This window comes from Tardiphaga sp. 813_E8_N1_3 (assembly GCF_051811025.1).
Taxonomy (GTDB): Bacteria; Pseudomonadota; Alphaproteobacteria; order Rhizobiales; family Xanthobacteraceae; genus Tardiphaga.
Genome location: NZ_JBPWQE010000001.1, coordinates 5,284,220 through 5,341,890 on the forward strand (window position 1 = coordinate 5,284,220; position 57,671 = coordinate 5,341,890).

The 57,671-nt window shown below is 62.6% G+C and carries 52 protein-coding genes (2 of these 52 running past the window's edge); 24 read left to right on the plus strand and 28 right to left on the minus strand.

The features are described 5' to 3' along the window. Positions 1–955, minus strand: the 5' portion of a protein-coding gene (locus tag AB8A33_RS25030; protein WP_439095255.1) for an Hsp33 family molecular chaperone. Its footprint begins 44 nt before the window's first position; only the first 955 of its 999 coding nucleotides appear in the window; the start codon lies at positions 953–955; its stop codon lies beyond the left edge, outside the window. 129 nt (positions 956–1,084) lie between these two features. Here AB8A33_RS25030 and AB8A33_RS25035 point away from each other — a divergent pair, with 129 nt between their 5' ends. Next, positions 1,085–1,894: an aminoglycoside phosphotransferase family protein gene (locus tag AB8A33_RS25035; protein WP_439095257.1), complete on the plus strand. Its 810-nt coding sequence runs from the start codon at positions 1,085–1,087 to the stop codon at positions 1,892–1,894. 7 nt (positions 1,895–1,901) lie between these two features. On the opposite strand, the gene argF is transcribed toward AB8A33_RS25035, so the two are convergent. Beyond that, positions 1,902–2,840 carry an ornithine carbamoyltransferase gene (argF, locus tag AB8A33_RS25040; protein WP_439095259.1) on the minus strand — a complete coding sequence of 313 codons (939 nt, stop codon included), beginning with the start codon at positions 2,838–2,840 and terminating at the stop codon, positions 1,902–1,904. Beyond that, a complete protein-coding gene (locus AB8A33_RS25045; protein WP_439095261.1) occupies positions 2,840–4,066 on the minus strand; it encodes an aspartate aminotransferase family protein in 1,227 nt (408 codons plus the stop codon). The genes argF and AB8A33_RS25045 overlap by 1 nt, the downstream gene beginning before the upstream one ends. Before the next feature lie 447 nt (positions 4,067–4,513). Here AB8A33_RS25045 and AB8A33_RS25050 point away from each other — a divergent pair, with 447 nt between their 5' ends. After that, positions 4,514–5,023 (plus strand): GcrA family cell cycle regulator, encoded by a 510-nt coding sequence (locus tag AB8A33_RS25050; protein ID WP_439095263.1) that lies wholly within the window; start codon positions 4,514–4,516, stop codon positions 5,021–5,023. 232 nt (positions 5,024–5,255) lie between these two features. Here AB8A33_RS25050 and phoB read toward each other — a convergent pair whose 3' ends face one another. The 6 genes from phoB to pstS all read right to left on the minus strand — a co-directional run bounded on the left by phoB (position 5,256) and on the right by pstS (position 10,627). Then, the gene (gene phoB, locus AB8A33_RS25055) at positions 5,256–5,960 is read right to left on the minus strand and encodes a phosphate regulon transcriptional regulator PhoB (RefSeq protein ID WP_068737970.1); all 705 of its coding nucleotides are present in this window, start codon (positions 5,958–5,960) and stop codon (positions 5,256–5,258) included. A gap of 91 nt (positions 5,961–6,051) precedes the next feature. After that, on the minus strand, positions 6,052–6,765 hold the full coding sequence (phoU, locus tag AB8A33_RS25060) for a phosphate signaling complex protein PhoU (RefSeq protein WP_439095265.1): 714 nt from the start codon (positions 6,763–6,765) through the stop codon (positions 6,052–6,054). A 28-nt stretch (positions 6,766–6,793) separates the two neighbouring features. Then, positions 6,794–7,621 (minus strand): phosphate ABC transporter ATP-binding protein PstB, encoded by an 828-nt coding sequence (gene pstB, locus AB8A33_RS25065; RefSeq protein WP_439095267.1) that lies wholly within the window; start codon positions 7,619–7,621, stop codon positions 6,794–6,796. Then, complete coding sequence (pstA, locus tag AB8A33_RS25070; protein WP_439095269.1) at positions 7,618–8,463, minus strand: phosphate ABC transporter permease PstA; 846 nt, start codon at positions 8,461–8,463, stop codon at positions 7,618–7,620. The genes pstB and pstA overlap by 4 nt, the downstream gene beginning before the upstream one ends. Position 8,464: 1 nt before the next feature. Next, positions 8,465–9,463 carry a phosphate ABC transporter permease subunit PstC gene (gene pstC / locus AB8A33_RS25075; RefSeq protein ID WP_086937148.1) on the minus strand — a complete coding sequence of 333 codons (999 nt, stop codon included), beginning with the start codon at positions 9,461–9,463 and terminating at the stop codon, positions 8,465–8,467. Positions 9,464–9,616: 153 nt separating this feature from the next. Continuing rightward, positions 9,617–10,627, minus strand: coding sequence for a phosphate ABC transporter substrate-binding protein PstS (gene pstS, locus AB8A33_RS25080; RefSeq protein WP_439095271.1), 1,011 nt, complete (start codon positions 10,625–10,627; stop codon positions 9,617–9,619). A gap of 131 nt (positions 10,628–10,758) precedes the next feature. Between pstS and AB8A33_RS25085 the strand changes: the two genes are divergently transcribed. Then, complete coding sequence (locus tag AB8A33_RS25085) at positions 10,759–11,010, plus strand: hypothetical protein (RefSeq protein WP_439095273.1); 252 nt, start codon at positions 10,759–10,761, stop codon at positions 11,008–11,010. Positions 11,011–11,069: 59 nt separating this feature from the next. Here AB8A33_RS25085 and AB8A33_RS25090 read toward each other — a convergent pair whose 3' ends face one another. The 5 genes from AB8A33_RS25090 to AB8A33_RS25110 all read right to left on the minus strand — a co-directional run bounded on the left by AB8A33_RS25090 (position 11,070) and on the right by AB8A33_RS25110 (position 15,942). Beyond that, positions 11,070–12,386, minus strand: coding sequence for an ATP-binding protein (locus tag AB8A33_RS25090; RefSeq protein WP_439095274.1), 1,317 nt, complete (start codon positions 12,384–12,386; stop codon positions 11,070–11,072). Between the two features lie 39 nt (positions 12,387–12,425). Then, positions 12,426–13,472 (minus strand): lysylphosphatidylglycerol synthase domain-containing protein, encoded by a 1,047-nt coding sequence (locus AB8A33_RS25095; RefSeq protein ID WP_439095275.1) that lies wholly within the window; start codon positions 13,470–13,472, stop codon positions 12,426–12,428. 267 nt (positions 13,473–13,739) lie between these two features. Then, positions 13,740–14,240, minus strand: a complete 501-nt coding sequence (locus tag AB8A33_RS25100; RefSeq protein ID WP_439096050.1) for a DinB family protein — start codon at positions 14,238–14,240, stop codon at positions 13,740–13,742. A gap of 2 nt (positions 14,241–14,242) precedes the next feature. Then, the gene (locus AB8A33_RS25105; RefSeq protein WP_439095277.1) at positions 14,243–14,542 is read right to left on the minus strand and encodes a hypothetical protein; all 300 of its coding nucleotides are present in this window, start codon (positions 14,540–14,542) and stop codon (positions 14,243–14,245) included. Next, positions 14,539–15,942: an OmpA family protein gene (locus AB8A33_RS25110; protein WP_439095278.1), complete on the minus strand. Its 1,404-nt coding sequence runs from the start codon at positions 15,940–15,942 to the stop codon at positions 14,539–14,541. Before AB8A33_RS25110 ends, AB8A33_RS25105 begins: the two co-directional genes overlap by 4 nt. 162 nt (positions 15,943–16,104) lie before the next feature. On the opposite strand from AB8A33_RS25110, the gene AB8A33_RS25115 reads away from it, so the two are divergent. Then, positions 16,105–17,163, plus strand: coding sequence for a polysaccharide deacetylase family protein (locus tag AB8A33_RS25115; RefSeq protein WP_439095279.1), 1,059 nt, complete (start codon positions 16,105–16,107; stop codon positions 17,161–17,163). A 59-nt stretch (positions 17,164–17,222) separates the two neighbouring features. Here the strand turns inward: AB8A33_RS25115 and AB8A33_RS25120 are convergent, their stop codons facing one another. Then, entirely contained in the window at positions 17,223–17,948 is a 726-nt protein-coding gene (locus AB8A33_RS25120; protein ID WP_439095280.1) for a CBS domain-containing protein, read from the minus strand. 169 nt (positions 17,949–18,117) lie between these two features. Between AB8A33_RS25120 and AB8A33_RS25125 the strand changes: the two genes are divergently transcribed. The 4 genes from AB8A33_RS25125 to atzF all read left to right on the plus strand — a co-directional run bounded on the left by AB8A33_RS25125 (position 18,118) and on the right by atzF (position 23,440). Further along, on the plus strand, positions 18,118–18,924 hold the full coding sequence (locus AB8A33_RS25125) for an SDR family oxidoreductase (protein WP_439095281.1): 807 nt from the start codon (positions 18,118–18,120) through the stop codon (positions 18,922–18,924). Between the two features lie 266 nt (positions 18,925–19,190). After that, complete coding sequence (locus AB8A33_RS25130) at positions 19,191–19,925, plus strand: cysteine hydrolase family protein (protein ID WP_439095282.1); 735 nt, start codon at positions 19,191–19,193, stop codon at positions 19,923–19,925. After that, a complete protein-coding gene (locus tag AB8A33_RS25135; protein WP_439095283.1) occupies positions 19,922–21,565 on the plus strand; it encodes a regulator in 1,644 nt (547 codons plus the stop codon). The genes AB8A33_RS25130 and AB8A33_RS25135 overlap by 4 nt, the downstream gene beginning before the upstream one ends. A gap of 54 nt (positions 21,566–21,619) precedes the next feature. Continuing rightward, the gene (atzF, locus tag AB8A33_RS25140; RefSeq protein WP_439095284.1) at positions 21,620–23,440 is read left to right on the plus strand and encodes an allophanate hydrolase; all 1,821 of its coding nucleotides are present in this window, start codon (positions 21,620–21,622) and stop codon (positions 23,438–23,440) included. Between the two features lie 57 nt (positions 23,441–23,497). On the opposite strand, the gene AB8A33_RS25145 is transcribed toward atzF, so the two are convergent. The 3 genes from AB8A33_RS25145 to AB8A33_RS25155 all read right to left on the minus strand — a co-directional run bounded on the left by AB8A33_RS25145 (position 23,498) and on the right by AB8A33_RS25155 (position 27,207). Then, positions 23,498–25,543, minus strand: a complete 2,046-nt coding sequence (locus AB8A33_RS25145; protein ID WP_439095285.1) for a methyl-accepting chemotaxis protein — start codon at positions 25,541–25,543, stop codon at positions 23,498–23,500. A gap of 306 nt (positions 25,544–25,849) precedes the next feature. Further along, positions 25,850–26,539, minus strand: a complete 690-nt coding sequence (locus AB8A33_RS25150; RefSeq protein WP_439095286.1) for a 3-oxoacid CoA-transferase subunit B — start codon at positions 26,537–26,539, stop codon at positions 25,850–25,852. After that, positions 26,536–27,207 (minus strand): 3-oxoacid CoA-transferase subunit A, encoded by a 672-nt coding sequence (locus tag AB8A33_RS25155; protein WP_439095287.1) that lies wholly within the window; start codon positions 27,205–27,207, stop codon positions 26,536–26,538. Before AB8A33_RS25155 ends, AB8A33_RS25150 begins: the two co-directional genes overlap by 4 nt. A 265-nt stretch (positions 27,208–27,472) precedes the next feature. Between AB8A33_RS25155 and AB8A33_RS25160 the strand changes: the two genes are divergently transcribed. The 4 genes from AB8A33_RS25160 (at position 27,473) to AB8A33_RS25175 (ending at position 32,504) form a co-directional block, all read left to right on the plus strand. Beyond that, a complete protein-coding gene (locus AB8A33_RS25160; RefSeq protein WP_439096051.1) occupies positions 27,473–27,958 on the plus strand; it encodes a (2Fe-2S)-binding protein in 486 nt (161 codons plus the stop codon). 88 nt (positions 27,959–28,046) lie between these two features. Continuing rightward, the gene (locus AB8A33_RS25165; RefSeq protein ID WP_439095288.1) at positions 28,047–30,401 is read left to right on the plus strand and encodes a xanthine dehydrogenase family protein molybdopterin-binding subunit; all 2,355 of its coding nucleotides are present in this window, start codon (positions 28,047–28,049) and stop codon (positions 30,399–30,401) included. Between the two features lie 12 nt (positions 30,402–30,413). Then, positions 30,414–31,214 (plus strand): FAD binding domain-containing protein, encoded by an 801-nt coding sequence (locus AB8A33_RS25170; RefSeq protein WP_439095289.1) that lies wholly within the window; start codon positions 30,414–30,416, stop codon positions 31,212–31,214. A gap of 180 nt (positions 31,215–31,394) precedes the next feature. After that, positions 31,395–32,504 (plus strand): CaiB/BaiF CoA transferase family protein, encoded by a 1,110-nt coding sequence (locus tag AB8A33_RS25175; protein ID WP_439095290.1) that lies wholly within the window; start codon positions 31,395–31,397, stop codon positions 32,502–32,504. A gap of 200 nt (positions 32,505–32,704) precedes the next feature. On the opposite strand, the gene hppD is transcribed toward AB8A33_RS25175, so the two are convergent. After that, positions 32,705–33,829 carry a 4-hydroxyphenylpyruvate dioxygenase gene (gene hppD, locus AB8A33_RS25180; RefSeq protein WP_439095291.1) on the minus strand — a complete coding sequence of 375 codons (1,125 nt, stop codon included), beginning with the start codon at positions 33,827–33,829 and terminating at the stop codon, positions 32,705–32,707. A gap of 133 nt (positions 33,830–33,962) precedes the next feature. On the opposite strand from hppD, the gene AB8A33_RS25185 reads away from it, so the two are divergent. Continuing rightward, positions 33,963–34,439, plus strand: coding sequence for an Lrp/AsnC family transcriptional regulator (locus AB8A33_RS25185; RefSeq protein WP_439095292.1), 477 nt, complete (start codon positions 33,963–33,965; stop codon positions 34,437–34,439). Positions 34,440–34,593: 154 nt separating this feature from the next. After that, positions 34,594–34,905 (plus strand): DUF1272 domain-containing protein, encoded by a 312-nt coding sequence (locus AB8A33_RS25190; protein WP_439095293.1) that lies wholly within the window; start codon positions 34,594–34,596, stop codon positions 34,903–34,905. Here the strand turns inward: AB8A33_RS25190 and hmgA are convergent. Genes hmgA through AB8A33_RS25210 form a run of 4 tightly spaced genes read right to left on the minus strand, consistent with a single transcriptional unit; the run spans position 34,902 to position 39,052 of the window. Continuing rightward, complete coding sequence (gene hmgA, locus AB8A33_RS25195) at positions 34,902–36,248, minus strand: homogentisate 1,2-dioxygenase (RefSeq protein WP_439095294.1); 1,347 nt, start codon at positions 36,246–36,248, stop codon at positions 34,902–34,904. The genes AB8A33_RS25190 and hmgA overlap by 4 nt on opposite strands. 2 nt (positions 36,249–36,250) lie before the next feature. Then, positions 36,251–37,204, minus strand: a complete 954-nt coding sequence (locus tag AB8A33_RS25200; protein WP_439095295.1) for an MBL fold metallo-hydrolase — start codon at positions 37,202–37,204, stop codon at positions 36,251–36,253. A 22-nt stretch (positions 37,205–37,226) separates the two neighbouring features. Next, a complete protein-coding gene (locus AB8A33_RS25205; protein WP_309940827.1) occupies positions 37,227–37,442 on the minus strand; it encodes a DUF2783 domain-containing protein in 216 nt (71 codons plus the stop codon). Next, positions 37,439–39,052 (minus strand): FAD-dependent oxidoreductase, encoded by a 1,614-nt coding sequence (locus AB8A33_RS25210; RefSeq protein ID WP_439095296.1) that lies wholly within the window; start codon positions 39,050–39,052, stop codon positions 37,439–37,441. Before AB8A33_RS25210 ends, AB8A33_RS25205 begins: the two co-directional genes overlap by 4 nt. A 144-nt stretch (positions 39,053–39,196) precedes the next feature. On the opposite strand from AB8A33_RS25210, the gene AB8A33_RS25215 reads away from it, so the two are divergent. Continuing rightward, positions 39,197–39,670 (plus strand): MarR family winged helix-turn-helix transcriptional regulator, encoded by a 474-nt coding sequence (locus tag AB8A33_RS25215; RefSeq protein WP_439095297.1) that lies wholly within the window; start codon positions 39,197–39,199, stop codon positions 39,668–39,670. Between the two features lie 45 nt (positions 39,671–39,715). Here AB8A33_RS25215 and AB8A33_RS25220 read toward each other — a convergent pair whose 3' ends face one another. Beyond that, positions 39,716–40,528 carry an N-acyl homoserine lactonase family protein gene (locus tag AB8A33_RS25220; protein ID WP_439095298.1) on the minus strand — a complete coding sequence of 271 codons (813 nt, stop codon included), beginning with the start codon at positions 40,526–40,528 and terminating at the stop codon, positions 39,716–39,718. Positions 40,529–40,795: 267 nt separating this feature from the next. Here AB8A33_RS25220 and AB8A33_RS25225 point away from each other — a divergent pair, with 267 nt between their 5' ends. From AB8A33_RS25225 to AB8A33_RS25245, 5 genes are all read left to right on the plus strand, one after another. Then, positions 40,796–42,304 (plus strand): caspase family protein, encoded by a 1,509-nt coding sequence (locus AB8A33_RS25225; protein ID WP_439095299.1) that lies wholly within the window; start codon positions 40,796–40,798, stop codon positions 42,302–42,304. A gap of 234 nt (positions 42,305–42,538) precedes the next feature. After that, entirely contained in the window at positions 42,539–43,195 is a 657-nt protein-coding gene (locus AB8A33_RS25230) for an OmpA family protein (RefSeq protein ID WP_439095300.1), read from the plus strand. A 230-nt stretch (positions 43,196–43,425) separates the two neighbouring features. Beyond that, on the plus strand, positions 43,426–44,289 hold the full coding sequence (locus AB8A33_RS25235; RefSeq protein WP_439096052.1) for an efflux RND transporter periplasmic adaptor subunit: 864 nt from the start codon (positions 43,426–43,428) through the stop codon (positions 44,287–44,289). Next, positions 44,289–47,399, plus strand: a complete 3,111-nt coding sequence (locus tag AB8A33_RS25240; protein ID WP_439095301.1) for an efflux RND transporter permease subunit — start codon at positions 44,289–44,291, stop codon at positions 47,397–47,399. The genes AB8A33_RS25235 and AB8A33_RS25240 overlap by 1 nt, the downstream gene beginning before the upstream one ends. A gap of 9 nt (positions 47,400–47,408) precedes the next feature. Then, entirely contained in the window at positions 47,409–48,314 is a 906-nt protein-coding gene (locus tag AB8A33_RS25245; RefSeq protein ID WP_439095302.1) for an efflux RND transporter periplasmic adaptor subunit, read from the plus strand. Between the two features lie 15 nt (positions 48,315–48,329). Here the strand turns inward: AB8A33_RS25245 and AB8A33_RS25250 are convergent, their stop codons facing one another. Further along, complete coding sequence (locus tag AB8A33_RS25250) at positions 48,330–49,196, minus strand: caspase family protein (protein ID WP_089266722.1); 867 nt, start codon at positions 49,194–49,196, stop codon at positions 48,330–48,332. Positions 49,197–49,546: 350 nt separating this feature from the next. Here AB8A33_RS25250 and AB8A33_RS25255 point away from each other — a divergent pair, with 350 nt between their 5' ends. The 4 genes from AB8A33_RS25255 to AB8A33_RS25270 all read left to right on the plus strand — a co-directional run bounded on the left by AB8A33_RS25255 (position 49,547) and on the right by AB8A33_RS25270 (position 54,293). Beyond that, on the plus strand, positions 49,547–51,283 hold the full coding sequence (locus AB8A33_RS25255) for a hypothetical protein (RefSeq protein WP_439095303.1): 1,737 nt from the start codon (positions 49,547–49,549) through the stop codon (positions 51,281–51,283). A 114-nt stretch (positions 51,284–51,397) separates the two neighbouring features. Further along, on the plus strand, positions 51,398–52,123 hold the full coding sequence (locus AB8A33_RS25260; protein ID WP_439096054.1) for a thermonuclease family protein: 726 nt from the start codon (positions 51,398–51,400) through the stop codon (positions 52,121–52,123). A 53-nt stretch (positions 52,124–52,176) separates the two neighbouring features. Next, positions 52,177–53,028: an LssY C-terminal domain-containing protein gene (locus tag AB8A33_RS25265; protein ID WP_439095304.1), complete on the plus strand. Its 852-nt coding sequence runs from the start codon at positions 52,177–52,179 to the stop codon at positions 53,026–53,028. A gap of 86 nt (positions 53,029–53,114) precedes the next feature. Continuing rightward, positions 53,115–54,293 carry a pyridoxal-phosphate-dependent aminotransferase family protein gene (locus AB8A33_RS25270; RefSeq protein ID WP_439095305.1) on the plus strand — a complete coding sequence of 393 codons (1,179 nt, stop codon included), beginning with the start codon at positions 53,115–53,117 and terminating at the stop codon, positions 54,291–54,293. Positions 54,294–54,295: 2 nt separating this feature from the next. Here AB8A33_RS25270 and AB8A33_RS25275 read toward each other — a convergent pair whose 3' ends face one another. The 3 genes from AB8A33_RS25275 to AB8A33_RS25285 all read right to left on the minus strand — a co-directional run. After that, the gene (locus AB8A33_RS25275) at positions 54,296–55,555 is read right to left on the minus strand and encodes an MFS transporter (protein WP_439096055.1); all 1,260 of its coding nucleotides are present in this window, start codon (positions 55,553–55,555) and stop codon (positions 54,296–54,298) included. 87 nt (positions 55,556–55,642) lie between these two features. Next, positions 55,643–56,281 (minus strand): PRC-barrel domain-containing protein, encoded by a 639-nt coding sequence (locus tag AB8A33_RS25280; RefSeq protein ID WP_439096057.1) that lies wholly within the window; start codon positions 56,279–56,281, stop codon positions 55,643–55,645. Between the two features lie 68 nt (positions 56,282–56,349). After that, positions 56,350–57,671, minus strand: the 3' portion of a protein-coding gene (locus AB8A33_RS25285) for an amylo-alpha-1,6-glucosidase (RefSeq protein ID WP_439095306.1). The gene runs 880 nt beyond the window's last position; 1,322 of the gene's 2,202 nt are visible here — the last part of the coding sequence; its start codon lies beyond the right edge, outside the window; the stop codon is at positions 56,350–56,352.

Consider the following 57,671-nt stretch of genomic DNA (forward strand, 5'->3'; position numbering starts at 1 on the left):
AACAAAACTCGCAGGTCACGACGACCTTGTCGTCCTTGACCATGTCGGCGCGGTCCTGCGGCTCGAAGCTCTTGAGCATGCCGGACACGGCATCGCGCGAACAGGAACACTCTGCGCGCAACGGCGACGGCGCGAAGACGCGGACGCCGCGCTCGTGGAACAGGCGATACAGCAGCCGCTCGCCGGACAGATCGGGATCGATCAGTTCCACATCCTCGACCGTCCCGATCAGCGACTGGCCTTCGACCCAGGCGTCATCTTCCGGCACGACATCCGCGCTCACACCGTCCGGCACGTCGCCAGCATGGAGATCACGCTGCACGCGCTCCGGCGCCTTCGGCAGGAACTGGAGCAGCATGCCGCCGGCGCGCCAGCGATGTGTCGGGCCGCCCTCCTCACCGCTGCGCCATTCCTCGCCCACGGCGAGGCGCACCTTGGTCGGAATCTGTTCGGAGCGCAGGAAGTATTCATGCGCGGCATCTTCCAGCGTACCGCCGTCGAGCGCGACCATACCCTGATAACGGCTCATATCCGGCCCCTGATCGACGGTCATCGCCAGATGGCCCTTGCCGAGCAGCGCCGCGGTATCCAGACCAGGCACGAGGCGTTCGACATCGAACCGCGCATAGGCCCGCATTTTATCGGGCGCGCGGAAGTCGACGATCATCAGCGACACCGGACCGTCGGTCTGGGTCTGGAGGATGAAACGGCCGTCGAATTTCAGTGCCGAGCCGAGCAGCGTGGTCAGCACGATGGCCTCGCCGAGCAGCTTGGCCACCGGCGCGGGATAATCATGCTTGGCGAGCAGTTCATCGAGTGCCGGGCCAAGTCGCGTCAGCCGCCCGCGCAGATCGAGCGGCGCAACCTCGAAGGGCAGCACCGCGTCATCGACCGGAACGGAGGACGGCGCGCGGATGGGGGCGTCGGGCTGGAGATTTGGATTTGATGGGGTCATGGCGCTCTATGTAAGGGCGAGGAGCTGAAATCGAAACCCCGCAAAGGGGCAAATGTCCGAACGAATACAAGGCATCGGGCGACGATTTGCCCCCGCTCGGATGAGATATCTACCAAGTATAAGCGAACGATGTTTGAAACCTACCTTACGCGATGGCACCTCGTCCCGGACGGCACGGCCATTACCTCCCACGCCGGATATTTGCTGCCAGTCCTGCATCGGGGCCAGCCGGCGATGCTGAAACTGGCCAGGGGCGAGGACGAACGCGCCGGCAGCGCGGTACTGGAATGGTGGGACGGCGAGGGCGCCGCACGGGTTCTGGACCGCCATGACGACGCGTTGCTGATGGAACGCGCACAAGGCCCGGCCTCGCTCTCCGACATGGCGCGTGGTGGACAGGACGACGAAGCCTCGCACATCCTGTGCGCCGTGGCGGCGCGGTTGCACCGGCCAAGGCAAAAATCGCCGCCTCCGCTAGTACCGCTGCAGCATTGGTTTCGCGAACTCGCGCCGGTCGCAGCGACCCATGGCGGCCTGTTACGTCGCTGTTCCGAAACGGCCAACGCTTTGCTGGACGACCCGCGCGAGGTGACCGTGCTGCACGGCGACCTCCACCATGACAATGTGCTGGACTTCGGGGCGCGTGGTTGGCTCGCCATCGATCCGAAGCACATCATCGGCGAGCGCGGCTTCGACTTCGCCAACATTTTCACCAACCCGGATCTCTCGGACCCCACGCGCCCGGTCTCAACCTTGCCAGGCCGTTTCCAGCGGCGTGTCGAGGTCGTCAGCGACGCAGCGAAACTCGATCGCCATCGCTTGCTGCAATGGGTCCTGGCGTGGACCGGCCTCTCGGCCGCATGGTTCCTCGGCGACGACGATCCGGCGAGCATCGACCTTCAGGTGGCCGAGCTGGCCGCGACAGAACTCGATCGCTGATCGCGCCTCACGCCACAGCGTTGAGGCACCAGGCCAGAATGCCCTTCTGCGCATGCAGGCGATTTTCGGCCTCGTCGAACACCACCGACTGCGGACCGTCGATCACCTCGTCGGTGACCTCCTCGCCGCGATGCGCCGGCAGGCAGTGCATGAAGAGTGCGTCGGGCTTGGCCAGCGACATCAGGCGCGCATTGACCTGATAGGGTTTCAACAGGTTGTGGCGGGTCTCGCCGTCCTTATCGCCCATCGACACCCAGGTGTCGGTGACGACGCAATCGACGCCCTTCACCATCGCATCGGGATCGTCGCTGAAGGTGATCGGCGCGTTTGCCGCCTTGACCCAGTCCTTGAACGGCTTCTTCGGCGACAACTGCGGCGGCGTCGCGATATTGAGCTTGAACTGGAAGCGCTCGGCCGCATGGGCCCAGGACATCAGTACATTGTTGTCGTCGCCGGTCCAGGCCACGGTGCGCCCCTTGATCGGACCGCGGTGCTCCTCATAGGTCATGACATCCGCCATCACCTGGCAGGGATGCGAGAAGCGCGTCAGGCCGTTGATGACCGGCACGGTCGCGTTTTCCGCGAGCTCCACCAGCGAGTCATGATTGAGGATGCGGATCATGATGATGTCGACGAAGCGCGACAGCACGCGCGCGGTGTCGGCAATGGTCTCGCCGCGACCGAGCTGCATTTCGGCGCCGGTGAGCATCACGACGTCGCCGCCGAGCTGGCGCATGCCGACCTCGAACGACACGCGGGTGCGCGTCGAGGGCTTTTCGAAGATCATCGCCAGCGTCTTGTTCTTGAGCGGACGATCGGGCTCGGCATTCGAGCCATCCCGCCCCTTCAGCTTCGCCTTCATGGCGGCAGCCGCGTTCATGATATTGCGCAACTCGCTGGCCGGCACGGCCGTGAGATCGAGGAAATGCCGCGGTGACGTGCTCATCACGCGGCTCCCTGCGTCTTGTCGGGTGAGCCGAGCGCTACGCAGGCCTGTTCGAGCCGCTGCACGGCCTGCTCGATCTCGGACTCGCTGACGATCAGCGGCGGCAGGAAGCGCACCACATTGTCGCCGGCGCCAACCGTCAGCAGCTTCGCGTCACGCAATGCTGCCACGAGATCGCCCGCCGGCACCACGGCCTTGAGGCCGATCAGAAGACCTTCGCCGCGCACTTCGCTGAGCACATCTGGATGGCCATCGACCACGCCCGCGAGTTTCTGTTTCAACAGCAGCGACATCTTCTTCACATGGTCGAAGAAACCGGGCTTCAGCATGATATCGAGCACGGAATTCGCCGCGGCCACCGCCAGCGGATTGCCGCCAAAGGTCGAGCCGTGCGAGCCGGGCGCCATGCCTTCGGCCGCTTCCGCCGAGAGAAGGCACGCGCCGATCGGGAAACCGCCGCCGAGTGCCTTGGCCAGCGCCATGACATCCGGCGTCACGCCGATGCGCTGATAGGCAAACAGTTCGCCGGTGCGGCCCATGCCGGTCTGCACTTCGTCGAAGATCAAAAGTATGCCGTTCTTGTCGCAAAGTTCGCGCAGCGCGCCAAAGAACGCGTTGCTCGGCGCACGCACGCCACCCTCACCCTGCAGCGGCTCGATGAGAATGCCGGCAGTGTTCGGGCCGATGGCCTTCTTCACGGCTTCGATATCGCCGAGCGGCAACTGGTCGAAGCCGTCGAGCGGCGTGCCGTAGCCTTCGAGATATTTCGCGGCGCCCGTCGCCGCCAGCGTGCCGAGGGTGCGGCCATGGAACGCGCCTTCAAAGGTGATGATGCGCGTGCGCTCGGGGTGGCCCTTGGAGAAATGATAGTGGCGGGTCACCTTGATCGCGCATTCCATCGCTTCCGCACCCGAATTGGCGAAGAACACGAAGTCGGCAAAGCTCTGTTCGCACAGCCGCGCGGCGAGGCGCTCGCCGTCCGGGCTCTTGAACAGGTTCGACATGTGCCAGAGCTTGGTGGCCTGCTCCTGCAATGCGGCGACCATATGTGGGTGCGCATGGCCAAGTGCGTTCACGGCAACGCCGCTGGTGAAATCGAGGTAGCGCTCGCCGTCGGTTCCAATCAGCCACGCGCCTTCACCGCGCTCGAAAGCGACATCCGCACGCGCGAAAACAGGCAGCAAGTGGGCCTGAGAGAGGGGCGAAGACGTTGCGTTGCTGGTCATAACCGATCCGATCGAAAAGACTGCGGCCGCGTCGATGACAATTGTGCGAAATCGAACAACGGACCCTAGAAACGAAACGTGCCGCCCTTCTCGGGCGGCACGTGGGCATTATTCTATGTGTGCTGTGAAGACTGTCAACCGCGCACTGCGGCTTTCGAGTCACACGGAGTCGCAGAAAAAGCCGATTTTGCAGCTTTATTTGCAGAAGCATGTGGACGCGGCATGCCCGACTCTTGCGCGCGAGTCACGGCATATTGTAGCTTTTGTCTCGTCGGATACGACATCTCGTGCGGCGGTAGACCTTTTAATGACACATCCAGTGCGGCGTAACAGCCGGACGCGAAATTCGCGCCCGGTGAGCGCTAAGGGATTCTGACCGCAGGGATTTTTGAAGTCTCAACTCGCAGCGCTGACCGGTGCTCTGGCGCTTACGAAGGGAAAATGGCGATGACGGTAATGACATGGACCGACGATCGCGTCGAACAGTTGAAGAAACTCTGGGAAGGCGGCCTCTCCGCCAGCCAGATCGCCGCGGAACTCGGCAACGTGACCCGCAATGCCGTGATCGGCAAGGTGCACCGTCTCGGCCTGTCCGGCCGCGCCAAGAGCCCCTCCTCGGCAGCTCCGCGGCAGCGCAAGGCGCGCCCGGCCCAGCAGATGGTACGCGTCGCCCGCCCGATGGCCCGCGGCAACACCGCGCTGGCCCATAATTACGAGATCGAGGCGGAGCCCGATCCGATCGCCTATGACAACATCGTACCGATCAGCCAGCGCCTGTCGCTGGTCGAGCTCAACGATGCCACCTGCCACTGGCCGATCGGCGATCCGTCGAGCGCGGATTTTTACTTCTGCGGCGGCAGGGCCCTGGCTGGCGCCCCCTATTGCGCACATCACTCGCGCATCGCCTATCAGCCGGCGAGCGACCGCCGCCGCGCGGTACCGAAGCCCACGCGCTGAGCTGGAAGATATCTAAACCAAATGAAAATGCCCGGTGATGAGCCGGGCATTTTTTTGTTTTGGATGGTGATTGCCGGGGCGCTTGCGTTGACACTCGGTGTCGTCCCCGCGAAGGCGGGGACCCATAACCACCGAAAGAGTGGTTGGGGCGTATTCGCAGGCGTCCTGGATAGAGCCGAGAAGACGGAGGCTATGGGTCCCCGCCTTCGCGGGGACGACACAGCGTGTGTTGTTACTCCGCCGCCTTGTCGAACCGGTCGTCCAGCGCATAGCCGGCGCCGCGCACGGTGCGGATCGGATCGGGCTCACCGGCGGGATTGAGCAGCTTGCGCAGGCGGCCGATATGCACGTCGACGGTGCGCTCGTCGATATAGATGTCGCGGCCCCAGACGCTGTCGAGCAACTGCTCGCGGCTGAATACGCGGCCCGGATGTTCCAGGAAGAACTCCAGCAGGCGATATTCGGTCGGACCGAGATCGATCGGACGGCTTGAGCGCACAACGCGGCGCTTGTCGCGGTCGAGTTCGATATCGCCGAAAGCGAGCACGGTGGCGAGACGCTCGGGAGCTGCACGACGGAGCAGACCCTTCACGCGGGCCAGGAGCTCCGGCACCGAAAACGGCTTGACGATATAGTCGTCGGCGCCGGTGGCGAGACCGCGAACACGCTCGCTCTCTTCGCCGCGCGCCGTCAGCATGATGATCGGCAATGCCTTGGTTTCGGGCCGCGCGCGCAGGCGGCGGCACAGTTCGATGCCGGACAGACCCGGCAGCATCCAGTCGAGCACCACGAGATCCGGCACCCGCTCCTTCAAGCGGGTGTCGGCATCGTCGCCGCGCGCGACAGTTTCAACATCATAGCCTTCGGCGTCGAGGTTGTAGCGAAGAAGCGTCGTGAGGGCTTCCTCGTCCTCCACCACCAGAATGCGTGCATTCACAGCCATATGGTCAATATCCTCAGTGACGTCCGACAAGCCTTTAGGCCATGATCCTTGCGGAAGACTGGCTTCCACTTTTCCGGATCATGCTTCAGACCGTCGGCGCATTCGCGAATGTGGTCATGTCGCCCTTCGGGCGCTTGTCGAGGATCTGCTGGCCCTCGATCATGTAGAACACGGTTTCTGCAATGTTGGTGGCGTGATCGCCGATCCGCTCGATGTTCTTGGCGCAGAACATCAGGTGGATACAGAACGAAATGTTACGCGGGTCTTCCATCATATAGGTAAGGAGTTCGCGGAACAGCGAGGTGCAGATCGCGTCGATTTCCTCGTCGCCCTTCCACACCGTCATCGCGGCGGGCAGATCGTGTGCGGCATAGGCGTCGAGCACGGCCTTGACCTGGGTGGTCACGAGGTCGGTCATGTGTTCGAGGCCGCGGATCAGCTTCAGCGGATGGAAATCGCTGTCGAGTGCATTGACGCGCTTGCCGATGTTCTTGGAGAGATCGCCGATCCGCTCCAGATCGGTGGCGACGCGCAGCGCGCCGACGATCTCGCGCAAATCGACAGCCATCGGCTGGCGCTTGGCGATGGTCAGCACGGCGCGCTCTTCGATCGTGCGCTGCAACTGGTCGATCTCGGCGTCGGTGGCGACAACGCGTGCACCGAGTGCGACGTCCCGGCGGATCAGCGCGTCGACGGATTCGACGATCTGCCGTTCCGCGAGGCCACCCATCTCGGCGACGAGACGGGTCAGCTCCTGCAGATCGTCGTCGAAAGCCTTGGTGGTGTGTTCAAAAGCCATATCTAAATCCTCCCGCGAATATGTCGCGTCAGCCGAAGCGGCCGGTGATGTAATCCTGGGTGCGGCGGTCGGTCGGCGACGTGAAGATCTTGTTGGTTTGATCGAACTCGATCAACTCGCCGAGATACATGAAGGCCGTGGTGTCGGAGACGCGGGCAGCCTGCTGCATGTTATGGGTGACGATCGCGATCGTGTACTGATCCTTCAACTCGTCGATCAGCTCCTCGATCTTCGCGGTCGAGATCGGATCCAGCGCCGAGCACGGCTCGTCGAACAGGATGACTTCCGGCCGAACCGCGATGGTGCGCGCAATGCACAGACGCTGCTGCTGACCGCCCGACAGGCTGAGGCCCGACGCGTTGAGCTTGTCCTTGACTTCGTTCCAGAGCGCACCGCCACGCAGCGCCTTCTCGACGCGCACGTCCATCTCCGACTTGGAGATCTTTTCATAGAGGCGAATACCGAAGGCGATGTTTTCGTAAATCGTCATCGGGAACGGAGTCGGCTTCTGGAACACCATGCCGACGCGGGCGCGCAGCAGGTTGAGGTCCAGCTTCGGATCCAGAATGTTCTGGTTGTCGAGCATGAGCTGACCTTCGGCGCGCTGGCCGGGATACAGATCATACATCCGGTTGAAGATGCGCAGCAGCGTGGACTTGCCGCAGCCTGACGGGCCGATGAACGCCGTCACGCGGTTCGCCATCAGCGTCAGATTGATCTTCTTCAGAGCGTGGTGTTCGCCATAGTAGAAGTTCAGGTCGCGCACGGTGACCTTGGGACGGGTCTCGCCCTGCAAGACCGACGGCGGCGGCATCGAGACGGAAGGAACGCCAGACGACACAGAAAGCTCACTCATTTTGCTGTCCTCTCGGCGCCGAGAATGCGCGCGCCAATGTTAAGGGCAAGTACGGTCAAGGTGATGATCAGGGCACCGCTCCAGGCGAGCTGCTTCCAGTACTCGTAGGGGCTCTGCACGAAGTTGTTGATGGTCACCGGCAGGTTGGCCATCGTCTTGGTGAGATCGAGACTGAAGAACTGGTTGCTCAGCGCGGTGAACAGCAGCGGCGCCGTTTCACCGGCGACGCGCGCGGTCGCCAGCAGCACGCCCGTGATCAGACCGGAACGGGCCGCACGATAAGCGATCCGCTTGATGACCAGGGAGCGCGGCAGGCCGAGCGCCGAGGCCGCTTCACGCAGCGGGTTCGGCACGAGACCAAGCATGTCTTCCGTGGTGCGAACCACGACGGGGATCACGATCACGGCGAGCGCAAGCGAACCGGCGAGAGCCGAGAAGCCGCCCATCGGAACCACCACCGCACCATAGACGAACAGGCCGATGATGATGGACGGGGCCGACAGCAACACGTCGTTGATGAAGCGGATCACCGAGGTGAGCTTGTCGTGCTTGCCGTATTCAGCGAGATAGGTGCCGGCAAACAGGCCGAGCGGTGCGCCTATGCCGACGCCGATCGCGGTCATGATGACCGAACCGACGATGGCATTGAGCAGGCCGCCTTCCATGGAGCCGGGCGGCGGCGTGTTCTGGGTGAATATCTGCAGGCTAATGCCAGCGAGACCGTTGTAGAACAGCGTGAACAGGATCAGCGCGAGCCAGGTGACGCCGAACAGGGCGGCACCGACACAGAGCAGGCGGATGATCGTATCGTGGCGACGGCGGGATGCGTAAATCGGGTTCATGTTAGTTGCCCGCCTTCTTTTCCAGACGTAGCAGCATCAGGCGCGCTGCCGAGAGCACGAAGAATGTCAGCACGAACAGCAGGAGGCCGAGCAGGATCAGACCCGATTGATGCAGACCGTCGCTCTCCGCGAACTCGCTGGCGATGGCTGCCGAGATCGTGGTGCCCGGGCCAAAGATCGAGCCTGTGATACGGAACGAGTTGCCGATGATGAAGGTCACCGCCATCGTTTCACCGAGCGCACGGCCGAGCGCCAGCATCACGCCACCGATTACACCAACGCGGGTATAGGGGATGACGACGTTGCGGACGACTTCCCAGGTGGTGCAGCCGACGCCGTAGGCGGCTTCCTTCAACACCGGCGGCACCGTCTTGAACACATCGACCGAGATCGAGGTGATGAAGGGTAGCACCATGATGGCGAGGATCAGCGACGCGTTGAACAGGCTGAGATAGGACGGCGGGCCGGCGAAGATCACGCCGAGGACCGGGACGCCTTCGAAAGCATTGATCATGAACGGCTGCACGTGGTTGGCCAGGAACGGGCCGAGCACGAAGAACCCCCACATGCCGTAGATGATCGAGGGAATACCGGCGAGAAGCTCGACCGCCATGCCGATCGGGCGGCGCAGCCAGTTCGGGCACAGTTCGGTGAGGAAGATCGCGATGCCGATGCCGACCGGAATGGCGATCGCCATCGCGATCACCGAGGTGATCAGCGTACCGTAGATCGGACCGAGTGCACCGAGGACCGGCGGATCAGCCGACGGGGCCCAGCGCTGCGTGGTCAGGAACGAAAAGCCGAATTCGCGGAGCGCCGGCCACGCACCAACGATAAGCGACAGAATGATGCCGCCGAGAATAAACAGAACAGACAGCGCCGAGATGCGGGTGATCCAGTAAAACGCCTGGTCCCCCGTCTTGAAGGCATTCAGCGCCTTCGCACGATCATAAGGTCCGGCAGCGTCCATCGAAGAGCTCTGTACGGCCATGTCTGCCACGCCAGTCCCCTGTAATTGTTACAATACCCCAAAACGCATTGCCCTGGAGGGGCTTGTCAGGGCGCGGAGTCAGAAGAGAAGAAGAAAAGAGAAGAAATTCAGCCCTGCAGCAAACGGAGGAGAGATGCCCCTCTCCTCCGCCCACACACCAGATCAGCTCTTGATGTCAGCCGACCAGGTCTTTTCGATCAGTTTGACGACCGAGTCCGGCATCGGGATGTAGTCGAGCTCTTCGGCAGCCTTGTCGCCCTTTTCGAACGACCACTTGAAGAACTTCAGCGCTTCAGCCGACGCCGTCTTGTCGGTCGGGGTCTTGTGCATGAGGATGAAGGTCGCCGCAGTGATCGGCCAGGACGCTTCGCCCGGCTGGTCGGTGAGGATCACGTAGTAGCCGGGAGCCTTGGCCCAGTCGGCATTGGCAGCAGCAGCCTGGAAGGCAGCGACGGTCGGTTGCACGGTCTTCCCAGCCTTGTTGACGAGGCCGGCATAGGTCAGCTTGTTCTGCTTGGCGTAAGCATATTCAACATAACCGATGGCGTTCTTGGTCTGACCAACGTTGCCGGCAACGCCTTCATTGCCCTTGGCGCCGACGCCAACCGGCCACTCGACAGCCGTACCGGTGCCGACCTTGGTCTTCCAGTCAGCCGAGGCCTTCGACAGATAGTCGGTGAAGTTGAAGGTGGTGCCCGAACCGTCCGAACGACGAACGACGGTGATGGCAGCCGAAGGCAGCTTCAGCTTCGGGTTCAGCTTAGCGATGGCAGCGTCATCCCACTTGGTGACCTTGCCGAGATAGATGTCGCCGAGCACTTCGCCGGAGAGAACCAGCTCGCCCGAGGCGATGCCTTCGAGATTCACGACGGGAACGATCGCGCCCATCACCATCGGCCACTGAACCAGGCCGTCCTTCTCGAGCTGCTCAGCCTTGAGCGGCGCGTCGGTGGCGCCGAAAGTCACGGTCTTGGCCTGGATCTGCTTGATGCCGGCGCCCGAACCAATCGACTGGTAGTTCAGACCATTGCCAGTCTCTTTCTTGTAGGCGTCGGCCCACTTCGAATAGACCGGGAACGGGAAGGTTGCGCCGGCACCCGTGATGTCGGCGGCAAATGCCGAGGTCGAGGCGGCAACGAGGCCGGCAGCGACGATCGCTTTGAGGAATTTCATGGGATGTCTCCAATCTCGTGAGCGACCGCGCCGGATGCGCCAGTTGTGCTCACGCCGCCCGTTTAGGGGTGGTCGATTGTGCTTTTATGATAGTTCCATGACACTTGGATGACGGCGCCAAGCATCTGTAAATGCTTCGTTTTTCTTCCTCCGCGGATAATTTTACCGTGCAAATAACACCGAAAATGCCCTGCCATAAGGGGCATGCCAGGCCGTCAAAATCGACCGTCACAGGGGTTAACAATATGTTTCAGCAGGCGGAATCCGGCCTCGCTGTCATGCGCGCGTATGACAGCGGCGGGCACGATATTGAGGGTGATCGGACGCAATGCCGCACCACCCCCGCCAAGGCCTTTTTTGACCGTCTGAGCGAAGCGCAGTGATGCGGGACCGCCCAAGGGCGGCCCCGACGGGCGCAGGAGAACGAAGAGAGTTTAAGGCGTCAGGACGCTGCGGAGGCGGGAGGCGTCGGCGGCGTCTTCACCTGCGGAAAGGCGGCGGTAAAAGTCGCGCCGTTCTTCGGCACGCTTTCGATCAGCAGCCGGCCGCGGTGCCGGTTCAGGATGTGTTTCACCAGCGAGAGGCCGAGGCCCGTACCGCCCTGTGCGCGGCTGTCGCCGACATCGACCCGGTAGAAACGTTCGGTCAGGCGCGGCAGATGCTCGGGGGCGATGCCCGGGCCATAGTCCCGCACGGCGACGCGGATTTCCGGCACACCTTCCGCAGTCGACTCCGTGGTCAACGATACGTCGACCTTGCCGCCGGATGCGCCGTATTTCAGCGCGTTCTCGATCAGGTTCTCGAACAGCCTCAGCAATTCCTCGCGATCGCCAGCGATGGACACCGGCGCCTCCGGCAGCGCCATTTCGATCCTGACGTTGCGCTCATTGGCCAGCGGCTCCAGCCCGTCGCCGACCTGACGGATAATGGGGAGAATATCCACCAGCGTATCCGGCCGCACATGCGCCGACAATTCGACGCGTGACAGCGACAGCAGATCATCGATCAGCCGTGCCATGCGGGTCGCCTGCGCATGCATGATGCCGAGAAAGCGCTCGCGCGCCTTGGCGTCGTCCTTGGCCGGTCCCTGCAGCGTATCAATGAAGCCGGACAGCGCCGCCAGCGGCGTGCGCAGCTCGTGGCTGGCATTGGCGACGAAGTCGGCACGCATTTCCTCGACACGGCGCAGCGGCGTCTGGTCGTGGAACGTCATCAGCATGCAGGTGTCGGTGCCGCCAAAGGCGGTCGGAACCGGCACCGGCGTGATCATCAATTCCATCCAGCGATCGACCGGAACGTGATCGAGATAGGTCGCGCGGCGCGGCTCGGTGGTGGCGATGGACTCGCGCAAGGCGGTGATGATCTCCGGCGAGCGCAGCGCGAATTGCGCCAGTTCGTTCTTGCGCAAGGCGGGCGCGAGCTGCGCAGCAGCGGCATTGAGATGGATGACGCGGCCGGCGCGGTCGAGCAGCACGGCGGGATCGGGAATGCCGGCAATGATGGCGCGCACTGCGGGCGCCTCGACAGGATTGGCGGCCAGCGCCTCGTCGCGCGCCGTCACCACGTCATGCAGCCGCCACGGCACCAGCGCCGCGCCGGCGATGCAGACGAACACGATGCCCGCGCGCAGCGGCGACAACTCACCGAAAAACACCAATGCGGCCAGCGCCAGGCCGGCTGCCAGCAGGATGATCGCCGAATGCCGCAGCCGGTCTGGCCACGGCGAAAACATGGTCGATGGAGAAGCTTCAATGGCCATCTGAACCGGATCTCTTCCTGCTGCGAATGCGAACGTATGTCAGGCGCCGGAGCGGCCATGTTCCTTGAGCGGGTGGCCGACGCCGGGCTTGGCGTCCGCCGCGACCGCCTGCAGCTTCTTCGATCGCGAACCGATAATAAGCTCGCGAAGCGTCAGTAACATGACTGATATAAAGAACGGCGCGAGGTAATAAAGCACCCTGAACAGCAGCATGCCGGCCAGCAGCTTTTCCTGATCCATCATTTCGAGGCCGACCAGCATGGCGGCGTCGAACACGCCAAGACCGCCGGGCGAATGGCTGGCGAAACCCAGCAAGGTGGCCGAGACGAACACCACCGCCACCACGACGAAACCGACGTCAGGCTCGGCAGGCACCAGCATATACATCGCGAGCGCGCAGAAGCTGAGATCGATGATGCCGATGGCGATCTGCAGCAAGGTGAGCGGGCCGCCCGGCAGCACCACCGACCAGGGGCCACGGCCGACGCTGCGCGGCTTCATCCAGACCCAGATCACATAGCCGACGAGGCCGGCGAGGATGACATAGGCCAAGATGCGGTTCATCCATGGCGGCACCTGGTTGATCGCGCTGGCCGCTTCCGGGTGATAGGCGATGCCCATGCCGAGCACCGCGAGATTGCCGAGCCAGAAGGTCAGGCCAGCGAGAAAGACGATCTTGGCGACATCGACCGCGCTGAGGTCCCAGGCCGAATAGATGCGATAGCGCACCGCGCCGCCGGTGAAGACGCTGGCGCCGACATTGTGGCCGATCGAATAGCTGGTGAAAGCGGCCAGCGCGTTGATCCGGTACGGCACGTCGCGGCGACCGATCGTGCGCACCGCAAACCAATCATAGAATGTCAGCGTGAAATAACCGGCAGCAACTGACAGCGCCGACAGCATGATCAGCCGCGGCTCGGTCTCGGTCATGGCATGGAAGACGGCGGCGGCGTCGATGTTGCGCAGCTTGTGATACAGCATGTAGCAGGCGATGCCGATCACCGCGACGCTGATCAAGACACCGAGCTTGTGCAGGATTTGCTTCTCGCGCAGAAACGAAATCGCCCTGCGTATTGCTTCCAGCATCTCAACCTCGAATGCGATCCCCTGACCACAGAAATCTGGACCAGGGAAGTCAGACTAGCCTCGGCGGAACCGCCACATCACGTTGTCTCCGGCACAACCGTCGTAGCGCGTTTTGCGGCAAAGTGGAATTCGCCGGCTGTGAATAAAAACAAGCCACATCAGTATATTAGGTCAGCCCTAACAAACCACCAGTCTCTCGGGCGCATTCGCTGCGGCAAAATGCCGACGTCCTGACGCGTCTCACGTCACAATGAGGCTTTCGTGACTTCATGCCGCCGATTTGGCGGCGAGACGTTGATAAAATAACAGATCGAGTTCGGGCGCCCGACCCGTCAGCAACGCATGGACCTGCCCGCGGTGATGGGTTTGATGATTGAACCAGTGCGCCAGGGCCGGTGCCAGCTGCTGCTCGAATTCTTCCGGAGACGACACCCGGCGGAATTTGATCGTGCCGTTGAGACGGCGCTCGTCGAGCCCGTCCACATAACCGAGAATCCGGGCATCTTCGGCGATGCGCGCCGCATGCAACCCGTCGTGGGTCTCGTACAGAATGGCATCGAGACGATCCGGCGCCTCGCCTTCGCCGGTGAAGCGCTTCATCCAGATCCGGTCCGTTGCCAGCAGATGGTTGAGCGTGCCATGGACGGATTTGAAAAATGCGCCCCGGTCGGCCTGATATTGCTCGCGGCTGAGCGCGCCCGCCGCGTCGAACAGCAGGCCGTTGGCCCAGACATTGTATCGGCCGAACATCCGGTAATGGTCGAGCAGCGTCACGCCGAACGGGCCTGCTGCCGTGTCACCACGATGTCGCGCAGCCACGACCCGATGGCGCAGCCGACGAGATAGAAGCCGAACAAGGCGAGGCCGAGATCGAGCCAGTAGCCGAAGCGGCCGGGCACGACTTTGGCAATCGCGATGCCGACGATGACAACGGCGATCAGCGACAGGCGCTGGATCCAGACCCGCGACACCGAACGCCCGCGATAGACCACGGCGATCCAGCCCATGCCGAAGCCGATCAGGAACGCCCCGAGCAGCCAGCCCCAGTGAAACATCGCAAGATAAGTCATGGCGCTTGCCTCACGACGAATTCGATCCGGCGATTCTGCAACTTGCCTTCGTCGGTATCGTTGGTGGCGATCGGCTGGGTACTGCCGTAGCCGATCGTCGAGAAACGATCCGCGGGCAGGCCGGCCTTCACGAGATATTCTTCGACGGCAAGCGCGCGCTTTTCCGAGAGCGACTGATTGAACGCCGCGTCGCCATCGCCATCAGTGTGCCCGGCGATCTCGACCCGAACATTGGGGCAGCGCATGGCGATTTCCACGAGGCGATCGAGCAAGCCCGCGGAATCCACATTGATGCTGGCGCTGGACGTCTCAAACCGGATGCGGCCCTTGGTCAGATTCTGCGCGAAGAGCTGCTGGCACACACTTGCATCGACCGGGGCCGCAGCGGGCTTCACCGATACTTCGGCCTTGGCCTGCCAACCCTGCGGAAGCTCGCGCGCCAGACTTGCGCGTATCTGGTCGGCGGCGACTTCGTAGAGTGCGTCCCCCGACAGCTTCACCTCGCGATCGGACACCACCAGCGTGCCGGTCGACAGCCGCGATAGCGCACCCAGCGCCGTCGTCACCGCTGCGGCAAAACCACCGGGCGCGCCGATGCTGGCCTTCAGGTTGTCGACGATCTTCTCATTGCCGAACTTGCGTCCGGCAGCCGACGCAAGCGCGGCGTGGATGTTGTTGTCCGGGACATAGCCGCTCAGCGTCAGCGTATTCGTCACCGGGTCCTTGTTGGCCTGGAACACATAGGGCGGCGCCTTGATGTCATTGGCCGCGACCGTGAAGCCTTCCGGCAGATTCTTCAGCGCCGCCGCAATGGCTTCGCGGCCGCCGAGATCACGCGCCATGCCGGAGAGGCTGATATTGGTATCCGAAATGACCGCCTTGCCTTCCTTCAGCTTGGCGACCTGATCGAGCAACAGCACAGCTGCGGCATCAAACCGCGGCGGCGCGCCGCGCTTCAGACCCATGCGGTCGGAGACCTCGGTTCCGCTGAGTGCGGCGCGGGCCGCTTCCACAATTCGCGCCTTGCTGGCCGGCAATGGCGCGGTCCCCCATAGCGTGACGCGGACATTGTCGCGCTCTGCGACCCAGACGAACGGCTTGGCCTCGGCGACTAGACGGGTCTCGTCATTGACCAGGCGCACGCCCGGTGTGGCCTCGACCGACGAGACCGCGCTGCGGCGGCCATCTTCGGAAAACGCTTCGGCAGAAAACGATACGTCACGGCCGGCCACCGTGATCTGGCTCTTGTCGAGGATCGTGTTTTTCAGCGCCGCAGTGCTGTGCGCCGTTAAATCCGTCTCAAGCGGAATCGTGCTAACCCAGGCAGCAACCGCCCAAAGGATGGCAAGCGGGATGAGCCCGGGCCACCATTTGGCACTCCACCTGTAAAATCCGTGCATTCGACGTCCTGCGGGTCTGGAAACAGAGAGAAAACAAACCCTTGCGGGACTGTCAAACTGAAATCAAGGCAAACCTCTGGCGTCGCCGCGGGTATTCGAATAACGCTTTGTTCAATCGTTTCTGATCATTTCCGTGGGTAGCATCAATTGCTCGGTCATACGATGAAGCAGATTCGCAACACGATTATTCGTGCCGGGCTGGATGCGCTGTATTTCAGTGGCGCCCACCGCGTATTGCGACCGATCTTCGGCGGCGTGGGCACCATTTTCATGCTGCACCATGTGCGCCCTGCGCATGCCGGTCCGTTCCAGCCCAACCGCCACCTCGAGATCACGCCCGATTTCCTGCGCGCCACCCTCGCTTATCTGCGCGCAACCGACGTCGATATCGTGACCCCCGATGAAGTGCAGCGGCGATTGACGGAGCGGGATTTCTCGCGCCGCTTCGCCTGTTTCACCTGCGACGACGGCTATCGCGACAACCGCGACCATGCATTGCCCGCGATGCGGGATTTCGACGCTCCCTTCACGGTCTATGTCACCAGCGACTTCGCCTCCGGCACAGGCCGGCTGTGGTGGGTGGCGCTGGAGCGCGTCGTTGCCACGGCCGATGTGATCGAGGCCCCGATCGACGGACAGATGGTACGCCTGGACGCATCGACGCTCGCCGGCAAGGACATGGCGTTCGACCGCCTGCATGGCTGGCTGCGCGGATTGCCAGAAGAAGCGGACGTCCGCCGCGAGGTCAGCGCACTCTGCGCTGCGCATGGCATCGACGAAGACGCGGTCAGCCGCGAGCTGTGCATGTCGTGGGACGAACTCAAACCTTTCGCCGCCGATCCGCTGGTGACGATCGGCGCGCATACCGTAAGTCACTGCAATCTCGCCAAACAGACCGAAGCGATGGTCGTGCATGAGCTGTCAGCCAGCCGTACCGATATCGAAAACGTTCTGCAGCGCCCGGCCGTGCATCTTGCTTATCCCTATGGCGACCGCTGCGCCGCGGGCACACGGGAATTCGCATTGGCGAAAAGCGCAGGCTTCGAGACAGCCGTGACGACGCGCCCCGGCGTGATCGCTTCGGAGAATTCCTCACAGCTCACAGCACTGCCGCGGGTCTCGCTGAACGGCAACTATCAGGACACCCGCTATCTGCCGGTGCTGACCTCCGGCGCCGCTACCGCGATGTGGAACGGCTTCCAGCGCCGCGGCATCGGCTAGTCCGGCCATGCGTTGCAGGCGAACTGCAGCCTTGCTGGAGTCTTGCGTCCCGCGCCGGATTAGACCGGCTTTTGCGGCAGATCGGTATCCGGTGGAAAATACACGCCCGACATCGGATCGACCCAGCACAGATGCTCGTTGACGCGGGTTACGCCAGCCACATTTTCAGCAGCCACGACGATCGCCCGACGGACATTCTCGTCCGTGATGAAGCCGTCGATATCCACGACGCCATCCTTCACCCGGACGTCGAGACCGAATGGTGTCCATTCGTTATGCCTGAGCACAGCGACGATGCGGCGGCGGATCAACGCATCACTCGACCCGACATCGGAGACATCGTGCATGAGATCGGCGATGGCTTCGACGAAATTCTGCCGGCTGACGATACCCACGAGCTTGTCGCCCTGCACCACCGGCACGCGCTTGATGTGATACTTCTCCATCACGTCGACGATATCGGCCAGCCCGGTATCCTCGGTCACCGTGCGGACCTCGCGGGTCATGATCTCGTGCACTTTGCGGCCGGCTTCGCGGACATAATCGATGGCCTGCAGGCTGGGGCCACGCACGAATTCGAGCCAGCGCGGACGCCGGCGCTGCGTGCCGACCTCGTGCCGACGCAGGAAGTCCCGCTCGGTCACAATGCCAACCAGCTTGCCGGCCGCATCCACCACAGGCAATCCGCTGACGTGGTAGTCGATCATCAGCCTCGCAGCTTCGCTGATCGACGCGTCTGGCGACACGGTGACGAGCTTGCGGGTCATAATTTGATGGGCTCTCATGACGCTCTCCCGTTGGGTTGAGGTCCGTTTGCTGGACGAACCAACGCGAGAAGCCTACGCCGGCCGCCGGTTCCGGCCTTGATCTGGGTCAACTGCAGCAGCGCTTGTTGACTCGCCTTGCCCGCCGCCGCACACAATCGGCCCAACGACAAAACAAACGGGAGGCGTCATGTTCACCAATCTGTTTTCGCTCGATGGCCGCATTGCACTCGTCACCGGCGGCTCGCGCGGCATCGGCAAGATGATCGCAGCGGGATTTCTCAGCCAGGGCGCAGCGAAGGTCTATATCACCGCGCGCAAGGCCGGGCCGTGCGAAGCCACCGCAAAAGAACTCTCCGCGCAGTATGCGGGCGAATGTATTGCGTTGCCGATCGACATTTCGACAATGAGCGGCATCGAGATGCTGGCTGCCGAAATCAAGAAGCGCGAACCCAAGCTCGACATTCTCGTCAATAATGCGGGCGCCGCCTGGGGCGCGGACTTCGATGAATTTCCGGAGAGCGGCTGGGACAAGGTAATGACGCTGAACGTCAAGACACCGTTCTTTCTAACCAAGGCGCTGGCCGGACCGCTGCGTGCAGCAGCCAGCGCGGACAAGCCCGCCAAGGTCATCAATATCGCGTCCATCGACGGCATCTTCGTCAATCCGATGGAGACCTATTCCTATGCGGCGAGCAAATCCGGCCTGATCCACCTGACGCGGCGGATGGCCGTCAAACTGATCCAGGATCACGTCGTCGTCACGGCCATCGCGCCGGGCCCGTTTCAGTCGGACATGAACAAGGCTGCACGCGACAATGCCGATGAAGTGGCGACCCGCGTGCCCGCCGGCCGGATCGGCACCGACGAGGACATGGCGGGCGCCGCGATCTATCTCGCTTCGCGCGCCGGCGATTATGTGGTGGGCGCCACCATCGCGGTGGACGGTGGCATCGTTTACGCCAATCCCGGCATCAAGGGCGACGGCTGGGATTGATAACGGACAACGACGGTCCCCGGATGGAGCATCAGCCAAATCCAGGGGACCGGCTGCCGCCATAATCAGCCGAGGTTATAAAATAAGCAATTAACGAATTCCGGTCTCGCCCGAGACCGGAATCTTGCAAAGCAATTTTCAAACAAGATATTGAAATACCCCGAGATTAGCTCCGAATAAGATTGCCGATTGTCATTGTACACAATGGCACGCGCCTTGCTTCGTTAACTCCTGAGAGGCCCATGGCTCCTGGGGAGAGACGGCAAATGGCGGACTCACCACACTCAGCAACAGTTATAGCCGAACCCGGTCCGATCACGGTCGACTGGGCTGCGACAGCGCTCGTCATCATCGACATGCAGCGCGATTTCATGGAGCCCGGCGGCTTCGGCGAGACGCTGGGTAATGACGTGTCGCAACTCGCCAGCGCCGTCGCCCCGATCGCCGCGGTCCTGAAAGCCGCGCGCGAAACCGGGATGATGGTGGTGCACACCCGTGAGGGGCACCTGCCCGATCTCTCCGACGCGCCGCCCGCCAAGATCGAGCGCGGCGCGCCGTCACTGCGGATCGGCGATCCCGGCCCGATGGGACGCATCCTCATTCGCGGCGAAGCCGGCCACGACATCATTCCCGCGCTCTATCCGGTCGAAGGCGAGATCGTCATCGACAAGCCCGGCAAGGGCGCATTCTACGCAACGACGCTCGGCGCCGATCTCAAGGCGCGCGACATCGACACGCTGCTGGTCTGCGGCGTCACCACCGAAGTCTGCGTCAACACCACCGTCCGCGAAGCCAATGACCGCGGCTATCGCTGCATCGTCATTTCTGACGGCTGCGCGTCCTACTTCCCTGAATTCCACGAGATGGGCCTGAAGATGATCAAGGCCCAGGGCGGCATCTTCGGCTGGGTTGCCGACTCCGCCGCCATTCTCGACGCCATCACACGTTCTGAACATGCACCGGAGACTTCCAACAAACTTGCAGCAGGAGCATCACGATGAGCACGACCGCGGGGACGTTTTCTAAAGATTCTGCCGGCAAATCCGACTTCAAGCCCGCTCTATGGACGCCGGGCGACTGGAATGCGTTTTTCGGCTTCGGCACTAATATTCTCGTCAACATGCTGGTGCTGACCGGCCTGCTGCGCTTCGTGCTGAAGATGCCTGACAATATCGTGTTCGGACGCATTCTGCCGGCCATGGGCCTGATGATGTGCCTGTCGACGATGTACTACGCCTGGCTCGCCTACAAACTCGCGGAGAAGACCGGTCGCAGCGATGTCTGCGCGCTGCCCTCGGGCATCAGCGTGCCGCATATGTTCATCGTCACCTTTGTGATCATGCTGCCGATTTCGATCACCACAGGCGATCCCATCAAGGGCTGGGAGGCTGGCCTCGTCTGGGTGTTCTTCCAGAGCTTCATCCTGATGATCGGCGGCTTCATCGCACCCTGGATCCGCAAGGTGACACCGCGCGCCGCACTGCTCGGGACACTGGCCGGCGTCTCCATCGCCTTCATCGCGATGCGTCCGGCGCTTGAAATGTTCATGACGCCGGTGATCGGCTTGACCTGTTTCGCCATCATCATGCTGAGTTGGTTCGGCGGCTATAAATATCCCAAGGGGATTCCGGCCGGCCTCGTCGCGATCGGCGTTGGCATGGTGATCGCATGGGGCTCGACCCTGTTCGGCGTCGGCATTGGCGGCGTCAGTGTCGCCGGGGTGAAGGCCGCCTTTACCAATTTCGGCTTCTCGGTGCCGATCCCGGCCTTCGACCACGTGTTCTCCGGCTTCCAGTTCCTCGGCATTATCCTGGTCACCGCCATTCCCTATGGCATCTACGATCTGGTCGAGGCGATGGACAACGTCGAGAGCGCGGAAGCTGCCGGCGACGAATATCCGACCACCCGCGTGCTGACCGCCGATGGTGTCGTCTCGCTGATCGGCTGCCTGATGGGCAACCCCTTCATCAACGCGGTCTATATCGGCCATCCCGGCTGGAAGGCGATGGGCGGCCGGATCGGCTACTCGGCAGCTACCGGCCTGATGGTAATCGTACTTTCCTGGTTCGGCGTCATCTCACTGATGCTGGCCGTTATCCCTGTCGTCGCGATCTCACCGATCCTGCTCTATATCGGCATGCTGATCTGTGCGCAGGCCTTCGAGACCACGCCACGCGAACACGCGCCGGCCATCGCGCTTGCGCTCACGCCGCATCTTGCGGCCTGGGCCACGGTGCTGCTGTCGGGCGCACTCGGCGCGGCCGGCATGAATTTCGGCGCGATCCATTCGCCCGAATTCATAGCGAAGATGGGCCAGAACGGCGTGCTGTTCCACGGCCTTGAAGTCATGGGCGGCGGCTCAATCCTGGTCGGCCTGGTGCTCGGCGCCATCGCGGTCTTCGTCATCGAACGCAAATTCATCAATGCATCGGCCTTCGCTCTGGCCGGCGCGGTCCTGACCTTCTTCGGCTTCATGCACGGCGAGGCGATCGGGATCGGCGGCGGATTGGGGGTGACGCCCGGCGTCGCTCTCGCTTATGCTCTTGTTGCAGCCGGGCTCTTTGCCGCGGACAAGTTCGGCGCAACCAGCCTGTCTTCTGTCCCGCAATCGGAGCCGCCACTTGCCGTGCCTGCTGAATAACATCGTCTCAACCTGCGGGTGGCACACCCGTGCCATCCGCAGCAGGTTCGCATCGTGAGTGAGTCCGTTCCCGAGACCACCGTTCCCGAAACGATCGCCGCCATCGTCGCCGCGCATCGCGCCGGCACTGTGACGCCCGCACAGACAGTCGCCCGCAGCTATCAGCGCATCCGCGACCGCGGTGACACGGCGATCTTCATCACGCTCCGCAACGAAGCCGAGGCGATCGCCGAAGCCGAGGCGCTCGCTGCGAAGGATCCTGCAACGCTGCCGCTCTACGGCGTGCCGGTCGGCGTGAAGGACAATATCGACGTCGCCGGTCTGCCGACCACGGCGGCCTGTCCCGCTTTCGCCTATAACGCAACGCGCGATGCCAGCGCCGTGGCGCGGCTGCGCGCGGCGGGTGCGATCATCATCGGCAAGACCAATCTCGACCAGTTCGCGACAGGTCTGGTCGGCGTGCGCTCGCCCTATGGCATTCCGAAGAATGCGATCCGCGACGATCTCGTGCCCGGCGGATCGAGCTCAGGCTCTGCCGTCGCCGTGTCCGCAGGCCTCGTGCCGCTGACACTCGGCACCGACACCGCCGGCTCCGGCCGCGTGCCCGCCATGCTCAACAATATCGTGGGCCTCAAACCGAGCCTCGGCCTGATCCCGACCGCCGGCGTCGTGCCGGCCTGCCGCACGCTGGATTGCGTGTCGATCTTCACGCTCACGGTGGACGATGCTGTTGCCGCGCTCGATGTGATGGGCGGCTATGACGCGCATGATCCCTATTCGCGCAAGCGGGTGCCGGGTTCGCTCATCACGTTTCCGAAGGGCCTCAAGCTCGGCGTGCCACGCAACGGGCAGTTGATCTTCTTCGGCGACAAGGCCTCGGAGAAAGCCTATGCAGACGCGCTGAAGCGCTGGACCTCGCTGGGTGCGACGCTGGTCGAATTCGATCTCGAGCCGTTCTATGAAACCGCGCGGCTGCTCTACGACGGACCATGGGTCGCGGAGCGCCTGCTGGTGATCCGCGATCTGCTGGCGTCTGCGCCGGATGCGATCCATCCCGTCACGCGCGAGATCACCATCGCCGGTGCACGCCAGAGCGCGACCGATACGTTTGCGGCTCTGTACAAGTTGCAGGAGCTGAAGCGTGTCGCCGAACAGGCTTTCACGACTATCGACGCGCTGGTGCTGCCGACGGCGCCGACCGCCTATACGACGGCGCAGGTGCTGGCCAATCCCATCGAACTCAATTCGCGGCTCGGCACCTATACCAACTTCGTCAACCTGCTCGATCTCTGTGGCCTCGCCATCCCCGCCGCGATGCGTGCCGACGGCATTCCATTCGGCATCACTTTGCTGGCGCCGGGGGGCGACGACGCACTGCTCGCGAGCATCGGCCGGGTGTTTCACGCCGATACCAAATTGCCGGTTGGCGCCAGGGCCCTTCCGCAGCCGGCGCTGGCGGCACTGTCCACTGAGTTGGCCGAGGGCGAGATTGCGATTGCCGTCGTCGGTGCGCATCTCTCCGGCATGGCGCTGAATGGCGATCTTCAAGCGCTCGACGGTCGACTGCTGAAAGCGACGACCACAGCGCCGGACTACAAGTTCTACGCGCTGAACGGAACCACGCCGGCCAAGCCCGGCCTGTTGCGCGTCGCCGCTGGCTCGGGCGCGGAAATCGCTGTCGAAGTCTGGGCGCTGTCGGCAGAGGCTTTCGGCAAATTCGTTGCGTCGCTTCCGCAGCCGATGTCGATCGGTACACTGACGCTGTCCGACGGATCGAGCGTCAAGGGCTTCCTGGTCGAAGCCAAGGCTACGGAAGACGCTCGGGACATTTCGTCGTTTGGCGGATGGCGGGCCTATATGGCGAGCGTGAGATAGCGAAATCCGCTACGCGAATTTCGACCTCTCCCCGCAAGCGAGGAGAGGTAAGAAAACTTATGCCGCCCGGATATTCCCCATGAACCGATCGAGCTCGGCACGCAGGCGCGCGCTTTCGCTCGACAGGGTCTGCGCCGAATTCAGCACCTGAGCTGATGCGGCGCCGGTTTCAGTTGCGCCGCGATTCACGTCGACGATATCGCCGGCGACCTGCTGGGTGCCGTGGGCAACGCGCTGGACGTTCTGTGCGATTTCGCGCGTGGCAGCGCCCTGCTGCTCGACGGCGCTGGCGATCTCGGACGCAATGCCGGAGATTTCGCCGATGGTGCTGCCGATCTGCTTGATCGCCGACACCGACTCCTGCGTCGCGCTTTGCATACCGGCAATCTGGGTCGAGATTTCCTCGGTCGCCTTCGCGGTCTGGCTGGCCAGTGACTTCACTTCGGACGCCACAACCGCAAAGCCGCGGCCCGCATCTCCGGCACGCGCAGCCTCGATGGTCGCATTGAGCGCCAGAAGGTTGGTCTGTTCGGCGATCGCCGTGATGAGATCGACAACGTCGCCGATGCGCTGTGCGGCGCGCGACAATTCGCCGATGCGGGCATCGGTCTGCTGCGCCTGCACGACTGCGCTGTCCGCGATCTTGCTGGAGGTCTGCACCTGGCGGCCGATTTCATTGACCGAGAGCGAGAGCTCCTCGGTTGCGGTCGCCACCGACTGCATGTTCGAGGAGGCCTGATCCGATGCGCCGGCGACGCGGCTCGACAATCCCTCCGTGGTCTCGGCAGTGCGCGTCAGCGTGCCCGCTGCGGTTTCAAGCTGGCCTGCCGATGCCGACACGTTCGAGACGATCGCGCCCACCGCGGCCTCGAAATCGTCGGCAAAGCGGATGAGTTCGGCACGGCGCGCCGCACCGGCCTCGCGGCTTTGTTCTTCTTGAGTGGCGGCATCCCGCTCGGCCTTCGCGATGGCCTGTACCTTGAACTCTTCCACGGCGGACGCCATGTCGCCGAGTTCGTCGCGCCGGCCGAGTCCCGGCAGCACGACCTCGAAGTCGCCGGCTGCAAGCTTGCGCATCGCTGCGCACATCGCAATCATCGGACCGGCAATGCTGCGGCCCAGCAGCAGCGCAAGGATGGCACCGACGATGAAGCCGCCAACGCCCAGCACCATCACCTGGCGCTCGGTGTCCTGGATCGTGGTGTCGGATTCGGTTTCAAGACGCTGCTGATCGGACAGCAGATCCCCCTTCATCGCCGTCGACAGCTTGGTGATCGCTCCCGCCGTTTCTGACATCTCCTGAACGAGACCGTCGACCTTCTTGGTGTTCTCGACGAACTTGATGAAAGCATCAGCGTAGAGCTTCGTCTCCGCGGTGATCTCCTTCACCTTGTTGTTGATCTTGTCGTCATTGGCATAGATCGTCGCATACGAGTTCTGCAGGAACTTGATGCGGGCCGTCGCAGCATTCGAGGTCTTGTCCTCGGCCTTGCCAATATAGGTGTTCACGAGCGACGTCGCGGTAATGAACTGGGTGGTGATTTCCTTGACCTGATCCTGCACGGAGGCAAGGCCGGCCATGGTCGCGGTGTCGCCGAGATCATCGATCTTGTTACGCAGCATCAGGCTGGTGCGCGACAACTGGGTCGACGCGATGGTGTCGTTCTGTCCCTTGACGGTGAGGATGTCGGCGAACACCTTGGTGAAGGTAATGAATTCGCGGGACAGTTTGGTGATCTTGTCGAGCCGCGCGGAGTCCTTGGTCACCTTCATCGACTGGTCGATGGCGTCCTTCAGACTGGTTTCCGCAGCCTTCGCTGCCTTGGCGTCCGCTTCATTGCTGGTGAGGACGTAATAGCGCGTCAGCGCCTGATAGGAGGTCAGTTCGCGGTCGATATTGCGGGCCAGACCGGACTCCGCAACGCTGGTGCGATACGACACCACGCCGGCCGAGATGCGCTCGAAGCCGACATAAGCGAGCACCATGCTGAGCGCGGATATGGCGAGCACGGCGGCAAAGCCCAGCGTCACCTTGGCGCGGAATCTGAGGGCAGGAAACTTAAAAGAAGCCGGCTTCTTCCGGACAAGCGTCGTCGTTGCCACTTGGGCCCCCCGTTCATCGCTCCCAACATTCGGGTCATCACGCGCAAGCGCGCGCAAAGCCGATGCCCAAACCTACGGCACATTGGCTAAGGACGAGTAAACGGATACCGGAACTTCTGGAGGTTGCGTGGAGCTGAACGGGGGTGAGTAGCTCCCTCTATTCCGGGTAGGCGGCGGGACCGAACCCGGAATCTCGACATGGGAGTCTTCGGAGAGCCAAGCCACTCCGGGATTCCCCGCCACTCCAGTTAGAGTGGCTGAGGTTCGCACGGCTTCGCCGCGCGCCCCGGAATGACCGTGTTTGGGCTACGCCGCCATCGCGGGTGGGGTGAGCGACTGCCAGTTGTTGGCGAGCTGCAGCTTGGGCTCGGTGAGCGCCTGCAACTGCTCCAGCGTCATGCCCTCGACCATCTCGCGCACGAATAGGCCCTGCTCCGTGACATCAATGACCGCCAGATTGGTGTAGATGCGTTTGACGCAGCCCGGTGCCGTGAGCGGCAGGCGGCACTTCCTGAGAATGCGCGGTTTTCCGTTCTTGTCGGTGTGATCCATGATCACCCGGATCTCCTTGGCACCGACCGCTAGATCCATCGCGCCGCCGACGCCGGGCGGGAAGCTTGGGTCTTCCGTGGTCCAGTTGGCGAGATCGCCGGCTTCGGAGACTTCAAAGGCGCCGAGCAGGCTGACATCGAGATGCTTGCCGCGGATCATCAGGAACGCGTCGGCGTGATGCATGAACACGCCGCCCTTGATCAGCGTCGTGTAGTTCTTGCCGGCGTCGATCAGGTTCTCGTCTTCGGTGCCGGGCTCGGGTGCGGGCCCGAGCCCGAGAATGCCGTTCTCGCTATGGAAGATCACCTCGCGCCCGCCGGGCACATAGCTCGCTGCCCGCGTCGGCATGCCGATGCCGAGATTGACATAAGCGCCCTCCTGCAGGTCCTGCGCGGCGCGCCAAGCCATCTGGTCACGGTTGAGCGGCTTATACGTCGTCGTCATGCCTTTGCTCCCACTACCAAGATACGATCGATGAAGATGCTCGGCGTCACCACCGCTTCCGGATTCATGCTGCCAAGCTCGACCATCTCGTCCACCTGCACCACGCTGAGATCGGCAGCCATGGCCATGATCGGATTAAAATTACGTGCCGACTGGTTGTAGATCAGATTGCCCCAGCGGTCGGCCTTCATGGCACGCAGCAGCGCGATATCGCCTTTCAGCGGCTTCTCGAACACATGCAGCACGCCGTCGATCTCGCGGGTCTCCTTGCCCTCTGCGAGTTTCGTATGCGCCGTCACCGGCGAGAAGAAGCCGCCGAGCCCGGCGGCATGGGCATGCATGCGCTCGCTGATAATGCCCTGCGGCACCAGTTCGAGTTCCAGCGTCTTGGCACGATAGGCATTGAGGAAAGCGCTGTAGTCGCCGGAGCGCGGATAGGAACAGATCACCTTGGCTACGCGGCCGGAATTGATCAACCGGGCCAAACCAGTATCGCCATTGCCGGCATTGTTGTGGACGATGGTGAGATTGGTCGCACCCTGCTCGTGCAGCGCCTCCAGCAGATCATCGGCAATGCCGACAGTACCGAACCCGGCCACCAGGACGACTGCCCCGTCCTTCACCCCAGCCACGGCCTCGGCCGGGCTGGCTACGCTCTTATCGATCACTCCCGAAAACTCCTCGTCGCGGAATTGTTATTGTCCGCAATCGCTTGCGGCGTTTGTTGCGGCGCGACTAGAGCATTCTGGCCCGCGGATATGAAGAGACAAATTTGCAGGAGGGATACGCGTGACTTTCCCTTCGCCCGCGGCGCGCAGCTTCGCTTCGCTGCGCTGGGAGAGAGGGGAGAAAGTCACCCCACCAAATTCCCAGTTGCAAACTTTCCGGACCGCGCTTCTAATTGGAATAATTAAAAAATACCGGGAGGTCTGCGTGTCCACAGTCAAGCTGACGGTCAATGGCAAATCTGTCTCTGCCACGGTCGAAGACAGAACGCTTCTCGTCCATTTGCTCCGTGAAAATCTCAATCTGACCGGGACCCATGTGGGCTGCGATACCAGCCAGTGCGGCGCCTGCATCGTCCATATCGACGGCAAGGCCGTGAAATCCTGCACCACTCTGGTCGGTCAGATCGACGGCGCCAATGTCACCACCATTGAAGGCATTGCCAAGGGCGACCAGCTGCATCCGATGCAGGCGGCGTTCCGCGACAATCACGGCCTGCAATGCGGTTACTGCACGCCGGGCATGATCATGTCGGCGATCGACATCGTAAACCGCCACGCCAGCGGTCTCGATGAAGAGACGGTGCGCCAAGAGCTCGAAGGCAATATCTGCCGCTGCACCGGCTACCACAACATCGTCAAATCGGTGCTCGACGCCGCCGGACGCATGAAGGTTGCGCAAGCGGCTGAATGAGCCGCGGCGCATTGATCTGAGCTGAGCCAACCGCGCCTTTCGATGGAAAGCGCGGACAATCAAAAACTCCGGCAGGGAGACCCATGAGATGGGCGTTGAAGGCATCGGCGCACGCGTTGCGCGCAAGGAAGACAAGCGTTTCATCACCGGCCGCGGCCGCTATGTCGACGACGTCAAGATCGTCGGCCTCACCCACGCGCATTTCATCCGCAGCCCGCATGCCCATGCCAAGGTCAAAGGTATCGACGCTTCCGCGGCAAAGGACATGCCGGGCGTGGTCGATGTGCTCACTGCACAGCAGTTGGTGGACGACAAGATCGGCAACCTGATCTGCGGCTGGGCGGTGTCTTCCAAGGACGGCACGCCGATGAAAATGGGCGCATGGCCGGCGATGGCCCCGGACACGGTGCGCTTCGTCGGTCAGGCGGTCGCCGTGGTGATCGCCGAGACCAAGAACCAGGCGAAGGATGCGGCTGAGGCCGTGGTCGTGACTTATGAAGAACTCCCTGCCGTCAGCAGCATGACCGCAGCGCTCGCCTCGGGCGCACCGCAACTGCATCCGGAAGCACCGGGCAACGTCGTCTATGACTGGGCGATCGGCGACGAGAAGCTGACCAATGACGCCTTCAGCAAGGCGGCCAAGGTCGTCTCGTTGGACCTGACCAATAACCGCCTGGTGCCGAATGCGATGGAGCCCCGCGCGGCCGTCGCGGAATATGACGAAGCTGAAGAGCACTTCACGCTTCACACGACATCGCAGAATCCGCATGTGGCGCGCTTGGTGCTGTCAGCGTTCTATAACGTGGCGCAGGAACACAAGCTGCGCGTGATCGCCCCCGACGTCGGCGGAGGCTTCGGGTCGAAGATCTTCATCTATCCCGAGGAAATGGTCGCACTCTGGGCCTCCAAGAAAGTGCGTCGCCCTGTGAAATGGACCGGCGACCGCACGGAAGCCTTCCTCACCGACGCGCATGGCCGCGATCACATGTCCCATGCCGAGATGGCGTTCGACGCCAACAACAAGATCCTGGGCCTGCGGGTGAAGACCCACGCCAATTTCGGCGCCTATATGTCGCTGTTCTCGTCCTCGGTGCCGACCTATCTCTACGCCACGCTGCTGTCGGGCCAGTACAATATCCCGACCATCTATGCCGAGGTGATGGGCGTCTATACCAACACCACGCCGGTCGATGCCTATCGCGGCGCCGGACGCCCGGAAGCGAGCTATCTGGTGGAACGGCTGATGGAGACATCGGCGCGGCAGTTGAAGGTCGATCCGGCCGAATTGCGCCGTATCAACTTCGTCACTCAATTCCCCCATCAGACACCCGTCATCATGGCCTATGACATCGGTGACTTCGGGGCCTCGCTCGACGCGGCGCTGAAGGCGATCGACTATGCCGGCTTCCCGGCACGGAAGGCCAAGGCGAAAGCCGCCGGCAAGCTGCGCGGCCTTGGCTTCTCCTGCTATATCGAGGCCTGCGGCATCGCACCGTCCAAGGCGGTCGGCTCGCTCGGCGCCGGCGTCGGCCTGTGGGAATCCGCGGAAGTTCGCGTCAACCCGGTCGGCACCATCGAAGTGCTGACAGGATCGCACAGCCACGGTCAGGGCCATGAGACGACCTTCGCGCAACTAGTCGCTGACAGGCTCGGCATCTCCGTCGATCAGGTCCAGATCGTCCATGGCGACACTGACAAAGTGCAGTTCGGCATGGGCACCTATGGTTCGCGCTCGGCAGCCGTCGGCATGTCCGCGATCTTCAAGGCGATGGAGAAGGTAGAAGCCAAGGCGAAGAAGATCGCCGCGCATCTGCTCGAAGCCTCCGAAGGCGACATCGTCATCGAGAATGGCGAGTTCAAGGTGGCCGGCACCGACAAGGCGATCGCGCTGCCGATGGTCGCGCTCGCCGCCTATACCGCACACAACCTGCCGGATGGCATGGAGCCCGGGCTGAAGGAAGGCGCGTTCTACGACCCCACCAACTTCACCTTCCCGGCCGGCGCTTATATCTGCGAGGTCGAGATCGACCCCGGCACCGGCAAGACCGACATCGTCGACTTCGTGGCCGTCGATGACTTTGGCCGGCTGATCAATCCGATGATCGTCGAGGGCCAGGTCCATGGCGGCCTCGCCCAGGGCATCGGGCAGGCGATGCTCGAAAGCGCTATCTATGACGACAACGGCCAACCGGTGACGGCATCGTTCATGGATTACGCCATGCCGCGTGCCGACGACGTGCCATCGTTCCGGGTCTCGCACACCACGACACTGTGCCCGGGCAATCCGCTCGGCGTGAAAGGCTGCGGCGAGGCCGGCGCGATCGGTTCGTCACCCGCCGTCATCAACGCCATCACCGATGCACTTGGCCACAACAAAATCGAGATGCCGGCGACGCCCGGCCGTGTCTGGGAAGCGCTGCAATTGCAGCAGGCAGCGGAATAAGGGAGACGCACGATGTACGAGACCACTTATCACCGCCCCGCCAGCATCGACGAAGCAGCGGCCCTGTTCGCTAAACATCCCGAGGCGAAATATCTCGCCGGCGGCCATACGCTGATCCCCGTGATGAAGCAGCGTCTTGCGGCACCCTCGGATGTCATCGACCTCGCCAAGATCAAGGACTTGATCGGTGTCGAGGCAACATCCGACGCGCTGATCATCAAGGCGGCGACGACCTATTACGACATCACGCAGAGTGCCGCCGCGAAGAAGGCGATCCCGGCGATCGTGCATCTGACGTCGGTGCTCGGCGACCCCGCCGTACGCTATCGCGGCACTATCGGCGGCTCCATCGCCAACAACGATCCCGCCGCTGACTATCCGGCGGCCGTACTGGCGCTGAATGCCACCATCAAGACCAACAAACGCGAGATCAAAGGCGAGGATTTCTTCCAGGGCTTGTTCTCGACGGCGCTGGAAGAGGACGAGATCATCACATCCGTGTCGTTCCCCATCCCGGCCAAGGCCGGCTACGCCAAGATGCGCCACCCGGCGTCGCGTTTCGCACTCACCGCGGTGTTCGTCGCACAGACAAAGTCCGGCGAAGTCCGCGTCGCTGCCACCGGCGCATCGCAGAGCGGTGTGATGCGCGTGCCGGCGATCGAAGCGGCACTGAAGGCGAACTGGTCGGCGGGAGCGCTGGATAGCGTGAAGATCTCAGCCGACGGGTTGATGGGTGACATCCATGGCTCGGCGGAATATCGCGCCAATCTCATCAAGGTGATGGCACAGCGAGCGGTGGAAGCGGCGGGCTGACATTCCATCGAACGGCAAAATGTGCGCGAGAAATCGCGCACATTTTTGTGCAGTGCCGCAGCATAGCCGCATGCACGATTGCGGCCAAAAGCTTCTTGCCCTCGTCATCTCCAGCATAGACAGTTTCCGGCAAATCGGTCCGTCGCCATCGACGACCAATATCAAGCATGGGAAACACAAGTGCAGGACACCACCATCGCGTCGTCGCGATCACAGACCAAAGCCACCGGCCCGCTGAAGGGCACACGCATCGTCGAATTCGCCGGCATTGGCCCCGGCCCGTTCGCGTGCATGCTGCTGGCGGACATGGGCGCCGAAGTGATTACGCTGGTGCGGCCGAAGCAGATGCCGAAGGGCGCTGCGTCACGCGGCCGCAAGGTCATCGAGGTCGACCTCAAGGACAAGGCTGCCATCGCACAGGTGCTGTCGCTGCTGGATAGCGCCGATGCGCTGGTGGAAGGCTATCGCCCCGGCGTGATGGAACGTCTCGGCCTCGGGCCGGAGGTCGTCCTCGGCCGCAACAAGAAGCTGGTCTATGGCCGTATGACCGGCTGGGGCCAGCATGGCCCGCTGGCGCAGGCCGCCGGCCACGACATCAACTACATCTCCATCACTGGCGCGTTGGCTGCCATCGGCGGCGCCGACAAACCCGTGCCGCCGCTCAATCTCGTTGGTGATTTCGGCGGCGGCTCGATGTATCTCGTCATGGGCATGCTCGCCGCCATGCTGGAAGCCAGCCGCTCCGGCCAGGGCCAGGTGGTGGACGCGGCCATGTGCGACGGCGCGGCATCCTTGATCACCATGTTCTTCGACATGACCGCGGCCGGTCGCTGGAAGGAAACCCGCGAGAGCAACATGCTCGATGGCGGCGCGCATTTCTACGGCGTCTACGAATGCAGCTGCGGCAGCTTCATCTCGATCGGATCGATCGAGCCGCAATTCTATGCCGAGCTGCGCGAACTCGCCGGGCTTTCGGAGGCTTGCTACGACAATCACATGGACCCGACAAACTGGGCCGCGGTGAAGGACAAGCTCACTGCCGTGTTCAAGACCAAAAGCCGCGACGAGTGGTCGAAGATCATGGAAGGTACCGATGTGTGCTTCGCGCCTGTGTTGACCATGTCGGAAGCAACAAAGCATCCGCATATGGTGGCACGCGAAGTGTTCATCCAGCATGAGGGCGCGACACAACCGGCACCCGCACCGCGGTTTTCGCGTACGCCATCGGCGGCACGGCCGGCAGTGAAGGTGGCGCTGGGTGATGCGGTGAAGGAGTGGCAGAGAGCCTAGGCTCTCTTGCTTCCCCTCCCTCAAGCGCAGCGAAGCTGCGTGCAGTGGGGAGGGTGGCGCGTTGCGAGCGCAGCGAGCAAACGTGACGGGTGGGGTGCCACAAGCACCGGCCGAGTGTGGGGCAGCCCCACCCGGCTGGCCTACGGCCATCCACCCTCCCCACTGCGCGCGGCTATGCCGCGCTTGGGGGAGGGAGAAGACTACGCTGCGGTCTTGTCCGCCACGTGCAGCACACCGCGCCTGATCTGATCTTCCTCGATCGACTCGAACAGCGCCTTGAAATTGCCCTCGCCGAATCCGTCGTCGCCCTTGCGCTGGATGAACTCGAAGAAGATCGGCCCGATCGCATTGGCCGAAAATATCTGCAGCAGAACCTTGGTCTCGCCGCCCTCGACCACACCCTCGCCGTCGATCAGGATGCCGTTCTTCTGCAGGCGCGAAACATCCTCGCCATGCCTGGGCAGCCGCGCATCGATCTTCTCGAAATAGGTCACAGGTGGCGCCGGCATGAAGGGCAGGCCATCGGCGCGCAGCTTCTCGATGGTCGTGTAGATATCCGTCACGCCGCAGGCGATGTGCTGGATGCCCTCGCCGTGATAGGTGTTGAGATATTCCTCGATCTGGCCGGCATCGCCGGCATCCTCGTTGATCGGAATCCGGATCTTGCCGTCAGGGCTCGTCAGCGCACGCGAGAACAGGCCCGAGGCGCGGCCCTCGATGTCGAAGAAGCGGATCTGGCGGAAATTGAACAGCTTCTCGTAGAAGCCGGTCCAGACATCCATGCGACCGCGATGGACGTTGTGGGTGAGGTGATCGAGATAGAACAGGCCGGCGCCTTCGGGCCGCGGGTTCTTCGCGCCCAGCCATTCGAATTCATGGTCATAGGCCGAGCCCTTGGCGCCATAGCGATCGACGAAATACAACAGGCTGCCGCCGATGCCCTTGATAGCGGGCACGTCGAGCGTCTTCTGCGCTGCGATCGCATCCGCCGGCTCGGCTCCGAGCAAGATCGCGCGGTCATAGGCCGCCTGCGCATCGACGACTCGGAACGCCATCGACGGCGCGCAGGGGCCGTGCGCGGCGACGAAATTGAAGCCGTGAGTTCCGGGCTCTTCGTTGACGAGATAGTTGATGTCGCCCTGACGATAGACCGTGATCTTCCTGGTCTTGTGCTTCGCGACGGGCACGTAGCCCATCAGCCTGAACAGGGCGTCGAGTTCTTCGGGCCTCGGATGCGCGTATTCAACGAATTCAAAGCCGTCGGTGCCCATCGGATTATGTGCCGAGATGGTGGCGGCCGGCGCGTCGTGCGGAAACGGACCCATGGTGATCTCCCGAAGCTGATTTGCATTATCGCTTGGCTGGAGTGTCGGTCGTTTCCGATGCAAGGTGCATGCAAACCGGCTAGGGATATGCCATGATCACGCACGACTCGTGCATCAAATGGACAATTTACGCATGATCCCGATAGATGCCTTCGATCTCAAGATGCTGGCCGCCTTGCAGGATGACGGCCGGCTGACCAATCAGCAGCTCGCCGATGCCGTCGGCCTGTCTGCCTCGCAATGCTCCCGGCGCCGGATGCGGCTCGAAGAGGAGAAAGTGATCTCCGGCTATCACGCCGACCTGTCATCGGACGCGCTCGGCTTCAACGTGATCGCCTTCATTCAGGTACAACTGGCCACCCACTCGCCGGACAATGCCAAGAAGTTCCGCACGCTGGTGCAGCGGGTTGACGAGGTGCAGGAGGCTTACTCGCTGACCGGCGACGCCGACTATGTGTTGAAGGCCGTGCTACGCGACCTGAAGGGACTGTCCGATCTCGTGAACAACGTGCTGATGCCGCATCAGAGCGTCGCACATGTGCGTTCGTCGATCGTGCTGGATCGGTTGAAGGAAACATCGCGGCTGCCGCTGAAATCGGCGCTCGCCTGAGCGCAAAGGGCATCGCCTGGGCGCAGCGGCTCAACATCCCGCGCCCGGATGCAGCATCGTAGGCATCCATCTCCCGGCGTCTCGTCTTCTGGCAGTTTCCGAACCACCGGCGTTCTGCCAAGATCGACGCAACGAATAGATCGGGGAGTGAACCATGGCACTGGCGCTGCGGCCAAACTGCGAATATTGCGACAAGGACCTGCCGCCCGCGGCACACGATGCATTCATCTGCACCTTTGAATGTACATTCTGCGCGGATTGCGTGGAGACCAAGCTCTTCAACGTGTGCCCGAACTGCGGCGGCGGTTTCGCCCCGCGTCCGATCCGGCCGGCCACCGAATGGCGGCCGGGACTTTCCGTTGCCAAGCGCCCGCCGTCGGACAAGCGCGTGCATCTCTCCCGCAGCCTCGAAGACATCGCCGAGCAGTCGGCGCGTATCAAGGATATTCCGCCGGAGAATCGCTAGCGCTTGTTCGGATCGAAGCGCTTCTCCAGGCCCTTCCAGCAATCCGCATAATCGCTCTGCAACGTTGCCGTCGTCGCAGCGTGTTCCGTCACGCACTGCGGGTAGCGGGTCTCGAACATGAAGGCCATGGTGCCGGTGAGCTTCACGGGCTTGAGCTCGCCATTGCTGGCGTGATCGAAAGCCTCGCGATCCGGACCGTGTGGCAGCATCATGTTGTGCAGGCTGATGCCGCCCGGCGTGAAGCCCTGCGGCTTGGCATCATAGACGCCGTAAATGAGACCCATGAATTCCGACATGATGTTCATGTGATACCACGGCGGCCGGAACGTGTTTTCCGCCACCGCCCAACGCTCCGGAAAGATCACGAAATCGATATTCGCGGTGCCCGCAGTTTCCGAGGGTGAGGTCAGCACCGTGAAGATCGACGGATCCGGATGATCGAAGCCGATGGCGCCCACCGGCGAGAAGGTGCGCAGATCGTATTTATACGGCGCATAGTTGCCGTGCCAGGCGACGACATCGATCGGCGAATGCGACAGCACCGTCTTGAACAGCGAGCCACCCCATTTCACATAGAGTTCGGTCAGCGTGTCCTTGTCTTCATAGGCGGCCACGGGCGTGAGGAAGTCGCGCGCATTGGCAAGACAATTGGCACCGATCGGTCCGCGCTCGGGCAGCGTGAAAGCGCCGCCATAGTTCTCGCAGAGATAGCCGCGCGCGGCGGCGCCCGTGAGTTCGACGCGGAACTTGACGCCGCGCGGGATCACCACGATCTCGCCTGGCTCAGCATCGATGCGGCCGAATTCGGTGACGAACAACAAGTTGCCCTGCTGCAGCACGAACATCAGCTCGCCATCGGCATTGTAGAAATGCTGATCCACCATCGACTTCGTGATCAGATAGACATGCGCCGCCATGCCGGCCTGGGTGCCGGCATCGCCCGCCGTGGTCATGGTCTGCACGCCCTGCAGGAAGGTCATGTCCTCCTTCGGAATCGGCGCAGGATCCCAGCGCAATTGAGCGATCGGCAGATCGTTCTCGTGGCACGGCGCGGTGCGCCACAGCTTGCTATCTGCCTTCTCGAACCGCCCGGAATGCTTCACCGACGGGCGGATGCGATAGAGCCAGGACCGCTCATTGGTGCCGCGTGGCGCCGTGAAGGGCGAGCCGGACAGTTGCTCCGCATAGAGTCCGTAAGCGCAGCGCTGCGGCGAGTTACGGCCGATAGGCAGCGCACCGGGTAGCGCTTCGGTCTCGAATGAATTGCCGAAGCCGGACATGTAGCCCGGTGTGACGTTGGACGTCGCACGGCTGATCAGATCGGGATGGGTATTGATGTTCATCTTCATCCTCCCTGCAAAGCGGCCCACATTTCGCGGTCGCGCTTATCGGTCCAGATTACGGGATCGTCGATCCCCGAGGCTTCATCGAAGGCACGCGACACATTGAACGGCAGGCAGTGCTCATAGATCGCAAAGCTCGAAAACTTCTTGTCCATGACGTCACGGGTCGCCGCCATGGTCTCCTTCAGGCTGCGCCCCTTGGCGACTGACAGCTCCGCCGCGCCGTAGAGCGACATTACGAAGTCACGCGTCATCGCAATTGCCTCGCGGGTCGTCTCCAGCCCCTTCAGCGCATCGCCTCGACCGGGCGCAATGGCTTTCGGGTTGAAGGCCCGGATCTCGTTGAGCGTCGACGGCCATTCGCGCAACAGCGCATCGCCGCAATAACAGGCCGAGTGATATTCGATCAGATCGCCGGAGAACATGACTTCGGCATCGGGCACCCAGGCGACGATATCGCCGGACGTATGACCGGCACCAAGCTGCATCAGGCGCACTTCGCGCTTGCCGAGGAAGATCGACATCTCGCCCTCGAAGGTCAGCGTTGGCCAGGTCAAGCCGGGAATGCTCTCGGCATCCTGGAACAGACGCGGGAAACGCCCGAACTCGGAATCCCAGTCCTGCTGGCCGCGCTCTCCCACCAGCCGATAGGTTTCCTGCGACGCGACCACGCCCTGCGCCTTGTAGGCGGACGCACCAAGCACACGCACCGCGTGGTAATGCGACAGCACGACATATTTGATCGGCTTGTCGGTGACCGTTCGCACGCGCTCGATCACCTTGTTGGCCATCGCCGGTGTCGCCTGCGCGTCGAACACGATGCAACCGTCATCGCCGACGATGACCGCCGAGTTCGGATCGCCCTCGGCCGTGAAGGCATAGAGATCGGGACCGATCTCCGAGAAGGTGACCTTCTTCTCGGTCATGTCGGTGGTGGATGCGAAACCTTTGGTCATCAAATTCTTCCTTTGATTCTTGTCATTCAGTTCGTGTGGCGACAGGCAGCCGCCGCTTCGCCAGCGCAATCGCGTCACCGAGCACAGCGGCATCGCCGATATGATTGGCGAGGATCAGCACCAGCGCCGTATCGAGCGCCGCGCTTTGATCGTCGGTCAATCCGCGATGCGCCTCGACAATCGCACGATAGGCGTCGTCGGGACTGGCGAAATTGGACGTCGTCGACAGCGCCGTCATGACGGCCTCCCGCAGGCACGCGCGACCGCAGCCTTGATCACCTGCGGTGTTGGATGCCGGAAACGCGCGGCGATATAGCCATCGGGGCGCAGCAGATAGGCGTTTCCTGGATCGGCACCGTAGCGCGCCTTGAACAACCCGGTCTCGTCGCGCAGCGCCGCATCATCGCCGACGACCAGACGCGCCACGCCCTCGGGCAGTTCGATCGCCTGACCATCCGACTGCAACACGGTAAAGCCGCGGCCGGCTCCGGCGAAACATTCCGAGAGAAACACATGTGCGCCGTCATCGCTGACAAGCGGCACATCCGGCATATGCGCGCCCGGCTGCGGACCGACCGACCAGTCATCGCTATCGGCGGTCGAAAGCGGCGTCTGATAGACCGACGGCACGGACAGCCGCCCGCCATTGATCATCCGCTTGGCGAAATCAGCTTCTTTGGCGAGGGACAGCACGGCTTGCCGCATGCGCTGTTCCTGCTTCGAATGCGGCGCGATGAAATCCGTCGCATGGGTCGAGGCACGGATGTTCTCGTCCGCGGCCGGACCACGCTCGGCGTCATAGCTCGCCAGCAGCGACGTCGGCGCATCGCCCGCCAGCACCAGTGCCAGTTTCCATGCGATGTTCTCGGCATCTTCAAGGCCGGAATTGGCACCACGCGCGCCGAAGGGCGACACCTGATGCGCGGCGTCGCCGGCGAAGATCACGCGCTCATGCAGGAAGCGCTGCATGCGGCGGCACTGGAATTTGTAGACCGAGATCCACTCGAAATCGAAATCGTCGTGGCCGAGCATGCGCGCGATGCGCGGACGTACTTTCTCCGGCCGCCGCTCCTCGGTGGGGTCTGCGTCCGGTCCGAGCTGCAGATCAATACGCCAGACATCATCGGGCTGACGATGCAGCAGTGCGGACTGGCCCGAATGGAACGGTGGATCGAACCAGAACCAGCGCTCGGTTGGGAATTCCGCGGTCATCTTGACGTCGGCGATCAGGAACTGATCCTCGAACACCTCGCCAGAAAAATCCGCGCCGACCATGCCACGCAGGCCGGAGCGTGCGCCATCGCATGCGACGACGTAATCCGCGCGTAGCGTGTAAGGCCCGTCGGGCGTCTCGACGGTGAGTTCGGCGTGATCGTTGTGCTGAGCCAGCGCGATGACCTTGTTGCGCCAGCGCAGATCGATCTCCGGCAACTGGTGCACGCGATCAACCAGAAAGGATTCAGCGTAATATTGCTGCAGGTTGATGAAGGCGGGCATCTTGTGGCCGGTCTCGGGCAGCAGATCGAACTGGTAGAGCATGTCCGGTCCGAGAAAGATCTTGCCGACCTTCCACACCACGCCCTTGTCGATCATGCGATCGGCGGCACCGAGACGGTCCCAATATTCGAGCGAGCGTTTGGAGAAACAGATGGCTCGCGAGCCATCGCCGATCCGATCGGCGTCGTCGACCAGCACCACGCGCTGGCCGCGCTGCGCCAGATCGATGGCCAGTGACAGGCCGACAGGGCCAGCGCCCACAATCACTACGGGATGACGCGCTGCATCAACAGCAGGGCGTGCCTGATCGGCATGGCGGCGATAGGCAAACTGGCGGACATGCTGCGCCATGGCTCAACCCCTGCCCTGCAACTGGATGCATTTTCGGATCAACGCTGGTCTGGCCAACGGACCGCACTCCCTCTAAGATAGTCTCATTTGCAACCATCTAAACGCCGGACCCGTGGCGGCGTCAACAGCAGAATCGGTGGCTCCGTGGCAAAATTCGACCTGTTTCAGTTCGTTCCGTTCCGGCTGAACCGGCTGGCCGCGGAGGTCAGCGCCGCATTGTCCGACGAATATCAGGTACGCTATGGGCTCGACATTCCGGAATGGCGCGTCATCGCCACGCTGGGCTTTCGCGACGACGCCTGCAGCGCGCAGTTCATTTCGCAATGCACACGCACGCATAAATCCACCATCAGCCGCGCGGTCACCGCCCTGCTGGAACGCGAACTCATCGAGCGCGTCGAGAACGAAGATGATCGCCGCGCCTTCGAACTGCGTCTCTCCGCGAAAGGCATCGCGCTCTATGAAGAGCTGATCCCGCGCCTGCTGCACAAGGAACGCGACATCCTGTCATGCCTGACGGCGCAAGAGCGCAAGGATTTCGCCGCCACACTCGGCAAGATCGAGCGTAGCCTTGAGCTCGTACAGACACGGCATGGGCAAAAAGCTGGCGCCTACTAAGGCGCGCGTTCTTCCCTCGCCCCGCGTGCGGGGAGAGGTCAGAAGCTAACCTGTTACGAAAGAGCGCGAGGGCGCCACATGCAGCGCATAGGCATCGGCCTTGCTGCCCTCAACACGCGGATAGAGCTCGCGCACCAGCGGATCATGGCCGGGAATAATACGATCAGGGTGGCCGGCAAGGCGCTCGCAGGTGGTCCAGCCGTCGCACATGTCGCCGATATTGTAGACGATCGGAAACGGGCTGCGGCGCTGCATATTACCGTAATAATGCGAGGCGTCCGAGGCGAGCACCACCGGGCCGCGCGCGGTTTGCACGCGCACGATCTGCAGACCATCGGAATGGCCACCAACGCGGTGCAGTGTGACGCCCGGCGCAACCTCGCCATCGCCATTATGGAACGTGACGCGTTCATTGAACACGTGTCGCACCATCAGCGTGACGTCCTCCGCCGAGAACGGATGCCGCAGTAGCCCGTTGCACATGCAGCGGCCCGTCGCGTAGCTCATCTCGCGGTCCTGCAGATGGAACCGGGCATTGGGGAGACGATCGAGATTGCCGGCATGGTCGTAATGCAAATGCGTGACGATGACGTCGCGGATGTCTGCCGCGCGCACGCCGAAATCGGCCAGCGCGTCGATGGGATTGATCGTGAGCTTACGGCTGCGCTCCTTCGAAGCGGCTTCGTTGAAGCCGGTATCGACAAGGATGTCGCGGCCACCGCCGCGGATCAGCCAGACGAAATAATCGAGATCGGCCGCTGCAGTCTCATGGGGATCGGGGGCGAGATAATTCATCTGCGGCGTCCGCGGCGTCATCGTGGCATAGCGGATCGCATAGATTTCGTAAGTCGCGCTCATTCGTCCCGTCCCGTTCCTGGTCGTTGTTGTGCGCAACAAGCCATCGCCACCGGAAAAGGTCAAACCGTTCCAGCCACCGGAATGACCGGGAACCGGGACTGCAGCGACAACGCCAGACGCGTGATGAATTGACGCGATAGCTGCTGCCCACGCCGCACGTTGACAGCCGCGATCACGCCGGTTTGATAATGCGAATGGCGTGGATTAGTGTCGCTGCGGCGCAAGCCTCAGCTTGGACAGCGCCCTCAAGTCTGGACTGGTTTCATTATGAAAATGCGCATTGCTCTGATCGCTCTCCTGACGTTTGCCGCCACGCCCATCTGGCAGGCCTCCGCCGCGGAAGATCGGACCCACCGGATCGCACTGGTGATCGGCAATGCGAAATATCCGGACGCCGAGGCTCCACTCAAGGAGCCTATCAACGACGCCCGCGACGTCGCCGCCGAATTGAAGCGCGACGGATTTGAGGTCGATACCGGCGAAAACCTCGGCGGTGATGGCATGCGCCGGGCGCTCGACAAATTCTACGGCAAGGTGAAGCCCGGCTCGGTAGCCCTGGTATTCTTCAGCGGCTTCGGCATCCAGTCGGCGCGGCAGAGCTACATGATCCCGGTCGATGCCCAGATCTGGACCGAGCCCGACGTGCGCCGCGACGGCTTCAGCCTCGAGACCGTGCTGGGCGAGATCAATGGCCGCGGCGCCGGCGTCAAGATTGCGCTTTTGGACGCATCTCGCCGCAATCCGTTCGAACGCCGGTTCCGCAGCTTCTCCGCCGGACTCGCTCCGGTGATCGCACCGAGCGGCACGCTTGTGATGTATTCGGCTGCACTTAGCTCCGTGGTCAGCGATGGCGGCGGTGATCACGGGTTGTTTGTCAGCGAATTGCTGAAGGAAATCCGGGTTCCAGATCTCACCGCCGAGCAGACGCTGAACCGGACCCGCGTCAACGTCACCCGCGCGTCGCGCAGCGAACAGGTGCCGTGGATTTCCTCGTCGCTGGCAGAAGACTTCTCTTTCATAGCGGGAACGCGCCCGGCATCAGCGCCTGTGGCGGAAGCCAAACCGGCCGATCCGGCGCCGGCTGCGACGCCACGCCCCTCTGCTGTGGCCAAGCCGGAAGTCGTCGCCGCACCTGCGGCTCCTGCACCTTCACCTGCACCTGCTACATCCACGCCGGCCGCTCCAGCAGCAGCGCCTGCGCCGGCCGCGGCACCGACTCCTGCCCCCGCCGTCGCCGCCGAAGTGCCCCGTGACGAAAACAAGATCCTGCTGGCGCTGGCGGAGGATCCGACCGTCAAATCGCTGAACGTCAAGCTGACCGATAATCCGGAAGACGCCGGCGCGCTGTATCGCCGTGGCCAAGTCTATGCCAGCAAAGGCGCCTATTCCGCGGCGATCAAGGATTTCGACGCCACGATCAAACTGAATCCCAAGGATGTCGAGGCCTACAACAACCGTTGCTGGGCACGCACCGTGACCGGCGACCTCGCCGCCGCGCTCAAGGACTGCAACGAGGCCCTGCGCCTGCGCCCGAATTTCGTCGATGCGCTGGACAGCCGCGGCCTGGTCAATCTCAAGAACGGCCAGAGCAAGAATGCGATTGCGGATTTCGACGCTGCGCTGAAGATCAATCCGCAGCTGACCTCATCGCTCTATGGCCGCGGCCTGGCCAAACATCGCCTTGGCCAGACCGCTGAAGGCGATCTCGACATCACCAATGCCAAGGCCATGGACCCGGACATCGTCAAGGAATTTGCCGGCTACGGCGTCCGATAGCACGGCGTGCGATAGCACTGCCTCCGGTGATCCCCAGAGGTCACCGGAATTTCGCAGGAAAGCCGCAAGAAATCGCAGGAAAATCGCAGGAAATCCGCACGCCCGGTTTGAACCTCCGGCGCGCGAGCGGACACTATTGATGGCAAGCCGGAAGCCATCCTGAAGCGATCCGGCACCAGATTTTGTTGGATTTGATTCAAGCGCGTTTCGCGCGACTAAATGAAGGATGCACCCATGTCGAACACATCCGCACGCCCTAGCTTCAAGGCCCTTCGCACGATCGCCATGATCAGCGTCGCCCTGTCGCTGACCGCAGGCATTGCCGCGGCGGCTGAGGAAGTGACCTCCGATCAGATCCTGCGCGCATTGGCACCGAAGAAGCCTCTGACCCGCGGTCTGTCGATGACGCCGCCGGCCGAGCCGGCCGTCAATGCCGCCGAAGGCAAGTTCGTCGACTCCCTTCGCAATCGCAGCACGCGGTCGCTGTCGATCGGCGAGCGCGAGCAGATCGCCGCCGTCGCCCAGACCAAGCCGGCGATCGATCTGGAAATTACCTTCGACTATAACTCGGCGAATATCAGCAAGAAGTCGCTGTCCTCGGTGCAGGCCCTTGGCAAAGCGCTGAGCAGCGAAGACCTCAAGGGCGCGACCTTCGTGGTCGCCGGCCATACCGACGCCGTCGGCGGCGAAGAATACAACCAGGATCTCTCCGAGCGCCGCGCTGATGCCATCAAGCGCTATCTGACGGACAAATACGGCATCGCCGGCGCCGACCTCGTCACCGTCGGTTATGGCAAGGGCAAGCCGAAGGCCGGCGTTGCGCCGACCGATCCGTCCAACCGCCGCGTTCAGGTGGTGAACATGGCGAACAAGACCACCGCATCCCAATAGAGCTCGGTGGTACCTCCGAGCTTGCTGCGGATTGCCGCACCACTGCGTTCCGCGCCACGCGGGACGCTGTTTGCTGTGGTGATCGCGGATATCCTGTATAGATTGCCCCGACCTGCCGCCGCACCGATCGAATGCCCCTGGTGCTCCGTAATACCAAGTGGATCGATCTCGCAATGAAGGCTTTTGCCTGCTTCTCCCCGTCTCTCGCATGTCTGTCGCTGGCGGCCACCATGGTCGCAACCACCTCTATCGGCTTCGCCGCTGAACCCGCACCCGCCAGCTCCGCCTCGCCGAATGGCGCCATGGTGATCGTCGCCAAGGCCACCAATGCCTGCTTCTCCGATCTCGTGCGGGTAACCGGCTTCGTGGTTCCGCGCCGCGAGGCCGTGGTCGGCGTAGAGACCGAAGGTTCAAAGGTCTCCGAAGTGCTGGTCCGCGAAGGCGACACGGTCACCGAGAACCAGGAACTGGCTCGGCTGATACCCCCGCCGACAGCAGGTAATGCACGCCCGAATCCGGTGACGCTGCGCGCCCCCGCGGCAGGTCTGATTACCTCCGTGAACACCATCGTCGGCGCACCGGCCTCGCCGCAGGCCGGGCCGATGTTCAGGATCGCCATCAACAACGAACTCGAGCTCGATGCGGAAGTGCCGAGCATCCACATCCTCAAGCTCAACCCCGGCGTCACGGCGCGGATCAGCCGCGACGATCAGCCCGATATTTTCGGCAAGGTGCGGCTGGTATCGCCACAGATCGACCGCGTGACACAGCTCGGCCATGTCCGGCTGTCACTGGCCGCCAATCCGTCCATCAAAGTGGGTGTCTTCGCCCGCGCCAGCATCGACGCCAAGCGAAGCTGCGGCGTCGCGATCCCGCGCTCGGCGATCGAGCACTTCACCGTGCAAGTGGTGAAGGGCAACACCATTGAAACCCGCCGCGTGAAGGTGGGGCTGGTGTCTGACACGTCGACGGAAATTCTCGAAGGCGTCGAGGTGGGCGACATCGTCGTTGCCGACGCCGGCACATCACTTCATGACGGCGACAAGGTCCAGACCATGTTCGTCGATGACCTTGATCGATCGCGGGTGCGTTAATGGCAATGAATATCTCGGCATGGTCGATCCGCCATCCGCTTCCGTCCATCGTCTTCTCGATCATTCTTCTGGTGCTCGGCTGGATCAGCTTCACCAAGCTGGCGATCACGCGGCTACCGAGCGCAGACATTCCGGTGATCTCGGTCGCCGTCTCGCAATTCGGCGCGGCGCCCGCGGAACTTGAAGCGCAGGTCACAAAGACCATCGAAGACGGCGTCTCCGGCGTCGAAGGCGTACGGCACATCTCGTCGTCGATCACTGACGGCCTGTCCGTCACGACCGTGCAATTCGCGCTGGAAACCAATACCGATCGCGCGCTGAACGACGTCAAGGACGCTGTGACGCGCGTGCGCGCCAATCTCCCGCAAAATGTCAACGAGCCGCTGATCCAGCGCGTCGACGTGATCGGCCTGCCAATCGTCACCTATGCGGCGATCTCGCCGGGCAAGACGCCGGAGCAGCTATCATGGTTCGTCGACGACGTGGTGAAGCGCGCGCTGCAGGGCGTGCGCAACGTCGCCCAGGTCGAGCGCATCGGCGGCGTCGAGCGCGAAATCCTCGTCTCGCTCGATCCCGACCGCTTGCAGGCCGCAGGCCTTACCGCCGTCGATGTCTCCAGACGCCTGCGCGGCACCAATGTGGACCTTGCCGGCGGCCGTGCCGAAATTGGCAAGAACGATCAGGCGATCCGGACACTGGCGGGCGCCAAGACGCTGAACGAACTCGCCGGCACCATGATCAGCCTGCCCTCCGGCGGCGAGGTGCGACTTGAAGATCTCGGCACGGTCACCGACACCATCGCCGACCGGCGCACCTTTGCGCGTTTTAACGGCGAGCCGGTGGTGGCGCTGGGCATCAAGCGGTCCAAGGGCGCCAGCGACGTGGTGGTCGCGGCGGCTGTCCAGAAGCGCATCGACGCGCTGAAAGCCTCTTACCCCGACGTCGACCTGAAGCTGATCGACACGTCGGTGGACTTCACAAAGGGCAATTACGAAGCTGCGATCTCGACCCTGTTTGAAGGTGCGGCGCTCGCTGTCATCGTGGTGTTCTTCTTCCTGCGCGATCTGCGCGCCACGGTCATCGCCGCGATCTCACTGCCGCTGTCGATCTTCCCGGCCTTCTGGGCGATGGACCTGCTCGGCTTCTCGCTCAACCTCGTGAGTTTCCTCGCCATCACGCTCTCGACAGGCATTCTCGTCGATGACGCCATCGTCGAGATCGAAAATATCGTGCGGCATATGCGGATGGGCAAATCGCCGTATCGCGCCGCGCTGGAAGCGGCCGACGAAATCGGCCTCGCCGTGATCGCCATCAGCCTCACCATTATCGCGATCTTTGTCCCGGCCAGCTTCATGTCCGGCATCGCCGGACAATTCTTCAAGCAGTTCGGCATCACCGTGTCGGTACAGGTATTCTTCTCACTATTGGCGGCACGCTTCGTCACGCCTGTGCTGGCCGCGTACTTCCTGAAAGATCACAAGCACAACGACCCGCCGCCCGGGCGCATCCTGCAGGCTTACAACAAGCTCGTGACCCTGTCGGTGAAACGCTACTACGTGACGGTTCTGTTCGGTCTCGCCGTCTTCGCACTGTCGATCTGGAGCATCCAGCTGCTGCCGCAGGGCTTCCTGCCGGCCCAGGACACGGCGCGTTCGCTGATGGCGATGGAATTGCCACCGGGATCGCAGCTCGCTTACACCGAGAAAGTCACAGAAGACATCGTCGCACGGCTCCGCAAGCGACCTGAGGTGAAGAGCGTGTTCGTCGATGGCGGTCACGTTCCGCCCGGCACCTATGAAGTGCGGCGCGCGGCTCTGATCATCAACTACACCCCAAAGAGCGAACGCGACAGCGCACATACACAGCGCCTGCTCGAACTCGATATCAGCAAGGAACTCGAAAGCGTTCCGGATATCCGTTACTGGTTCCTCGACGAAAACGGACTGCGTGCCATCTCGCTGGTGGTGACCGGTACCGACAGCAATATCGTCGCCAATGTCGCCAGCGAACTGGCGACGCAGATGAAGCGCATTCCGCTGATCTCCAACGTGATCTCGGAAACTTCGCTGGATCGTCCTGAGCTGCGGGTGCAGCCGCGCGCCGATCTAGCGGCACGGCTCGGCGTCTCCACCGAGAGTCTGTCGGAAACCATCCGCGTCGCCACCATCGGCGACGTTGGTCCCGCTCTGGCGAAATTCGATGCCGGCGATCGCCTGGTGCCGATCCGCGTGCAGCTGGAAGATACCGCGCGCGCCGACTTCCAGATCCTCGAACAGTTGCGGGTGCCACTTGGCGGCGGACGTGGCGGCGTGCCGCTATCCGTGGTCGCCGACATCAAGCTCGACCAGGGACCGACCAGCATCAACCGCTACGACAGGGAACGTCAGGCCACCGTGGCCGCGGATCTCGTGGGCACCGCCGCACTCGGCGATGCCCTGAAGAAGATCTACGAACTGCCGGTCATGAAGAGCCTGCCGAAGAATGTGAGCGTCAAGCAGTCCGGCGACGCCGAAAGCCTGAACGAACTCGCGGATGGCTTCGCCACCGCGATCTCGGCAGGCCTGATGATGGTCTATGCGGTGCTGGTGCTGCTGTTCGGTACTTTCCTGCAGCCGATCACCATCCTGTTCTCTCTGCCCCTATCCATCGGCGGCGCGATCCTGGCGCTGCTGTTGACTGGAAAGCAACTGACGACACCGGTCTGGATCGGCATCCTGATGCTGATGGGCATTGTCACCAAGAACGCCATCATGCTGGTGGAATTTGCCGTGGAAGCCATTCGCGAAGGTAAGCCGCGAGAAGTCGCGATCATCGATGCCGGCATGAAGCGCGCGCGGCCGATCGTGATGACCACCGTTGCCATGGTCGCTGGCATGATGCCGTCTGCACTGGCCTTCGGCGCCGGCGGCGAGTTCCGCTCGCCGATGGCGCTTGCTATCATTGGCGGGCTGATCTTCTCGACGGCGCTGTCGCTGCTGTTCGTGCCGGCGATGTTCATGATGATGGACGACGTCGGACAATTGGCATGGCGCTTCGGGCGCAAGCTGCTGGCGTCGAGCGGCGAGGAAGACCCGCAAAACGGTCAGCCACCCGCCGCCCCGCACAAATAGGCACATGCAATGACCCTGTCCGTCGCCTCTTCCAAGCGAACCACCACATGGGCCAGATTGCTGGTCGCGCTGTCGCTATGCGTGTTCACGCAGCCGGCTCTGGCCGCCGACGATCCTGCTGATGCTCCGAAGGGTGCAGCAGTGACCGTGCTGACCGCCGCGAAGTCCTGCTTCTCTGCCACGGTCGAAGTCTCCGGCATCCTGATCCCGCGCGAGGAAGTCTCGATCCGTCCCGATCGTCCGGGCCTCAAGGTCGCAGAGGTCATGGTCGATGCCGGCGAGAACGTCACCGCGGGCCAGATCCTCGCACGCCTGACGCCACCGGAAGGCGGATCGCTTCAAGTTCAGGCCACGGTCGCAGGATTGGTCAGCGCCTCGTCCGCCGTGGTCGGATCGCTTGCATCGGCCAAGGGCGAGGCTCTTTTCAACATCATCGCGCGGAGCGAGTTCGAATTCATCGGCCAGGTACCGACGCGCGACCTGCCGAAGCTGAAAGTCGATCAGCCGGTCAAGGTCAAGGTGATCGGCGCTGGAGAGCTGGACGGTAAAGTGAAACGCGTCGCCTCCACCGTGGAGCCCAACAGCCAGCTCGGCCAGGTCGTGGTCTCGATCACCTCGGCCCGGCGGCTGATGAGCAATTCCTACGCGCGTGCCATCATCAAAACTGGCGAAAGCTGCGGCGTCTCAGTGCCATTGACTGCCGTTCTCTACAGTGCCGGCGGCACCGTCGTGCAGGTGGTCCGGCGGCAGCGTATCGAGACGCGGCGCGTCGAGGTCGGCCTGATGTCAGGCGGCCGTGTCGAAGTGCGTGAAGGTTTGAACGACGGCGATGTGATTGTCGCGCGCGCGGGAGCATTGCTGCGCGAAGGCGATCCGGTTCGTCCGGTAATGGCTAACGCAGACGCTAACAAGTAAACGCGATGGGAAAGCTTAGCTGCCGGCTTTGGCCGTTGCGCTGTCACCGAGCAGGATGTCCTCAACCAGTGACGACGACACCGCAGGAACCTGCTCACCGGCGGTCGCGCGGGTAACAGCAACGCGGGTGTTGGTGAAGACGGACTCGGCACTCGCCGGCTTGGCCTTCATGTTCTTCAGCAATTCGGTTGCGAGCAGGCTGTTCTGACCATCCACATCGTCGGCAACCTTGCCCGGCGTCGCCGAGGTCAGGATCAACGCATTCTCAGGAACATCGATCGGCGCGAGACCACGGGAGTAACCGCGGAAGCGACGCTCATAGGGATTGCGGCGGGACGCATCCAGCACGACCAGTTTGGCCTGGGCACCCTGCTCCTTCATGATATCGAGAACGGCCTCGACGCTCATGCCATCGCGGCGGATGTCACGCTCTTTCCAGATCGCGGCATCAACCGGGATCATGTAGCTCTGGCGGCCGACCTGAACGCCATAGCCACCGAAATATAGCATCACGACGGTTTCAGGCTTGATCTTGGCCTTCAGGCGTTCGACGGCGCGGGTCATATCATCACGGGTGGCGTCTTCCACCACATCGACGTCGAAACCGTCGCGGCGAAGTGCGCTCGTCATGGCGCGTGCATCATTGATCGGCTGGCTCAGCGGCGCGCCAGCGTCGGGGTAATGACCGTTGCCGATCACCAGCGCGATGCGCGACGCCTTCGTCACGGGATTGATCGTCCCGGTCACCGTCTCGGCCTGTGCGGCTTCCAGCGAGCGCTTGTTCAGCGCGGCATTGGCGCCAAGCACCAGCGACACCAGACCGACAAAAGCTGCGGCCACAGTGATCGAGCGACGGGATACGCGAAACTGCCGTACGTTCATAAGATCATTCCTGCTCATCGTTCACGCGCAACCGTGGGTCGCGCGAACGTCGAAATAGGTTTGAAGGGATGCCAAACCAATGAATATCAAATGCGCTCAATTTGCGGCATCGCAGCAAACTGGTTGTTAACCCGCCGGGGCCACCCGGGCAACCGGTAAAGGTCGGGATTTAAGACAGGGTTACTGACTGACCGGGCTAAGGTCTTGAACGGGCTTGCGCTTCACGCAATTGTAATCTCGACCGATTCGTGCAACTTTTCAAAGGCTTGCAGGTATCGGGAGGCGATTGCGCCGCAGCAGCGGCGGGCGGTTTTCGAAGCGTGCGCAGGGACCGCACTGAAAGAAACCTCATGGGTGTGACTTATTTTGCCGGCGCCGCATACCGCGCGCTGACAGCCAGCAAGGACGGCCCGTCGCTCTACGACCTCTGCGACCCCCTTTTTCACAAGCACACCGGCGGCGACGCCCATATCGTCAAGTTCTACAAAACCGCGCTCAACAATGCCGCGCTCCGCCCGTTACTCTGCCGCGCCGGCCTGTCCGAGTTGCGCGATCCCTCCCGGTTTAAAGCCATACAGCAGGCCCTGAGAGCGGCGCGCGATGACGAGACCCCCGATTGGGAAGCCATCGGCCAGCCCATCGCTGAGCTACTCGACACGGTCGCATTGAGCCATCCAGAGCCGAAGCCCGTGACGGCTTCAGCGCAGGCGCCATCACTGGGCGAGATCGACAATGTCATCAAGGCCTGCGGCACGCATCTGCTGCGCTCGTTCGACCGTAACGGTTTCATCCCGACCTACGCGGCATTCAACCTGATCGGCGATCCCGACATGCATGGCCGCGATTTCCTGATGGCCCTGACGGGCCTGAATTCGCGCGGCTACAAGAATTCGACGCTGCTGTTCACCCTCGCGCGCATCTTCATCGCACGCTCACCGGCCGGAAAACTCATCAACCCGCCATGGACCGGAATTGCCGAACCCATGTGGGAGCCGGTGCAAATCCGGCATCGCTCGGCCTACTACGACGCGTTCTTCACCGAGGCGCTGCTCAGCTTCGGCGAAACCGGACTGCCGTCGCCGGACCAGACGACATCCTCACGCCGCGCCATCGAAGCGATGGTTGAGTTCTGCCTGGTCACCAGCCGCGAGGAAGTCCGCTCGCATGACGGGACGAGCGTGAACGTCATCACCGCGCTGGCACCGCCGCCGCATCCGCGCTTCAGCCGGCTGTTCGCGCAGATCAAGCAGGATCTCGGCTTCGGCATCTATGTGCCCGACTGCGACACCACCGCCTGCTCGTTCTCCGCCGCCACACAGGCCGGCTCCACCGATCCGATCCTCGATCAGCCCTTGCTCGACTTCTATGCCGGCTATCAGGTCGGCAATGGCAGCAACGAGCCGATGGTCACGGTGCCGCTCAACGACCACATCGACTATGACGGCGCGATCGTCACCTGGATCGACAATCTCGCGGGCGAACGGCCCTATGGCAACGATCTCGATCCGACGCTCAATCTCGACGTGCTCGAAGTGTCATTCCGAAATCTGATTCGCTGGAAAGTCATGGAGACGCCGAAGCGGCTGGAAACACTGCAGCGGATCATCGGTTTCCAACGCCGCCTCGTGGCATCCGGCGCTTTCGCCAATCCGAAATCGCACGTCTACTATCTGCCGGAGCTCTACAGCGCCTATTTCGGCCGCTGCTACGCGGCTTTCCGTGAACTGCCGGCCGCGACACAGCAGATCATCGATACCGATGGCACATTCGAATTCATTCGCCTGCGTGTTCTCGCTTATGTGCAGGGCGAATTGATCGCGCGCGAGATGAATAGTTTCGATGCGGCACTCGCACTGATCGCGCTCGGACATCTCGACGGCGAGCTCGCGCATTTCGCGCCTGCGCTGCGCTGCATCATCACGGCAACAGGCGAAGGCGGCCGCAAGGGTCCGTTCAAGGCCTATGAATGGAACAAGATGAAAACACCGACACGGATTCTCGTCGGCGGTCCCGAGGTGACCTCAGCCTTCGTGCTGATGGGGCTCGCGCTGGCGCGGCGGAGAATGATGAACGGCCACGCCGCATAGTTCATCGCGCGAAGTTGAAGGTATGAAACAGCGACCGTGCTGGCATGCGCGGCGAAATGCCCGCACTGTCTCCGGATTGTCGTCATGATTTTGCAATCAAACGGTTCGATGCGCATGTTCCGCACCTTCTCTCTTTTTGTCACGATGCTTTGCATTCCCGCACTGGCACAGGCCGCCGATGTGACCGGGGTGCCGAAGATCCGCGATGGCGACCAGATAACCATTGGCGCGACCCGGATCCGGCTCGCCGGGATCGACGCGCCGGGCCTCGACCAATTGTGCCTGAATGCCGATAGCGAGCGCTGGACTTGCGGCGTCTCAGCACATGAAGCGCTGGTTGCGCATGTCGGCGACAAGAGCTGGACCTGCCATGTGCTGCGGACCGACCGCTTCGGTCGCTCGGTCGCCAAATGCGAAGTGGACGGCGAGGACATCAGCCAATGGATGGTGAAGAGCGGCTGGGCGCTCTCCTATGTGCGCTTCTCGCATGCCTATGATGCCGACGAGAAAGCCGCACGTGAGGCGAAGGCCGGACTTTGGGCTGGCGCGTTCTTTGCGCCCTGGGACTGGCGCGTACGCAACAAGAAAACTACCATTCTTGGCTCGATCAAGCCTCCCGAAGACGCCTTGCCGATCCTGCTGGCCTCGGCATCGGGCCATGTCGCGCCATCCCCGACCTGCCGGATCAAGGGCAACGTCAACCGTGCCGGTGTCTGCATCTATCACACGCCCGAAAGCCGCTGGTATGCCAAGATCAGCATGCGGATTGCTAAGGGAACACGCTGGTTTTGTTCTAAAGAAGAGGCCGAAGCCGCCGGTTGCCGCGAGACCCGACGATGACATGGCGGCCCTGACGTGGCAGGTTCCCGGCTCAGATTCGATCGAGCGGAACCTTGGCTGACCAGCAGACCGATCCAATTGCACAGAAGCAACGTCGCAGCCGGACATTCCGGGCGGTACGACTGACGTTGCTCGCTTTGGTCATCTATGGCGGCATCGCCTATCTGTTGCTCCCGGAACTCTGGACTCATTACGAGCACCAGAAGAGCCTTGCCGGCCTGCCGATGACGACGATGACCGCGCAGGGCATCCCGGGTGATCCCATCAATGTCGGCCTGATCGGCGACAAGAAGGACGTGCTGTGCGCGATGCATGCTGCCGGCTGGTATCCCGCCGATCCCGTCACCTTGCGCTCGTCCCTCGAGATTGTCGGCAGCGTCTTGCTCGACCGCCCCTATCGCGAAGCACCGGTGAGCCCGCTGGTTTACCTCGGCCGTCGCGAGGATCTCGCCTTCGAGAAACCTGTCGGCAACAGCGCTGATCATCGCCACCACATCCGGCTCTGGAAGGTCCTCGACAAGGGGCAGGAAGATCGCCCGGTCTGGCTTGGCGATGCGACTTTCGATCGCAGCGTCGGCATCAGCAAATACACCGGCGCGATCACGCATCACATCGCTGCCGACATCGACGCCGAGCGCGCGGTGCTCGCGGGCGACCTCGAAAAGGCCGGCATGGTCGAGGCCAAATATCAGGTCACCGGAATCGGCCCAACTGTCGCCGGCCACAATGGCGGCGGCGACCTGTACTACACCGATGGCGAAGTCTGGATCCTGCGACTGGTGGTGGCTTGCGCCAAACACGACGGCCCTCCGGAGACGATCCCGAGTCCGGCGGCGACCGAGATCAAGGACCAGATCTTCCAGGCCATCGCGAATGTGATCGGGCGTGATGCGCTGACTCACTAAGCAGTCAAATTCAAAACACCTCACACGCGCTTTGATTTCGCGCTGCGCCATGGCACCATGGCCGAAAATACCAACAAGGATTGAAAATGGTCGTTCGTGCAGGTCGTGAATTTCTCGCCATCCCCGGCCCCACCACGATGCCAGACGAAGTATTGCGGGCGATGCATCGTCCACCGCTGGATATCTATTCCAAAGAAATGGTGCAGCTTACATTCGGGCTGCTGCGCGATATCGGTACGTTGTTCGCCACCAAAGGCAACACCTATATGTACATCGCCAACGGGCATGGTGCCTGGGAAGCGACGCTCACCAATGTACTGTCGCGCGGCGACAAGATCCTGGTGCTGGAAAGCGGGCGTTTCGCGGTCGGCTGGGGCCATGCTGCACGCGCCATGGGCGTCGAGGTGCAGAGCCTGAAGGGGGACTGGAATCGCGCCATCCGCCCTGCCGAGGTTGAAGCAACGTTGCGACAGGACACCAAGCACGAGATCAAGGCTGTGCTTGCAGTGCAGATCGATACGGCGTCGGGCGCGTTCAACGACATTGAAGCCATCGGCAAGGCGATCAAGGCCGCCGGCCATCCAGCGCTGTTCATGGTCGACACCGTCGCATCGCTCGGCTGTATGCCGTTCGAGATGGATGCATGGGGGATCGATGTCGCCATGTCCGGCTCACAGAAGGGCCTGATGACACCGCCCGGCCTTGGCTATGTCGCCGCGAATGACCGCGCGCGCGAAGTGCACAAGACTGCCAATCTGCGCACGCCCTATTGGGACTGGACCGAACGCGACGGCGACGAGCACTACCGGAAACATTCGGGGACCGCGCCGGTGCACCTGATGTTTGCGCAGCGTCAGGCCATCGACATGCTGTTCGACGAAAAGCTCGTCAATGTGTTCCAGCGCCATCTATTGCTGGCGGAAGCCGTGCGCCGCGCCGTTGCCGTATGGGCCGATGGCGGCGTACTCAGCTTCAACATCATCGAGCCGAAAGAACGCGGCAACACGGTCACGACGGTGCGAATGGACAACCCGACGCCGCTGCTCGATTACTGCCGCGATAAATGCGGCGTCATTCTTGGCGTCGGCATCGGCGACCTGCACGGAAAAGCATTCCGCATCGCCCATATGGGCCATGTCAACGCGCCCATGATCCTCGGAACGCTCGGCGTGATCGAGATGGGACTGCAGGCGCTCGGCATTCCGCACGGCAAGGGCGGCGTCACGGCGGCGGTCAACTTTCTCGGCGAGAGCGTCGCGCCCTGACGCTAGCTCTCGATCTCGCTGTGTTCGCGGCGGGTTTCCGGCATCACCAGCCAGATCAGCAACAAGCCAAGCCCGGCGACGCAGGCCAGGCCGACAAAGGCAACCGGCGCGCCGAGCTTGTCGGCGACGAAGCCGGCGGTCACCGTGCTGAGTGACGCGCCGATGCCGGTGGCGGTGCCGACAATACCTTGCGCAAGGCTGAAGCGACCGCTGCCAAAGGCGATGTCGGCGACGATCAGCGGGATCATCACGCTGAACACGGCTGCAGTGACGCCATCGAATACCTGCACAGCAACCAGTGCAAACGGATCGGTGACCACGGCGAATAGCAATCCGCGGATCGCGAGCGCGGCAAAAGCGATCAGCAGCAGCGGCCGGCGGCCCCACTGCTGCGCCTTTCGGCCGACCGTCGGTGAGGTCGCCGCGACGATGGCCTGCGGTACGACGATGCAAAAGGCGATCAGCGCCGGCGCCCAGTCGGCCGAGCGCGTCGTGACGACGCCGGCCATCAACGGCAGCATCGCGGCATTGGCGAGTTGCAGCAGCAGCACGGCACAGGCGAAAATCAACAGTGGTTTCTGCCGCACCAGATCACGAAAACGGATCGGCTTATTGCTCTCGGCCTCTTTGGTGCTGGCACCATGGGCCTGAGCAGGGTTGATCTCCTGAGGTCGAATCCGCGACAGCGCATAAAGCACCGGCAGCGCCAGCAAGAAGGTGACGATGAAGACCGACCGGCTCGACAGCAGATAGCCGCAAGTGCCCATGACGGCGGCAGCGACGCCATTGCCGAGCGAGGCGAAGCGCGCATTGCGCCCCAGCCGTTCACCGATCCGCATCGGCCCGACCAGCCCGAGGCTGATAGCGGCGATCGCCGGGCCAAGCACGCAGCTCGCCATCGCATGCAATGTCGCTGCCGCGACCACGACAGGAAACACCGGCAGCGCGGCATAGGCTAGCGCACAGCCGCCGATCGTCGCGACCGCGGCGCCGGCGACCAGCCGCGTCGAGCGCGCCGCATCGATGATCGCGCCACCCGGAATCTGGCCGAGCAGCGCGACGATGCCCCCGATCGACAGCACGAAGCCGATCTCGACCTGCGTCCATTTCTGAGTGGTGAGATAGACCGCAACAAACGGGCCGAATCCGGTTTGCACATCGGCGAGAAAGAAGATGAACCAGTCGAGCCCGCGCAGGCTCTGCTTCGACGGCTCCGGACTGCGCTGTGGCTCCTGCGGGCCCGGCTCGGACTCCGGCGCAATCCCCGGCGCGCAGGCAACCTCAGGCACCGCCCCGACATCATCGCGGCGGGCGAGATCAGCTGCGCGTGTGGTCGCGTGAACCGCCAATTAGCGCTCCTGCATGGTGAGCGGTGGGAATTTCAACGGCGTCAGCGTACCGGATGCGCCGAGCACGACGATCGGCTGATCGTCCTTGTATTCCGGCGCGGCACGCACCTGCTCGCGTGTGAGATCGAGCGTGATGCTGGCGGTCTTGTCGGCCACGTTCCAGAAATGTAGCGCACCCCAATCGACCACGATCTTGCGCGAGCCGACCCCGAGGAATCCGCCGAAGTCGATCACCGCGCCGCGCACCTGCCCCGCGCGATCGACGATCACGTCGGCAATGCGTCCCATATTCTCACTTGCGGGACTGCGCACGTCACGGCCGAGAATGCCTTTGGCATCGAAAGCATCGATCACCGTAACCGATGGCGGCTTGGCGACAGGCGCAGGTACGGCTGCGTCGGGTTTTGGCGCCGTCTGCGGGGCGGGCGGCGATGACTGTTTCTCGGGCGCGGATGCGACCGGCGGCGTTGTTGCCGGCTGCACGGCAGTCGCATCAGGTGCGGGCGACAGCACTGACGGCTGCGCTTCAGAGGTGGATTTCTCTGACGACGCGGGCGGAGGCACAGGCGCGTCTGCCGCCTGGCACACGGCCACGGCGTTCAACGCCAATGATATCGCCAATCCGGCAACGATGCGAATTGCAGGCATGGAAACTCCCTCACTCACGCGTTTCGCTGATGGGCACAACCCCAGCGCCAGGCGACGCGTCAATGCGTCAATACGATCGATACCTGGATTTGACCGCGGGTTCGCAGCACTTCCAGCGACACATCGTTATCGTGTTTGCGCAGGCAGAGATCGACGCTGGATTCGCCGAGCCGAAGATCGCGCAAAATGACGTATTGCAGGAAGGCGGGCAGCCGCGGATCGCGGAAACGAATTTCCCCGCGCGCGACATCGAATTCGATTCCTAGTGCTGCCTCGAGCAGAGTATACGGCGTTGCGCTGGCCCAGGCCTGCGGCGCGCAGGCCACCGGATATAAGGTCGGGCCGCGGCGTTTTTCGCGCTGGAAGCCGCAGAACAATTCCGGCAATCGTCGCAAGTCCATATAGGCCGCGGTGTCGAACAGGCCCTTGAAGACGGCCTCCACCGAATGCTTCAGACCATAGCGCGCCAGACCGAGTGTAATCAGCGCATTGTCGTGCGGCCAGATCGAGCCGTCATGGTAGGACATGGGATTGTAGCGCGCCTCGCCGCGCGCAATGGTACGAATGCCCCAGCCGGTGAAGAAATGCGGACGCATCAGGTCGGCGGCGACCATGCGCGCACGGTCTTCACGGACGATGCCCGTGAACAGCAACTGGCCCGCATTGGAGGCGCGAACCGCGCAAGGCATCTTCTTGCCGTCGAGCGCAAGCGCATAGGTGCCGAGTTTCTCGCACCAGAAAGCTTCCTCGAACCGCGCAGCAAGTTGCTCGGCTTCGGCCTCGAGCTGCCGAGCCCTATCGGGCAGACCCATGCGCAATGCGAGACGCGACGCCAGATGCTTGGCGGCGAAGACATAGCCTTGCACTTCGGCCAAGGCGATATTGCCCTCTGCGAGCTTTCCATCGGCATGGAAGATGGCGTCATACGAATCTTTCCAGCCCTGGTTCTGAAGTCCCTGTTCGGTAGCGCGCTGATATTCGACAAAGCCATCCTTGTCGGGATCGCCCGGACCATCGATCCATCCGAGGGCCGCCTCAACAGCCGGCCACAGCTCGCGCAAGGTTTCATCATCGCCCGTGCGCTCGACATACGTCCCCGCAAGTATCACAAAGAGCGGCGTGGAATCGACGCTGCCGTAATATTGCGCGAACGGAACTTCGCGGAGCGCAGCCATCTCGCCGCCGCGCATTTCGTGCAGAATCTTGCCGGGCTCGGCATCCGCCAGCGGATCGACCGATTTCGCCTGAAATGCCGCAAGCCGTTTCAGCACACCACGCGCCACGCGCGGATCGATCCACAACAGTTGCAGCGCCGTGATCAGGCCATCACGACCGAATGTCGTCGAATACCAGGGAATACCGGCATAGGGATATCGCCCCT

Coding starts and splice junctions, on each gene's coding strand:
- AB8A33_RS25255 (WP_439095303.1), top strand. CDS start 49,547: ATGGGTGTGACTTATTTTGCCGGCGCCGCATACCGCGCGCTGACAGCC.
- AB8A33_RS25135 (WP_439095283.1), top strand. CDS start 19,922: ATGAGCACGACCGCGGGGACGTTTTCTAAAGATTCTGCCGGCAAATCC.
- AB8A33_RS25205 (WP_309940827.1), bottom strand. CDS start 37,442: ATGACGGCGCTGTCGACGACGTCCAATTTCGCCAGTCCCGACGACGCC.
- AB8A33_RS25095 (WP_439095275.1), bottom strand. CDS start 13,472: ATGCTGGAAGCAATACGCAGGGCGATTTCGTTTCTGCGCGAGAAGCAA.
- AB8A33_RS25110 (WP_439095278.1), bottom strand. CDS start 15,942: ATGCACGGATTTTACAGGTGGAGTGCCAAATGGTGGCCCGGGCTCATC.
- AB8A33_RS25245 (WP_439095302.1), top strand. CDS start 47,409: ATGACCCTGTCCGTCGCCTCTTCCAAGCGAACCACCACATGGGCCAGA.
- pstS (WP_439095271.1), bottom strand. CDS start 10,627: ATGAAATTCCTCAAAGCGATCGTCGCTGCCGGCCTCGTTGCCGCCTCG.
- AB8A33_RS25270 (WP_439095305.1), top strand. CDS start 53,115: ATGGTCGTTCGTGCAGGTCGTGAATTTCTCGCCATCCCCGGCCCCACC.
- AB8A33_RS25225 (WP_439095299.1), top strand. CDS start 40,796: ATGAAAATGCGCATTGCTCTGATCGCTCTCCTGACGTTTGCCGCCACG.
- AB8A33_RS25210 (WP_439095296.1), bottom strand. CDS start 39,052: ATGGCGCAGCATGTCCGCCAGTTTGCCTATCGCCGCCATGCCGATCAG.
- argF (WP_439095259.1), bottom strand. CDS start 2,840: ATGAGCACGTCACCGCGGCATTTCCTCGATCTCACGGCCGTGCCGGCC.
- AB8A33_RS25170 (WP_439095289.1), top strand. CDS start 30,414: ATGTACGAGACCACTTATCACCGCCCCGCCAGCATCGACGAAGCAGCG.
- hppD (WP_439095291.1), bottom strand. CDS start 33,829: ATGGGTCCGTTTCCGCACGACGCGCCGGCCGCCACCATCTCGGCACAT.
- AB8A33_RS25130 (WP_439095282.1), top strand. CDS start 19,191: ATGGCGGACTCACCACACTCAGCAACAGTTATAGCCGAACCCGGTCCG.
- AB8A33_RS25085 (WP_439095273.1), top strand. CDS start 10,759: ATGCTTCGTTTTTCTTCCTCCGCGGATAATTTTACCGTGCAAATAACA.
- AB8A33_RS25240 (WP_439095301.1), top strand. CDS start 44,289: ATGGCAATGAATATCTCGGCATGGTCGATCCGCCATCCGCTTCCGTCC.
- AB8A33_RS25115 (WP_439095279.1), top strand. CDS start 16,105: ATGAAGCAGATTCGCAACACGATTATTCGTGCCGGGCTGGATGCGCTG.
- AB8A33_RS25120 (WP_439095280.1), bottom strand. CDS start 17,948: ATGAGAGCCCATCAAATTATGACCCGCAAGCTCGTCACCGTGTCGCCA.
- AB8A33_RS25150 (WP_439095286.1), bottom strand. CDS start 26,539: ATGACGACGACGTATAAGCCGCTCAACCGTGACCAGATGGCTTGGCGC.
- AB8A33_RS25250 (WP_089266722.1), bottom strand. CDS start 49,196: ATGAACGTACGGCAGTTTCGCGTATCCCGTCGCTCGATCACTGTGGCC.
- AB8A33_RS25260 (WP_439096054.1), top strand. CDS start 51,398: ATGTTCCGCACCTTCTCTCTTTTTGTCACGATGCTTTGCATTCCCGCA.
- AB8A33_RS25105 (WP_439095277.1), bottom strand. CDS start 14,542: ATGACTTATCTTGCGATGTTTCACTGGGGCTGGCTGCTCGGGGCGTTC.
- AB8A33_RS25190 (WP_439095293.1), top strand. CDS start 34,594: ATGGCACTGGCGCTGCGGCCAAACTGCGAATATTGCGACAAGGACCTG.
- AB8A33_RS25165 (WP_439095288.1), top strand. CDS start 28,047: ATGGGCGTTGAAGGCATCGGCGCACGCGTTGCGCGCAAGGAAGACAAG.
- AB8A33_RS25035 (WP_439095257.1), top strand. CDS start 1,085: ATGTTTGAAACCTACCTTACGCGATGGCACCTCGTCCCGGACGGCACG.
- pstB (WP_439095267.1), bottom strand. CDS start 7,621: ATGAGTGAGCTTTCTGTGTCGTCTGGCGTTCCTTCCGTCTCGATGCCG.
- AB8A33_RS25050 (WP_439095263.1), top strand. CDS start 4,514: ATGACGGTAATGACATGGACCGACGATCGCGTCGAACAGTTGAAGAAA.
- AB8A33_RS25200 (WP_439095295.1), bottom strand. CDS start 37,204: ATGACCAAAGGTTTCGCATCCACCACCGACATGACCGAGAAGAAGGTC.
- AB8A33_RS25220 (WP_439095298.1), bottom strand. CDS start 40,528: ATGAGCGCGACTTACGAAATCTATGCGATCCGCTATGCCACGATGACG.
- hmgA (WP_439095294.1), bottom strand. CDS start 36,248: ATGAACATCAATACCCATCCCGATCTGATCAGCCGTGCGACGTCCAAC.
- phoU (WP_439095265.1), bottom strand. CDS start 6,765: ATGGCTTTTGAACACACCACCAAGGCTTTCGACGACGATCTGCAGGAG.
- AB8A33_RS25230 (WP_439095300.1), top strand. CDS start 42,539: ATGTCGAACACATCCGCACGCCCTAGCTTCAAGGCCCTTCGCACGATC.
- AB8A33_RS25090 (WP_439095274.1), bottom strand. CDS start 12,386: ATGGCCATTGAAGCTTCTCCATCGACCATGTTTTCGCCGTGGCCAGAC.
- AB8A33_RS25125 (WP_439095281.1), top strand. CDS start 18,118: ATGTTCACCAATCTGTTTTCGCTCGATGGCCGCATTGCACTCGTCACC.
- AB8A33_RS25235 (WP_439096052.1), top strand. CDS start 43,426: ATGGTCGCAACCACCTCTATCGGCTTCGCCGCTGAACCCGCACCCGCC.
- pstA (WP_439095269.1), bottom strand. CDS start 8,463: ATGAACCCGATTTACGCATCCCGCCGTCGCCACGATACGATCATCCGC.
- AB8A33_RS25045 (WP_439095261.1), bottom strand. CDS start 4,066: ATGACCAGCAACGCAACGTCTTCGCCCCTCTCTCAGGCCCACTTGCTG.
- AB8A33_RS25185 (WP_439095292.1), top strand. CDS start 33,963: ATGATCCCGATAGATGCCTTCGATCTCAAGATGCTGGCCGCCTTGCAG.